At 63.1% G+C, this 56,423-nt stretch carries 56 protein-coding genes, 1 tRNA gene and 1 pseudogene; 39 read left to right on the top strand and 19 right to left on the bottom strand.

The features are described from left to right. Positions 1-78: 78 nt before the first annotated feature. Positions 79-300, bottom strand: a pseudogene (locus tag ABDB87_RS17390) (transposase); the annotation flags it as partial. A gap of 19 nt (positions 301-319) precedes the next feature. Here ABDB87_RS17390 and ABDB87_RS17395 point away from each other — a divergent pair. After that, the gene (locus ABDB87_RS17395; protein ID WP_345929409.1) at positions 320-931 is read left to right on the top strand and encodes a site-specific integrase; all 612 of its coding nucleotides are present in this window, start codon (positions 320-322) and stop codon (positions 929-931) included. 67 nt (positions 932-998) lie between these two features. On the opposite strand, the gene ABDB87_RS17400 is transcribed toward ABDB87_RS17395, so the two are convergent. After that, positions 999-1,089: transfer RNA gene (locus ABDB87_RS17400), tRNA-Ser, on the bottom strand. Positions 1,090-1,325: 236 nt separating this feature from the next. Between ABDB87_RS17400 and msrP the strand changes: the two genes are divergently transcribed. Next, complete coding sequence (gene msrP / locus ABDB87_RS17405; RefSeq protein WP_345929411.1) at positions 1,326-2,267, top strand: protein-methionine-sulfoxide reductase catalytic subunit MsrP; 942 nt, start codon at positions 1,326-1,328, stop codon at positions 2,265-2,267. Next, positions 2,267-2,944: a protein-methionine-sulfoxide reductase heme-binding subunit MsrQ gene (locus tag ABDB87_RS17410; protein WP_345929413.1), complete on the top strand. Its 678-nt coding sequence runs from the start codon at positions 2,267-2,269 to the stop codon at positions 2,942-2,944. The genes msrP and ABDB87_RS17410 overlap by 1 nt, the downstream gene beginning before the upstream one ends. On the opposite strand, the gene ABDB87_RS17415 is transcribed toward ABDB87_RS17410, so the two are convergent. Continuing rightward, positions 2,945-3,469, bottom strand: a complete 525-nt coding sequence (locus ABDB87_RS17415; RefSeq protein WP_345929415.1) for a hypothetical protein — start codon at positions 3,467-3,469, stop codon at positions 2,945-2,947. 132 nt (positions 3,470-3,601) lie between these two features. Continuing rightward, positions 3,602-5,563: a DNA repair helicase YoaA gene (gene yoaA / locus ABDB87_RS17420; RefSeq protein WP_345929417.1), complete on the bottom strand. Its 1,962-nt coding sequence runs from the start codon at positions 5,561-5,563 to the stop codon at positions 3,602-3,604. A 209-nt stretch (positions 5,564-5,772) separates the two neighbouring features. On the opposite strand from yoaA, the gene tfpB reads away from it, so the two are divergent. The 4 genes from tfpB (at position 5,773) to msbA (ending at position 10,997) form a co-directional block, all read left to right on the top strand. Then, positions 5,773-7,560, top strand: coding sequence for a type IV pilus assembly ATPase TfpB (tfpB, locus tag ABDB87_RS17425; protein WP_345929419.1), 1,788 nt, complete (start codon positions 5,773-5,775; stop codon positions 7,558-7,560). A gap of 91 nt (positions 7,561-7,651) precedes the next feature. Continuing rightward, a complete protein-coding gene (locus ABDB87_RS17430; protein ID WP_345929421.1) occupies positions 7,652-8,317 on the top strand; it encodes a tyrosine-protein phosphatase in 666 nt (221 codons plus the stop codon). 127 nt (positions 8,318-8,444) lie between these two features. After that, complete coding sequence (locus ABDB87_RS17435) at positions 8,445-9,107, top strand: hypothetical protein (RefSeq protein WP_345929423.1); 663 nt, start codon at positions 8,445-8,447, stop codon at positions 9,105-9,107. Positions 9,108-9,203: 96 nt separating this feature from the next. Continuing rightward, entirely contained in the window at positions 9,204-10,997 is a 1,794-nt protein-coding gene (msbA, locus tag ABDB87_RS17440) for a lipid A export permease/ATP-binding protein MsbA (RefSeq protein ID WP_345929424.1), read from the top strand. Positions 10,998-11,000: 3 nt separating this feature from the next. Here the strand turns inward: msbA and ABDB87_RS17445 are convergent, their stop codons facing one another. From ABDB87_RS17445 to ABDB87_RS17500, 12 genes are all read right to left on the bottom strand, one after another. Beyond that, on the bottom strand, positions 11,001-11,795 hold the full coding sequence (locus ABDB87_RS17445) for a secretin N-terminal domain-containing protein (RefSeq protein ID WP_345929425.1): 795 nt from the start codon (positions 11,793-11,795) through the stop codon (positions 11,001-11,003). 133 nt (positions 11,796-11,928) lie between these two features. Beyond that, a complete protein-coding gene (locus tag ABDB87_RS17450) occupies positions 11,929-13,602 on the bottom strand; it encodes an ABC-F family ATP-binding cassette domain-containing protein (RefSeq protein WP_345929427.1) in 1,674 nt (557 codons plus the stop codon). 127 nt (positions 13,603-13,729) lie between these two features. After that, positions 13,730-14,845: a cell division protein ZapE gene (gene zapE, locus ABDB87_RS17455; protein WP_345929430.1), complete on the bottom strand. Its 1,116-nt coding sequence runs from the start codon at positions 14,843-14,845 to the stop codon at positions 13,730-13,732. Positions 14,846-15,026: 181 nt separating this feature from the next. Continuing rightward, positions 15,027-16,451, bottom strand: a complete 1,425-nt coding sequence (gene lpdA, locus ABDB87_RS17460; RefSeq protein WP_345929432.1) for a dihydrolipoyl dehydrogenase — start codon at positions 16,449-16,451, stop codon at positions 15,027-15,029. 99 nt (positions 16,452-16,550) lie between these two features. After that, on the bottom strand, positions 16,551-17,810 hold the full coding sequence (gene odhB, locus ABDB87_RS17465) for a 2-oxoglutarate dehydrogenase complex dihydrolipoyllysine-residue succinyltransferase (protein ID WP_345929434.1): 1,260 nt from the start codon (positions 17,808-17,810) through the stop codon (positions 16,551-16,553). 36 nt (positions 17,811-17,846) lie between these two features. Then, positions 17,847-20,696 (bottom strand): 2-oxoglutarate dehydrogenase E1 component, encoded by a 2,850-nt coding sequence (locus ABDB87_RS17470; protein WP_345929436.1) that lies wholly within the window; start codon positions 20,694-20,696, stop codon positions 17,847-17,849. A 62-nt stretch (positions 20,697-20,758) separates the two neighbouring features. Continuing rightward, positions 20,759-22,363 (bottom strand): citrate synthase, encoded by a 1,605-nt coding sequence (gltA, locus tag ABDB87_RS17475; protein ID WP_345929438.1) that lies wholly within the window; start codon positions 22,361-22,363, stop codon positions 20,759-20,761. A gap of 3 nt (positions 22,364-22,366) precedes the next feature. Next, positions 22,367-23,077 (bottom strand): succinate dehydrogenase iron-sulfur subunit, encoded by a 711-nt coding sequence (locus ABDB87_RS17480; RefSeq protein WP_345929440.1) that lies wholly within the window; start codon positions 23,075-23,077, stop codon positions 22,367-22,369. A 15-nt stretch (positions 23,078-23,092) separates the two neighbouring features. Beyond that, on the bottom strand, positions 23,093-24,865 hold the full coding sequence (sdhA, locus tag ABDB87_RS17485; protein WP_345929442.1) for a succinate dehydrogenase flavoprotein subunit: 1,773 nt from the start codon (positions 24,863-24,865) through the stop codon (positions 23,093-23,095). Further along, positions 24,866-25,213, bottom strand: a complete 348-nt coding sequence (gene sdhD / locus ABDB87_RS17490; RefSeq protein WP_345929444.1) for a succinate dehydrogenase, hydrophobic membrane anchor protein — start codon at positions 25,211-25,213, stop codon at positions 24,866-24,868. After that, on the bottom strand, positions 25,207-25,611 hold the full coding sequence (gene sdhC / locus ABDB87_RS17495) for a succinate dehydrogenase, cytochrome b556 subunit (protein ID WP_345929446.1): 405 nt from the start codon (positions 25,609-25,611) through the stop codon (positions 25,207-25,209). The genes sdhD and sdhC overlap by 7 nt, the downstream gene beginning before the upstream one ends. 60 nt (positions 25,612-25,671) lie before the next feature. Continuing rightward, on the bottom strand, positions 25,672-26,400 hold the full coding sequence (locus ABDB87_RS17500; RefSeq protein WP_345929448.1) for a GntR family transcriptional regulator: 729 nt from the start codon (positions 26,398-26,400) through the stop codon (positions 25,672-25,674). Between the two features lie 216 nt (positions 26,401-26,616). Between ABDB87_RS17500 and ABDB87_RS17505 the strand changes: the two genes are divergently transcribed. The 7 genes from ABDB87_RS17505 to ABDB87_RS17535 all read left to right on the top strand — a co-directional run bounded on the left by ABDB87_RS17505 (position 26,617) and on the right by ABDB87_RS17535 (position 33,988). Further along, entirely contained in the window at positions 26,617-27,609 is a 993-nt protein-coding gene (locus ABDB87_RS17505) for a malate dehydrogenase (RefSeq protein ID WP_345929451.1), read from the top strand. A gap of 30 nt (positions 27,610-27,639) precedes the next feature. Further along, positions 27,640-28,647, top strand: a complete 1,008-nt coding sequence (locus tag ABDB87_RS17510; protein ID WP_345929453.1) for an HpcH/HpaI aldolase/citrate lyase family protein — start codon at positions 27,640-27,642, stop codon at positions 28,645-28,647. A 72-nt stretch (positions 28,648-28,719) separates the two neighbouring features. Further along, positions 28,720-31,329 (top strand): bifunctional aconitate hydratase 2/2-methylisocitrate dehydratase, encoded by a 2,610-nt coding sequence (gene acnB, locus ABDB87_RS17515; RefSeq protein ID WP_345929455.1) that lies wholly within the window; start codon positions 28,720-28,722, stop codon positions 31,327-31,329. 436 nt (positions 31,330-31,765) lie between these two features. Further along, positions 31,766-32,335, top strand: coding sequence for a PAAR domain-containing protein (locus ABDB87_RS17520; RefSeq protein WP_345929457.1), 570 nt, complete (start codon positions 31,766-31,768; stop codon positions 32,333-32,335). Beyond that, positions 32,328-33,110 (top strand): hypothetical protein, encoded by a 783-nt coding sequence (locus ABDB87_RS17525; RefSeq protein ID WP_345929459.1) that lies wholly within the window; start codon positions 32,328-32,330, stop codon positions 33,108-33,110. Before ABDB87_RS17520 ends, ABDB87_RS17525 begins: the two co-directional genes overlap by 8 nt. Beyond that, entirely contained in the window at positions 33,107-33,529 is a 423-nt protein-coding gene (locus ABDB87_RS17530) for a hypothetical protein (protein ID WP_345929461.1), read from the top strand. The genes ABDB87_RS17525 and ABDB87_RS17530 overlap by 4 nt, the downstream gene beginning before the upstream one ends. Continuing rightward, entirely contained in the window at positions 33,530-33,988 is a 459-nt protein-coding gene (locus ABDB87_RS17535) for a hypothetical protein (RefSeq protein ID WP_345929463.1), read from the top strand. Positions 33,989-34,080: 92 nt separating this feature from the next. Here the strand turns inward: ABDB87_RS17535 and ABDB87_RS17540 are convergent, their stop codons facing one another. The 3 genes from ABDB87_RS17540 to ABDB87_RS17550 form a co-directional block, all read right to left on the bottom strand. After that, on the bottom strand, positions 34,081-34,875 hold the full coding sequence (locus tag ABDB87_RS17540; protein ID WP_345929465.1) for a DNA adenine methylase: 795 nt from the start codon (positions 34,873-34,875) through the stop codon (positions 34,081-34,083). A gap of 163 nt (positions 34,876-35,038) precedes the next feature. Continuing rightward, positions 35,039-36,109: a phage portal protein gene (locus ABDB87_RS17545; RefSeq protein ID WP_345929467.1), complete on the bottom strand. Its 1,071-nt coding sequence runs from the start codon at positions 36,107-36,109 to the stop codon at positions 35,039-35,041. Further along, positions 36,109-37,887 (bottom strand): terminase ATPase subunit family protein, encoded by a 1,779-nt coding sequence (locus ABDB87_RS17550; RefSeq protein ID WP_345929469.1) that lies wholly within the window; start codon positions 37,885-37,887, stop codon positions 36,109-36,111. The genes ABDB87_RS17545 and ABDB87_RS17550 overlap by 1 nt, the downstream gene beginning before the upstream one ends. Before the next feature lie 171 nt (positions 37,888-38,058). On the opposite strand from ABDB87_RS17550, the gene ABDB87_RS17555 reads away from it, so the two are divergent. From ABDB87_RS17555 to ABDB87_RS17675, 25 genes are all read left to right on the top strand, one after another. Then, positions 38,059-38,874, top strand: a complete 816-nt coding sequence (locus ABDB87_RS17555) for a GPO family capsid scaffolding protein (protein WP_345929471.1) — start codon at positions 38,059-38,061, stop codon at positions 38,872-38,874. A gap of 75 nt (positions 38,875-38,949) precedes the next feature. Further along, on the top strand, positions 38,950-39,978 hold the full coding sequence (locus ABDB87_RS17560) for a phage major capsid protein, P2 family (protein WP_345929473.1): 1,029 nt from the start codon (positions 38,950-38,952) through the stop codon (positions 39,976-39,978). A 5-nt stretch (positions 39,979-39,983) separates the two neighbouring features. Beyond that, positions 39,984-40,727, top strand: a complete 744-nt coding sequence (gene gpM / locus ABDB87_RS17565; protein ID WP_345929475.1) for a phage terminase small subunit — start codon at positions 39,984-39,986, stop codon at positions 40,725-40,727. A 158-nt stretch (positions 40,728-40,885) separates the two neighbouring features. Beyond that, the gene (locus ABDB87_RS17570; protein ID WP_345929477.1) at positions 40,886-41,386 is read left to right on the top strand and encodes a head completion/stabilization protein; all 501 of its coding nucleotides are present in this window, start codon (positions 40,886-40,888) and stop codon (positions 41,384-41,386) included. Further along, positions 41,386-41,616, top strand: a complete 231-nt coding sequence (locus tag ABDB87_RS17575) for a tail protein X (RefSeq protein WP_345929478.1) — start codon at positions 41,386-41,388, stop codon at positions 41,614-41,616. The genes ABDB87_RS17570 and ABDB87_RS17575 overlap by 1 nt, the downstream gene beginning before the upstream one ends. 3 nt (positions 41,617-41,619) lie before the next feature. Then, entirely contained in the window at positions 41,620-42,357 is a 738-nt protein-coding gene (locus ABDB87_RS17580) for a glycoside hydrolase family protein (RefSeq protein ID WP_345929480.1), read from the top strand. Further along, a complete protein-coding gene (locus ABDB87_RS17585; RefSeq protein WP_345929609.1) occupies positions 42,357-42,863 on the top strand; it encodes a lysis system i-spanin subunit Rz in 507 nt (168 codons plus the stop codon). The genes ABDB87_RS17580 and ABDB87_RS17585 overlap by 1 nt, the downstream gene beginning before the upstream one ends. Beyond that, complete coding sequence (locus tag ABDB87_RS17590) at positions 42,860-43,363, top strand: phage tail protein (RefSeq protein WP_345929482.1); 504 nt, start codon at positions 42,860-42,862, stop codon at positions 43,361-43,363. The genes ABDB87_RS17585 and ABDB87_RS17590 overlap by 4 nt, the downstream gene beginning before the upstream one ends. Continuing rightward, the gene (locus ABDB87_RS17595) at positions 43,363-43,854 is read left to right on the top strand and encodes a phage virion morphogenesis protein (protein WP_345929484.1); all 492 of its coding nucleotides are present in this window, start codon (positions 43,363-43,365) and stop codon (positions 43,852-43,854) included. Before ABDB87_RS17590 ends, ABDB87_RS17595 begins: the two co-directional genes overlap by 1 nt. 179 nt (positions 43,855-44,033) lie before the next feature. After that, positions 44,034-44,375, top strand: a complete 342-nt coding sequence (locus tag ABDB87_RS17600) for a hypothetical protein (protein ID WP_345929486.1) — start codon at positions 44,034-44,036, stop codon at positions 44,373-44,375. Between the two features lie 485 nt (positions 44,376-44,860). Beyond that, entirely contained in the window at positions 44,861-45,205 is a 345-nt protein-coding gene (locus ABDB87_RS17605) for a hypothetical protein (RefSeq protein ID WP_345929488.1), read from the top strand. Between the two features lie 86 nt (positions 45,206-45,291). Next, positions 45,292-45,987, top strand: coding sequence for a phage baseplate assembly protein V (locus ABDB87_RS17610; protein ID WP_345929490.1), 696 nt, complete (start codon positions 45,292-45,294; stop codon positions 45,985-45,987). Then, positions 45,984-46,343 (top strand): GPW/gp25 family protein, encoded by a 360-nt coding sequence (locus ABDB87_RS17615; RefSeq protein ID WP_345929492.1) that lies wholly within the window; start codon positions 45,984-45,986, stop codon positions 46,341-46,343. The genes ABDB87_RS17610 and ABDB87_RS17615 overlap by 4 nt, the downstream gene beginning before the upstream one ends. Continuing rightward, positions 46,340-47,257, top strand: a complete 918-nt coding sequence (locus ABDB87_RS17620) for a baseplate J/gp47 family protein (RefSeq protein WP_345929494.1) — start codon at positions 46,340-46,342, stop codon at positions 47,255-47,257. Before ABDB87_RS17615 ends, ABDB87_RS17620 begins: the two co-directional genes overlap by 4 nt. Positions 47,258-47,292: 35 nt before the next feature. After that, positions 47,293-47,826 carry a phage tail protein I gene (locus ABDB87_RS17625; RefSeq protein WP_345929496.1) on the top strand — a complete coding sequence of 178 codons (534 nt, stop codon included), beginning with the start codon at positions 47,293-47,295 and terminating at the stop codon, positions 47,824-47,826. Positions 47,827-47,836: 10 nt separating this feature from the next. Then, a complete protein-coding gene (locus ABDB87_RS17630) occupies positions 47,837-49,042 on the top strand; it encodes a phage tail protein (protein WP_345929498.1) in 1,206 nt (401 codons plus the stop codon). Positions 49,043-49,045: 3 nt separating this feature from the next. Further along, on the top strand, positions 49,046-49,432 hold the full coding sequence (locus ABDB87_RS17635; RefSeq protein WP_345929500.1) for a hypothetical protein: 387 nt from the start codon (positions 49,046-49,048) through the stop codon (positions 49,430-49,432). Further along, positions 49,422-49,730, top strand: coding sequence for a hypothetical protein (locus tag ABDB87_RS17640; RefSeq protein ID WP_345929502.1), 309 nt, complete (start codon positions 49,422-49,424; stop codon positions 49,728-49,730). Before ABDB87_RS17635 ends, ABDB87_RS17640 begins: the two co-directional genes overlap by 11 nt. 122 nt (positions 49,731-49,852) lie before the next feature. Then, positions 49,853-51,025 (top strand): phage tail sheath protein, encoded by a 1,173-nt coding sequence (locus ABDB87_RS17645; RefSeq protein ID WP_345929504.1) that lies wholly within the window; start codon positions 49,853-49,855, stop codon positions 51,023-51,025. A gap of 61 nt (positions 51,026-51,086) precedes the next feature. Next, on the top strand, positions 51,087-51,581 hold the full coding sequence (locus ABDB87_RS17650; protein WP_345929505.1) for a phage major tail tube protein: 495 nt from the start codon (positions 51,087-51,089) through the stop codon (positions 51,579-51,581). Positions 51,582-51,611: 30 nt separating this feature from the next. Further along, a complete protein-coding gene (locus ABDB87_RS17655; protein WP_345929507.1) occupies positions 51,612-51,911 on the top strand; it encodes a phage tail assembly protein in 300 nt (99 codons plus the stop codon). Positions 51,912-51,919: 8 nt separating this feature from the next. Beyond that, the gene (locus ABDB87_RS17660) at positions 51,920-52,039 is read left to right on the top strand and encodes a GpE family phage tail protein (protein ID WP_345929509.1); all 120 of its coding nucleotides are present in this window, start codon (positions 51,920-51,922) and stop codon (positions 52,037-52,039) included. Next, positions 52,039-54,147 (top strand): phage tail tape measure protein, encoded by a 2,109-nt coding sequence (locus tag ABDB87_RS17665; protein WP_345929511.1) that lies wholly within the window; start codon positions 52,039-52,041, stop codon positions 54,145-54,147. The genes ABDB87_RS17660 and ABDB87_RS17665 overlap by 1 nt, the downstream gene beginning before the upstream one ends. Positions 54,148-54,356: 209 nt before the next feature. After that, positions 54,357-54,803: a phage tail protein gene (locus ABDB87_RS17670; RefSeq protein ID WP_345929513.1), complete on the top strand. Its 447-nt coding sequence runs from the start codon at positions 54,357-54,359 to the stop codon at positions 54,801-54,803. Further along, positions 54,800-56,194: a contractile injection system protein, VgrG/Pvc8 family gene (locus tag ABDB87_RS17675; RefSeq protein ID WP_345929516.1), complete on the top strand. Its 1,395-nt coding sequence runs from the start codon at positions 54,800-54,802 to the stop codon at positions 56,192-56,194. The genes ABDB87_RS17670 and ABDB87_RS17675 overlap by 4 nt, the downstream gene beginning before the upstream one ends. Positions 56,195-56,423: the final 229 nt, after the last annotated feature.

Here is a 56,423-nt window from a genome sequence, read left to right on the forward strand (position 1 = left end):
CACTTTCTTGTAGGGGCACGTTTGAGATTCGCTCATATACGAATCAACAACTTACGCGACGAACTGTCGAACTCGGGTGGTTACGACCAGGCTGCGCCGGTGATAGTCACTCCATTTCTTCCAGATTGTCCGTCCCAGACGTTTGGTGGTTCGGAGAATGTCGTTTCGGGCTCGCGCGCCCGCACTTCCTTCTTTCCACGGTTGCGCATTTTTGCGCACCGGAGTCAGAGCATGTGCCCCTCGGCTGGCGATGGCCGCATGACAGGCCTTCGTGTCATAGGCACCGTGGGCGCCGACACTGTCCTCCGCGGACAAGCCTTTGACCATTCAGGTCATTTCAAGCCAAGCACCGGTTAGACGACGTGGCTGCAGACATGATCAGGTTCGCAACCTGTTTCAGTTTGCATTCTGGTCTGACCTCCGCACCTCAGAACTCGTTGCCCTGAAATGGGGGGAAATGGACTGGCGTAAGGGATTCGTGCGCGTGTCACGTACTCAGACTCAGGCCGTGACCGAGGCCGAATCACAGAAGACCCGGCGCGGCACGCGAAGCGTGAAACAGCTTGCGCCCGCGCTCACCGCGCTGAAGGACCAGAAGCCATTCACCTTCACGGCAGGCGAGCGCGTATTTCTCGACCCGCGAAGCAATGGGCCATGGGCGAGAGATCAGCTCACTCGTGAAGGGGCCTGGACAACGGCGTTGAAGCTCGCCAAGGTGCGCTATCGAAACCCGTACCAGATGCGCCACACGTATGCCAGCATGATGCTGAGCGCGGGGGAAAATCCGATCTGGGTTGCCGGGCAAAATGGCCACTTGGACACTGCAATGATTTTCAGGATCTACGGCCGCTGGATTCCGGATGCCAGCCTGCAAGCTGGAGGAATGGCCGTCAAGATGTTGCCGGGGAGCCCGACAAAAAGGCTGCGATAACCTGCCCAAAAAGCCCCGTTTTTTTCGCAGCACCACTAAGTCAGATCTTTAGAAATCAATAACTTAGTGGCGGAGAGGGGGGGATTCGAACCCCCGTCAGGATATTATCCTGAACACGCTTTCCAGGCGTGCGACTTAAACCACTCATCCACCTCTCCGCGAAGAGGCGAGATTATAGCCGAGCTTTCGAGAAATGGGCAATGCTGGAACGAAGATTTTTGCGGCGGCATGCCCGACTGAGTTTTTTTGCGTCACCGGCGTAAGCTTTTTCGACTTTTCCGGTCTACTGACTGGGAAGCCGTGTTTCGCGCAGAGCCGGATCGCGCCCACGAACAAACAAAAATACCGCAACACAGAGAGTCTGGCCTGTGCGGCCAGGGAAAGGATGCGCCCCATGCTGATCCGTCGTTCGTCCGACATCATTCCATCGGAAATCACCACGCCCGAGCTCTACAAGGCACGCCGCGAGTTCATGCAGTTGGGCAGCCGCGCCGCGCTCGCGGGCGCTGTCTCGCTGGCCCTGCCCTGGTCAGAGGCGAAAGCCGCCGTTCTGGCGGGGGTCCAGCCCAACCGCATGAAGATCACGGACAAACCCACCCGACAGAAAGATGCCACGAGCTACAACAATTACTACGAATTCGGCGTCAACAAGGACGAACCGGCCGAAAACGCGCGGGCGCTGAAAACGAGTCCCTGGACTATTGTCGTTGAAGGCCTGTGCAACAAGCCTCGCAGCTTCGCCATCGAGGATCTCTTCAAGCTCGCGCCGCTTGAGGAGCGAATCTACCGCATGCGCTGCGTGGAAGGCTGGTCAATGGTGATCCCCTGGATCGGTTTCCCGCTCGCGAGTCTGCTCAAGGCAGTCGAGCCTCAGGGCAGCGCAAAGTTCGTGGAGTTTGTCAGCCTGTATGACAGGAAGACCATGATGGGCACCTGGCAACCCATTCTGGATTGGCCTTACACCGAGGGTTTGCGCATGGACGAAGCGCTCCACCCGCTCACGCTGATGGCTGTCGGCATGTATGGCGAAACACTGCCGCCGCAGAACGGCGCACCGATACGTCTCGTCGTGCCCTGGAAGTACGGCTTCAAGGGAGCCAAATCGATCGTGCGCATCAGGCTTGTCGAAAAGATGCCCGGTACCGCCTGGAACAAGGCCGCGGCCAATGAATACGGTTTCTATTCGAACGTGAATCCGGATGTGCCGCACCCCAGATGGGATCAGGACACCGAGCGACGGATCGGCGAACTCACCAAGCGCAAGACGCTGATGTTCAACGGCTATTCGGAGGTCGCGTCGCTTTACGCCGGCATGGACCTGAAGAAGAACTTCTGATGGACCCGCGCAACCCCGATCGCAACACGATCAGCCTCATCAAGAGCGTCCTCTTCCTGCTCTGCCTGATCCCGGCGGCTCACCTCGGCTGGGGCTTCCAGCAAGACGCACTGGGAGCCAACCCGGTCGAGGCCATCACGCGTGGTACGGGCGACTGGACCTTGCGTTTCCTGCTGATTTCGCTGGCAGTCACACCATTACGCCAGCTGAGCGGATGGAACTGGCTCCTGCGCACCCGGCGGATGCTCGGGCTCTATGCGTTTTTTTACGCCAGCCTGCACTTCATGACCTATCTGTGGCTGGACCGTTTCTTCGACTGGTCCGGCATGGCACGCGACATTCTGCGCCGCCCTTTCATCACGGTGGGTTTCGCCGCCTTCGTGCTGCTCATACCACTCGCGGCCACCTCCTTCAACCGGGCGATCCGCTGGCTGGGCGGGCGACGCTGGCAATCCCTGCACCGCAGTGTCTATCCGATCGGCATCCTGTCGATCGTTCACTACTGGTGGCTGGTCAAGCGGGATATTTCAGAGCCGCTCATGTACGGACTGATCCTGGCTGTATTGCTTGGCTTCAGATTCTGGCAGCGCGACCTTGAGCGGCAGCGCCAGCTTGCCGCCGGGCAGCCTCGAAACCGCATCAAACCCCGCAAGGTGATTCCGATCGTGCCGAAGTGATCAGCGCAGCAGTGGTTTGACCTTCTGCTTGAACTCGACGGCCGCCGCAATACGGCCGGTCTTGTTGAGGACGGTGATGATCTCGTTGCCCAGCGCGACGAAATCACGCATGCGACGCGCCCGGCCCAGTGATTCGAGATAGGCATCCGGCTGAGCGGAGAAGTATTCCTCGATTGCGCCCAGCATGATCGCTTTCAATGCCGCCAGACGCTCTGCCCGGCCTGCCGGAGGAAGACTCTGCTGCTCGGAAAGGGGCGCTTCGGCGTGCTGCGGCTCTTGGGACAGGACTTCGTCAGCGATGTCCTTGCCGTAGCTGCTCAGTGCCTGAATCAGGCCTTTTTCCTGCAATACATCGAGATATTCCTGCACAAGCGCCGGCGTGGCGAACTTGCCGCAAAGGTCGTTCACGCATTGCTTGCCATCGATCAGGATCAGGAGTGAGCGCGCGCGCGGATGCAATCGCGCATGGCGCAGCTGCACTTCCTGCATCCCGGCAGTGGTCTTGGCGTAAACAAGGCCGTTCATTTCATTCCTCGAAGCTTTTGCACGCATGCCGGACATGCCGTGCGATATGTAGGACCCTTCCTACATCAAGCTGAGCCGATATTACTTTGGGACGAGCCCCGATACCAGCCCGGAAAACGAAATATCGCTCATTCAGCCCGCGGGTGTAGCAGGCGGCGGCAGGGTTTCAAGAAAGGCGACAACCTCTTCCTCGATGCGGGTGCGCCGCATGGGCGGCAGGCTCTGCCAGACCCGTTTCCCGTAAGGCTTGCTGATCATGCGAGGGTCGCAGACCATCAACACACCGCGATCTCGCTCGGTGCGGATGAGCCGCCCTGCCCCCTGCTTCATGCTGATCACGGCGCGCGGCAGCTGATAATCCATGAATGGGTTCTTGCCCTGCTTTTCCATCCAGTCGACGCGCGCGCGCAGCACCGGGTCGTCCGGCGGCGCAAAAGGCAGTTTGTCGATGATGACCACGGAGAGCGCGTCCCCGGGCACATCCACGCCTTCCCAGAAACTCTGGCTGGCGACCAGCACGGCGTTACCCAGTTGGCGGAAGCGTTCGAGCAGTTCGCTTCGCGAGGCCTGTCCCTGGATCAGCAGGGGCAGATCGAGCGCTTCGCGATGAAAGCGGGATTCCAGCCCCTCATGAATGTGCTTCATCGCCCGCAGTGAAGTGCAGAGCACAAAGGTACGGCCTTGCGCTGCGCGAATCACCGGAACGGCCGCCTCCACGACGGCGTCGAGGTAAGCCGGACTGTTGGGGTCCGGCATGTTGGCCGGCGCATAGAGCACGGCCTGCTCGCCGTATTCAAAGGGGCTGCCCCACATACCGGTCTCGGGAACCGGATCCAGCACATCAAGCCCAAGCTCGCCGCAGTAATGGCCAAAACTCTGACCGATCGCAAGCGTGGCGGACGCGAAGATCCAGCTTTTGGCATTGCCCTCGATCTGTTTGCGGAAGATCTCGCCTACCTGAAGCGGCGTCGTATTGAGCGAAGCAGACTGGCTGAACACTTCGACCCAGCGGATGCTGTCAGGCTGATTGAGGCGCCGCCAGTTGCAGACCCGCTGATGAAGCTCCGTGGCGCGCTGCCAGCATTTCTCGAGGCCTTCGGAGCGCTCCGCCTGGGATTCCGCCAGACTCACGAACTGCTCCAGCTCGTGCTCGACAAGATCCAGCGCACTCAGAAAATCGGCCCGCTCCGCAACCTGCTCGAAAGACAGGCGCGCGTTCTCGCCCGGAATCGAGAGACGCAGGTCTTTCGCGGCTTTCTCGAGCGAACGCGTAGCGTCCTGAAGTGGCATGAAGTCCCGCGCGGAAGCCAGCGCTTCGTGTCGCGTGTCACGTGCCAGATCGAGCATCTGACCGGTCGAGGCCGAATCGCCGAAAAACATGCTGGCCGTTTCAGGCAGCTGATGCGCCTCGTCGAAAATCACGGTATTGCAGGCGGGCAGCAGCTCGCCCATGCCTTCGTCCCGCAACATCACGTCAGCGAAGAAAAGGTGATGATTCACCACGACCACATCCGCTTCCTGGGCCGTCCGGCGCGCGGCCATCACGAAGCACTCCTTGGCGTTCGGACATTCCTGGCCCAGGCAGTTGTCGCGCGTCGAAGTCGCGGCGATCCAGACAGTCGAGTCTTCCGGCACACCGGTGCACTCGGATTTGTCACCGGTCTGTGTATGCAGCAGCCACTTGGCAATCGTCCGGATATGCGCCGCGTCATCGCGACTGATGAAACGCCCCTCCAGCTGGGCGCGCGCCACATGGTAGTGGCAGGCGTAGTTCTGCCGCCCCTTCAGGAGCGCCACGCTGACCGGCACCTTGAGCGCCTTGCGTACGGCGGGAAGATCGCGATGGAAGAGCTGATCCTGCAGGGTCTTGGTTCCGGTCGAAACAATCACCTTGCCGCCAGAGAGGAGCGCCGGCACCAGGTAGGCAAAGGTCTTGCCGGTGCCCGTACCGGCTTCGGCGACCAACGCCCGGTTGCCGTGAATGGCACGTGCAATGGCTTCCGCCATTTCACGCTGCTGCGGGCGCGGACGAAAACCGGGAATGACCCGGGCGAGCGTGCCGTCATCGGCAAAATGGGGGGCGACGTCTAGCATGGAGAGACCGGAGGAAAGCCGCGCGATGGTAGCACGTCGCTTTTCCCGGTTGATCCGCAGCAGAAAATCACTGTTAAGCCGTTAAAAAAGTGCCGACGAAGATTGTTCCGTCGCCGCCCCCGTTCTAGATTGCCAGCCTGCCCAGATCACCCGTGCCCCCTATGAACAGTCCCGCTCCGAAACACAGCGCACCCAGTCGCGCGGAAAAAATGGCCTCGCAGGCAGAGCAACGCCTGCAGCTGCGGGACATCCTGCACCTGCTTCGCGAAGACCGGCTGATCACTCATGAAGAGGCGGAAACCGTCTATAAGGAGCGCTTCCAGTACAAGGCCGACGCCCATCCGCTGATCCAGATTGCGGAGCGCCAGCTGAAATCGGCCCAACCGCCGCACAAGCTCCTGCATCTGGAGATGCTGACCGAATGGCTGGCGGGCCGGCTGGGGCTGGAGTATTTCCACATCGATCCGTTGCGGATCAATTTCTCGACGGTCACCGAGGTGATGACTTCCGCCTACGCCGCGCGTCTGCAGGTGCTGCCGGTGCAGGTCAGCCAGCAGGAGGTGGTGATCGCCAGCGCGGAGCCCTTCCTGCGCCAGTGGGAACACGAGCTGCAGCCGATTCTGCGCAGACCGATCCGGCGCGTTTTTGCCAATCCGGCAGATATCGAGCGTTTCCAGGTGGAGTTCTTCAACCTGGCCCGCTCGGTCAAGAACGCCAACAGCAAGGCCAACCAGCAGAACTCGCCGATCAGCAACTTCGAACAGCTGGTCGAACTCTCCAAGACCAACCGGCAGTTCGATGCCAACGAGCAGCACATTGTCAGCATCGTCGACTGGCTCTGGCAGTATGCCTTCGAGCAGCGCGCGTCCGACATCCATGTAGAACCCCGTCGGGACATCGGCATCGTCCGCTTCCGCATCGACGGCGTGCTGCATCAGGTCTATCAGCTGCCGATGAGCGTGATCAACGCCATGACCAGCCGGATCAAGATCCTTGGCCGCATGGACGTGGTCGAGAAACGCCGGCCGCAGGATGGCCGGATCAAGACCCGCACGCCGGCCGGACTGGAAATCGAGCTGCGCCTCTCAACCCTGCCGACCGCGTTCGGCGAGAAGCTGGTGATGCGGATCTTCGACCCGGACGTTCTGGTCAGGAGCTTCGCCGAACTGGGTTTCACCGATGACGACCTCGCCCGCTGGCAGCACATGACGAAGCAGCCCAACGGGATCATCCTGGTCACAGGGCCGACCGGCTCGGGCAAGACCACCACGCTGTACTCCACGCTCAAGCATCTGGCCACGCCGGAGGTCAATGTCTGCACGATCGAGGACCCGATCGAAATGGTTGAGGGTGCGTTCAACCAGATGCAGGTCCAGGCCGGCATCGATCTGGGCTTCGCCGACGGTGTACGCGCTCTGCTTCGTCAGGATCCGGACATCATCATGATCGGCGAAATCCGCGATCTGGAAACCGCCGAAATGGCGATCCAGGCGGCGCTCACCGGCCACCTGGTGCTCTCGACCCTGCACACCAACGATGCCCCCTCGGCCATCACCCGGATGCTCGACCTCGGTGTACCACCCTATCTGCTCAATGCCACCGTGCTCGGCGTGATGGCCCAGCGCCTGGTCCGCACTCTCTGCCCGCATTGCAAGCGGGCTGCCGAACCCACCGAGGAAGAAGCCGAAGCCTGGAAGCGCCTCGTCGCTCCGTTCAAGGCGAACGTACCGCGCCAGATTCATCATCCGGTCGGCTGTCTTGAATGCCGCAAGACTGGCTACAGCGGGCGCATGGGTATTTACGAGACCGCGCTGATGTCGCCCGCCCTTGCTCGCCTCATTCACAACAACACCGAGCTGGCGGCGGTGCGGCAGCAGGCCATGCGGGAAGACATGAAGCCGCTGCGGATTTCCGGTGCGCTGAAGGTAGCCAAGGGGCAGACGAGCCTGGACGAGGTTCTGCGGACGGCACCACCGGCCCAAGACGAATCGCTCTGAGCGGGCGTACCACACCACCGCTACGCGCGCTCGGGTTTTCAAGGATAATCAGCGGCCCTGCCTCAACGGCTGCCTGACCGGTCTGATTTTCGTGGCGCGTGATGTAACCAGTTTCCGTGGCCGTTTCCTGGCCTACCTCGACCTGATTTTCGTGGATCACGGCATCTTCCGCGTGTTCTACAACAACCTCTATGCGCTGTCTGGCGGCCTCTTCCGCTCCAGCCAGCCCAGCCCGGGCCAGATCCGCAAGTATCAGCGCGAACTGGGCCTGCGCACGATCATCAACCTGCGCGGCGCCGATGATTCCCGCCGCTACGCACTGGAAGCGGAGGAATGCCGCCGCCTGGGCATCGAGCTGATCGACTTCTGGGGAATCATGTCGCGCAGCGCGCCCTACCCGGACGTGATCCGCAAGGCGCAGGAAATGTTTGCCCGCATCGAGTATCCGGCGCTCGTTCATTGCAAGAGCGGTGCGGACCGGGCTGGCTTCGCTTCCGCGCTCTACCGCATGTTCAGGCTCAACGAGCCGGTGCAGGAAGCGTTGAAGGAGCTCTCCTGGAAGTACGGCCACTTCAAGGGTTCGAAAACCGGCATCCTGGACTTCTTCTTTGAGGAATATCTCCTGGCCAATGCCCGTGAGCCGATCGACTTCATGGTCTGGCTCGAGACGGTCTACGACCGCGATCAGCTCAAGGCCGCCTTCCACACGCGTGGCTGGGCCGACTTCCTGGTTGATCGGGTCCTGCATCGGGAGTAGATCCGGCAGCAAGGGTTTTCACGGGTCAAGTTCCGGCTTTTCGGACCGTTGAAGTGCGCAGGCACCGGCGAACATGCCGGTGTATTTTTCCCTTCATGCGGCAATCAGACCTGACAAAGGAAAACCCATGCATCGCACGACTCTGCCTGCAGCACTGCTCTGCGCCCTCCTCTGCTCGCCCGCCATGGCCGAAACCGGCGTCGGCCTGCAGATCGGCACCACTGGCTACGGCGCCGATCTCGGCTATCAGATCAACGACCGCCTCGGCGCACGCGTCGGCTACTCGGCCTTCAACTATTCGCACTCGGTGCATGACACCGACGTCGACTACGACGGCAAGCTGAAGCTCTCAAGCTTCCGCGCGCTGGCAGATCTGGAACTGGGCTACGGCTTCCGCGTCACCGGCGGGCTCGCCTTCAACAACAACCGCATCGACATCGACGGTCGCCCCAGCGGCACCAGCTACACCCTCAACGGCACGACCTACCAGGCCAGCGACGTTGGCAGCCTGAAAGGCCGCATCAAGCTGGGCAATGGCGCAGCGCCCTATCTGGGGCTGGGCTACGGCATGATCGGCAAGAAGGGCCTGGGCTTCTATGCCGACATCGGTGCCATGTACATGGGCAAGCCCAAGACCACGCTGGACGTCACTTGCGGCTCAGCGCTGAGTGCGGCGCAATGCAGCCAGCTGCGCACCGACGCCGAGGCCGAGCGCCAGAAAGTGGAAGACAAGGCCAGCGATTACAAGTGGTATCCGGTGCTGAGCGCCGGCATCTCTTACGCCTTCTGAGCCTGACCGGCGGGGGCGCCCTGCCCCCGCTGCTACAATGCCGGCTCCGGCAGCGGCCCAGTCCCGGCGCCGCTGTGCGTCTGCCAGCACGGTTCAATGAAAGATTCCTTCCGCCTCTATACCCGGCTGCTCGCCTACATCAAGCCGTACTGGCGCGTCTCCCTGCTCTCCATCCTCACCATGGCCGCCGTGGCCGGCCTCACGCCGTTGCTGGGCCGGCAGATGAAATTCCTGGTCGATGACGTCCTCATCCGGCAGACCCCGGGCGCGCTCAACAGCGTGCTGGGCGTGCTGGTCGCCATCGTCTTCTTCAAGAGCCTGGCGGAATACGCCTCCAGCGTCTCCAGCCAATGGGTCGCCAACAAGGCGATCGACGACCTGCGCCGCCTCGTCTTCCAGCACCAGATGGTGTTGCCCGTCAGCACCCACCAGGCACAGACCTCGGGCCGGATGCTCTCGCGCATCACTTACGACATTCCCCAAGTCGGCGCCGCGCTCTCGAATGCCTGGATCATCGTGATCCAGGATTCACTCACCGTGGTAGCACTGCTCGGCTGGCTGTTTTACAGCGCCTGGCATCTGACGCTCATCATCATCGCGATCGGGCCGGTCATCGCCTGGATCATCCGCAAGGCCAGTGCCGGCATGCGGGCCTCCAACCGCAAGCAGCAACTGCAGATGGGCGAAATGACCAGTGCCGTCGAAGAGCAACTGGCCGGCCTGCGCGAGATCCGGATTTTCGGCACCCAGGCGCATGAAGCCAGACGCTTCGCGAACATCTCGAACCGCCTGCGCCAGGAAACAATGCGGGTCGTGCGAATCTCGGCGCTGAATGTTCCGATGGTTCAGGTGCTGGCTTTTGTCGCCGTTGCCGGCGTGCTGTACGCGGCGGGTACACTCGTCAGCAAGGGCCTGCTCACACCGGGCGACCTGATGGCCTATGTCACCATCACCTCGCTGATTTTCGAACCGATCCGGCGACTGACCAACATCAACTCGACCATCCAGCGCGGGCTGGCCGGCGCACAGAGCATCTTCGAGCTGCTCGACCTGCCGGCCGAGCCGGACGACGGTCGCCGCACGCTGGACAAGGTACGCGGCGCAATCCGCTTCGAAGAGGTCGAGTTCGCCTATCCCGAACAGCAATGCCCGGCCATCAGCCACTTCTCGCTCGACATCCAGCCCGGTGAAACCGTCGCCTTCGTCGGCGCCTCGGGTTCAGGCAAAACGACCTTGATGGCGCTGGTTGCCCGCTTTTTCGATGCCCGCTCCGGTCGGATCCTGATCGATGATCAAGCCATCAACGAAGTCACGCTGACCAGCCTGCGCAGCCAGATCGCGCTGGTAGGTCAGCATGCGGCCCTCTTCGACGATACGGTTGCACACAACATTGCCTACGGCCGCCAGGGCGCCAGCCGTGAAGACATCGAAACCGCGGCGCGCCAGGCCCATGCGCTCGAGTTCATCGGCAAACTGCCGATGGGTTTCGACACGCGCATCGGCACCAATGGCAACCAGCTCTCGGGCGGGCAGCGCCAGCGTCTCGCGATTGCGCGTGCCTTCCTGAAAAACGCGCCGATCCTGCTGCTCGACGAAGCGACGTCGGCGCTGGACAACGAATCCGAACGCGTCGTACGCGAGGCGCTGGTCGAGTTGCGGCGCGACCGCACCGTACTCGTCATCGCCCACCGGCTGACCACCATCCGCGATGCCAACCGCATCGTGGTGATGGAACGCGGCCGCATCGTGGAAATCGGCAGTCATGACGAACTGGTGGCAACCAATGGCGCCTATGCCCGCCTGCTGGCCAGCGGCGAAGACATCGTGAGTGAAGACGCCCCACACACGATGACCGACACCGCCCTGCCAACCCGGACGGCAGGACTCTGAACTTCAGTCGAGCGCCTCGACACGAATCCAGAAGTCGCTGCTTATTTCGCTACGGCTGTCGCCATAGCGGCTCAGGCCCCGTTCGGTGCGCTCGCTCTGCTGACTCACGCCGCCCAGCGGAATCCACTCGCCCAGCCGCCCGCTGACGGTGGTCTGCAGACCGCTGCCCTCGATACGGCCGCCGGGGCTCATCCTTTGGCTTTGCGGCGCGATGCTCACCGTCACGTTGTTGCCCGCCAGACGCGGCCGCGCCATGAAACCGCTACCGGTGGAGACGTACTGCGCACCGCGCGTGACGACCACGCCGTTGGGGCCGTATACCGTCTGGGTCGCGGGGACCGGCACCGACTGCCCGAGCTGGATCAGCGCCTCGCCATCTTCCACCGTCTGCACACGCGAGACGATGTTCTCGGACTCGCTGCGTCGTCCTGACTCCGCATCAGCCCGGGCGCGCACATCGACCTCGTCACCACGCAGGATCACCCGGCCGTCCGCACCGATCCGGGTGGCCTCGCTGTTGCGGCTCCCGCCCTGGCGAACCGAAATCAGCAGGCGCCTGACCGGCTGATCGATCGCCTCCAGCGCCTGCCGGAGTTCGGCGATATTGCCGGGCGAGCTGCGCACGATGATCTTGCCGCTCATTGCCGACACGCTGCCTCCGGGCTCCAGCAAGCCCTGCAGGGTCGGCAGAACCTGCTCGGGCAGACGATGACGCAGGCTGAGGATTTCCATGCGCTGCTGGGCAGACACGGCAGCGGACAGCATCAGGCAGATCAGGGCGAGTAACAGGCGGCGCATGAGCGTCTCCCCGGAAAGCAGGAATGGGCATTGTAGGCGCTTGCAAAGCCCGTGAAAGACGCTTTCCGGCAGTCAGTCAGGTTTGGCGGAGATGAGCCCGGCCGAGACTCGGACAGAAGGGAGAATCAAGGACTCAGCGCTTCCGCTGCGAAGCGGCCGCCGCCTCGCGCTGGCTGCGCGCCTCATCCAGCAGGAATTGCTGGTAGTCGTCCAGATCGCCCTCGAAAGGCTCCACGCCGCCCTTGCTCACCAGCCAGAATTCGTCGCACACGGATCTCAAGAGCGCGCGGTCGTGGCTCACCAGCATCACCGTGCCTTCAAATTCGTTGAGCGCCACACCCAGCGCCTCGCGCGTGGCAAGGTCGAGGTGGTTGGTCGGCTCATCGAGCAGCAGCAGGTTCGGGCGCTGCCACACGATCATCGCCAGCACCAGGCGCGCCTTCTCGCCGCCGCTCATGGTGCCGACCGCTTGCTTGACCATGTCGCCACCGAAGTTGAAGGTACCGAGGTAGGTGCGCAGCGTCTGCTCGCCGGTGCCCTGGCCGGCGCGCAAATGCGCGGGCAGATCGTGCGCCAGGCGCTGCATGTGCAGCAGCGGCGAGGCTTCCGGGTCGAGCACGTCCAGCTCCTGCTGGGCGAAGTAGCCGATGTTGAGCCCCTTGCCTTCGCTGATCTCGCCGGCAATCGGCGTGAGCGCGTGGGCCACGGTTTTCACCAGCGTGGACTTGCCCTGCCCGTTCGCGCCCAGAATGCCGATGCGCTGGCCGGCAAGCACCGAGCGGTTGATGCCCTTCACGATCACCGTAGGCGGCGTGCCGGCAACCGCGTCCTCCGGCGCCGGATAGCCGAAGCTCGCGCCCAGCATCGAGAGCATCGGGTTGGGCACGTTCTGCGGCTCCTTGAATTCGAAGCTGAACTCCGCATCGGCCAGCACCGGCGCGATCTTCTCCATCCGTTCCAGCGCCTTGACGCGGCTCTGCGCCTGGCGCGCCTTGCTGGCCTTGGCCTTGAAGCGATCGATGAATTTCTGCAGGTGGGCGATCTTGTCGGCCTGCTTCGCGAGTGCTGCGGTCTGCAGCGCCATCTGCTCGGCGCGCATGTCTTCAAACTTGCTGTAATTGCCGCCGTAGCGCACGAGGCGCGCGTTATCGACGTGCACCGTCACCTGCGTCACCGCATCGAGGAACTCGCGGTCGTGGCTGATCACGATCATCGTGCCGGCGTAGCGCTTGAGCCAGGCTTCCAGCCACACCAGTGCATCGAGGTCCAGGTGGTTCGTGGGTTCGTCGAGCAGCAGCAGGTCGGAGGGGCACATCAGCGCGCGCGCCAGTTGCAGGCGCATCCGCCAGCCACCGGAGAAGCTGTTCACCGGCTGATCCAGCTCCGCCACGGAAAAGCCGAGGCCCAGGATCAGCGCCTGTGCGCGGGCCGGCGCATCGTGTTCGCCGGCGTCGTAGAGCGCGGTGTAGGCATGCGCCATCGCCATGCCGTCGTCACTGGCCTCGGCGGCGGCGACTTCGGCGCGCGCTGCCTGCAGCACCGTGTCGCCTTCCACCACGAACTCGGTCGCGCTCTGCGTGGTCTCGGGCATGTCCTGCGCCACCTGCGCCATGCGCCACTGCGGCGGGATCGAGAACTCTCCGCTGTCTTCATGGATGCTGCCGTTGAGCAGTGCGAAGAAGGACGACTTGCCGGCGCCATTGCGGCCCACCAGCCCGACCTTCTCGCCGGGCGCGAAAGTGACCGAAGCCTGGTCGAGAACAACCTTGACGCCGCGACGCAGCGTTACGTTCTTTACGGAAATCATGGCGGCAGCGCGCGAGGCGCCTCAGTGGCACGCCGGCTTGCAAGCGCAGCCGGACTGGTTGGGAGGAGGAGCGGCATGATAGCCCCTCCCTCGCGCAGCGCCTACGGCCGGAGCGATATTTCCCCCATCAGCCAGGCCGATGCGCTTCGGCCAGGTATTCCCGCGATCGCATTTCGATCAGGCGCGACACGGTGCGCGGAAACTCCTGTGCGTTCGGCCCCTCCCGGTACAGCTCGGAGGCTTCCGCTGCGGCACTCAGGATCAGCTTGACGCGCGCTTCATAGAACACGTCGATCAGCCAGGTGAAACGCCGCGCTTCGTTGCCCTGCTCCCTGGTCATCACCGGCACGCCGGAGAGCACGACCGTGTTGTATTGCCGCGCAATCTCGAGATAATCGTTCTGGGAGCGTGGCCCCCCGCACAGTGTGGCGAAGTCGAACCAGACCACGCCCGGGGCGACACGATGCACGGGCAGCGGGCGCTCGAGCACCGTGATTTCACCGGTTTTCCCCACGTTCCCGGCGATCTTGCCGAAGTGCCCCGCGAGTTCGCGTTGTGCCGCTTCGTCGTCGGGCGTGAGATAGATGTTGAGGGCTTCCAGCGTGCGCATGCGGTAGTCAGTGCAGTTATCGACTTCCAGCACATCGAACTGACGCTTGATGAGTTCGATGGTCGGAAGAAAGTTCTGCCTTTGCAGTCCGTTCGGATAGAGACCATCCGGCGGGTAATTCGAAGTCATCACGAACACCACACCGCGTTCGAAGAGCGCTTGAAGGAGACGACCGAGAATCATCGCATCGGCAATATCCGAGACGTGGAATTCATCGAAGCACAGCAATCGCGTCTGCTTGGCGATCACTTCGGCCACGCAGGCCAGCGGATCGTCCTCATTCTGATGCGCCCGCAGTTGGGAATGGATTTCCTGCATGAATGCATGGAAATGCACCCGGCGCTTGCGCTTGTAGGGCAAGGTGTCGAAGAAGCAATCCATGATGAAGCTCTTGCCTCGCCCTACGCCGCCCCAGAGAAAAACGCTGCGCGGCAGATCGGGATGGATGAAGAGCTTGCGCAACGTCGTACGGCGGCGAGCCTTGAATTCGAGCAGCTCGGTATAGAGCTGCTGGAGCCGGGCGATCGCTCGCAACTGCGCCGGATCAGCCGTGTAGCCACGCATGCCGAGCAAGGCGTCATAGGCCTCGCGAACCCCGAACTCGGGCACGTTGAGGATCTTGTGTGAGTCCATTACTCCTGCCTCAAAACAATGAAGGGCAAAGGTTTTGGCCTTTGCCCTTGTCGGCGCGAAAAACGCGGAGAAATCGTAGCGAGGGGGCCGAGGTCGAAACGCGGAGCGGAAACGTACGAGCAGTACGTTGAGCACCGGAGTTTCGAGATCGGCCTACGCAGTGGATTTGTCCCGTTTTTCCTCAGAAGTGCAGCGAACGCTTGTCTACTGCCAGCGCAGCTTCATGCATGGCTTCGGACAGCGTCGGGTGCGCATGACAAGTGCGTGCCAGATCCTCCGAGGCGCCACCGAACTCCATCGCTACCACCGCTTCGGCGATCAGCTCGGAAGCATTCGTACCGATGACATGAACGCCCAGGATCTGGTCGGTTTCGGCATGCGCGATGACCTTCACGAAACCGGTGGTGTCTCCCTGCCCCAGCGCGCGACCATTCGCCAGGAACGGAATCTGGCCGTTCTTGTACGGAATGTTTGCCGCCTTGAGCTCCTGCTCGGTCTTGCCGACCCAGGCGATTTCCGGATGCGTGTAGATGACCCAGGGAATGGTGTCGTGGTTGAGCGTGGTGCCCTGGCCTGCGATGCGCTCGGCCACCATGACGCCTTCTTCCATGCCCTTGTGCGCCAGCATCGGCCCCGGCACTACGTCGCCCACCGCCCAGACGTTGGGCAGATTGGTCGCGCAGTGGTGATCCACGGCGATGCGGCCACGTTCGTCGAGTGCCAGCCCGACCGCTTCGGCGTTCAGACCCGCCGTGTTCGGCACACGGCCGACCGCCACGATGAGCTTGTCTACTTCCAGGGTCTGATCGCCTTCATCGTTTTCATACTTGATGACGACGGTCTTCTTCTTCGGCGTCACTTCCTTGATCTGCACGCCCATCTGGATCTTCAAACCCTGCTTGCTGGTGAAGATCTTCCAGGCTTCCTTGGCCACATTGGCATCCGCCGCGGCAAGAAAGTCGGGCATGGCTTCAAGGATGGTGACTTCCGAGCCCAGACGCTTCCAGACCGAGCTCATTTCAAGACCGATCACGCCAGCGCCGATCACGCCAAGGCGCTTGGGCACGGCACTGATGTTGAGCGCCCCGATGTTGTCGACCACCAGTTGCTGGTCCACCGGAATGCCGGGCAGGTGACGGGCGCTCGAGCCGGTCGCCACGATCACGTGCGTCGTGGTGACGACTTCTTCGCCAACCTTGACCTGCCACTTGCCGTCCACGCTGGCGACAAAGCTGCCGTGACCGGGCAGGAAAGTAACCTTGTACTTCTTGAACAGGCTCTTGATGCCGGTCACCAGTTGCGTGACGATGTTGTCCTTGCGCTTGATCATCGAGGGCACATCGATCGTCACGTTATCGGCCTTGATGCCGTGCATGACAAAAGAATGCGAAGCCTGATCGTACAGCTCGGAGGAGTGCAGCAGCGCCTTGGACGGAATGCAGCCCACATTGAGGCAGGTCCCCCCCAGACGCGGCTCGCCCTTCGGGTCCGCATAGGCCTCGGATTCGCAACAGGCCGTTTTCAGACCCAGCTGCGAAGCGCGAATGGCTGCCACATAACCGGCGGGGCCACCGCCGATGACTACGACGTCGAATTCTTGGCTCATTGCTTATCCTTTGGATAAGAGGGACCGGACACCGGGAACCGGGAGTTCCGCAGGGACACGCCCCACGCTCCGGCACCCGGCATCTCGACCCCCTGGTTATCAGATGTCCAGCAGCAGGCGGGCCGGATCTTCCAGCGCTTCCTTCATGGCCACCAGGCCCAGCACGGCCTCACGACCGTCAATGATGCGGTGGTCATAGGACATCGCGAAGTAGTTGATCGGCCTGATCACGATCTGACCGTTCTCGACCACCGGGCGGTCCTTGGTCGCGTGGATACCCAGAATGGCCGACTGCGGCGGGTTGATGATCGGCGTCGAGAGCATCGAGCCGAACACGCCGCCGTTGGAAATCGAGAAAGTGCCGCCGGTGAGCTCTTCCATCGAAAGCTTGCCTTCCTTGGCCTTGGCTCCGAACTCGGCGATCTTCTTCTCGATCTGGGCGATGCTCATCTGATCGGCATTGCGCAGGATCGGCACAACCAGGCCGCGCGGCGAACCGACGGCAATACCGATATCGAAGTAGCCGTGATAGACGATGTCATTGCCATCGACCGAAGCGTTCAGCACCGGATACTTCTTCAGCGCATGCACCGCAGCCTTGACGAAGAAGGACATGAAGCCGAGCTTGACGCCGTGTTCCTTCTCGAACTTTTCAACATACTTCTTGCGCAGCTCCATGACCGGCGCCATGTTGATTTCGTTGAAGGTGGTCAGGATGGCGTTGGTCGATTGCGACTGCACCAGGCGTTCGGCCACGCGGGCGCGCAGCCGGCTCATCGGCACGCGCTGTTCCGGACGATCAGCCAGCACGGCTTCGACTGCCGGAGGCACCGGCGGCTGCGGCAGCGCGGCGGCCGTTGCAGCGGCAGGGGCCTGGGTCGCGGGAACCGAGACGGAGCTGCCCGCCGCAGCCGGCTTGCCAACACCCAGTGCATCCGCCTTGGTCACGCGTCCGCCCGGGCCGGTGCCCTGTACCGCGGCGGCGTCCACGCCTTTCTCGGCCAGAATCTTGCGGGCAGCCGGACCGGTACCCGCCGGCGCAGCGCTCGCTGCGGCAGCCACGGGCGCGGCAGGCGCTGCCGCAGGGGCCGCGGCAGCAGGCGTGACCGCACCGGCCTTGGCTTCGGTATCGATATGTGCCAGCAGATCGCCGCTGGCCACCGTCGAGCCATTGGCCTTGATGATCTTGACGATCACGCCATCAGCCGGCGCGGGGGTTTCGAGAACGACCTTGTCGGTCTCGATGTCGATGAGGTTCTGGTCTCGCTTGACGGCCTGGCCTTCCTGCGCATGCCAGCTGACAAGAGTCGCTTCGGAAACGGATTCCGACAGTTGCGGCACTTTGACTTCGATGATCATTTTCTGGTTCTCCAGTTTCTATGCTGCTGACGGCGCTCAGAAGCGCGGTGCCAGGTCTTGTCCGAGTTTGCCGAATGCGCCTTCCACCACCTCGCGCTGCTGGGCGTTGTGCATGGCGTAGTAACCCACGGCCGGGGAAGCGGATGCAGGGCGGCTGACGAGATAGAGCGTGTGCTTGTCGCCCATCGAACGCGCCAGATGCTGACGCGAGGCGATCCAGTACCAGGCACCCTGGTTGCGCGGCTCTTCCTGACACCAAACGACTTCCTTGGCATTCGGATACTTCGCCAGTTCGGCGCTGAAAGCCTCGTTGGGGAAGGGATAGAGCTGCTCAAGGCGGATGATGACGGTGTCCTTGATCTCCTTGGCGCGGCGCTCGGCGAGCAGTTCGTAGTAGAGCTTGCCGGAGCAGACCACCACGCGCTTGACCTTCTTCGCGTCGAACTTGTCGACTTCACCGATCACCGTGCGGAACTGGCCGGTCGCCAGTTCATCGAGCGAGGAAATGGCATCCTTGTGGCGCAGCAGCGACTTCGGCGTCATGACGACCAGCGGCTTGCGCAACGGACGAACCATCTGGCGGCGAAGCAGGTGGAAGATCTGGGACGGCGTGGAGGGCACGCAGACCTGCCAGTTGTTTTCGGCAGAGAGCTGCATGTAGCGCTCGAGGCGTGCAGACGAGTGCTCCGGCCCCTGCCCTTCGTAGCCATGCGGCAGCAGCATCGTAATGCCTGCCTGACGGCCCCACTTCGCTTCGCCTGACGAGATGAACTGGTCGATCACCACCTGGGCGCAGTTGCCGAAGTCGCCGAACTGGGCTTCCCAGACGACAAGCTGGTTCGGCTCTGCGGTGGCATAACCGTATTCAAAACCCAGAATGCCCGACTCCGACAGCACGGAATCAATCACCACGAACGGCGCCTGCTCCGGCTGGATGTTGGCCAGCGGCACATGACTGCCGGAATCCCACTTCTCGCGGTTCTGATCATGCAGCACGGCGTGGCGGTGGAAGAAGGTGCCGCGACCGCAGTCCTGCCCCGAAATGCGAACGCCATACCCTTGCGCAACGAGCGAAGCATAGGCGAGGTTTTCAGCCATGCCCCAGTCCAGCGGCTGCGTGCCCTCACCCATGGCCTTGCGGGCCTCGATGATGTTGGCCACGCGTGAGTGCAGCGTGAAGCCCTCGGGCAGATCCGTCAGACGCGCAGAGAGGCGCTTGAGCTCACTCATCGGCACGCCGGTGGGCGCGTCGTCGGTGTAATCCTTCTTGATGAAGGGTGTCCAGTCCTGAGCGAACTTGCGGCTATGGCCGGAGAGGACCGGGTTGTACAGCAACTCGCCACGATCCAGATGCTCACGGTATTCCGAAATCATGTTTTCGGGCTCGTCAGCACTGATCACGCCCTGCCCCACCAGCTTGTCGGCATACACCTTGCGAGTGCCGGGGTGCTGCGCAATCTTCTTGTACATAAGCGGCTGGGTGACCATCGGCTCGTCCTGCTCGTTGTGGCCGAGCTTGCGGTAGCACAGGAGGTCAACCACCACGTCCTTCTTGAAGGTCTGACGGAACTCGATCGCCAGCTGGCAGGCCAGTGCCACCGCTTCCGGATCATCGCCATTGACGTGGAAGATCGGGCATTCGCCCATCTTGAAGATGTCGGTACAGTAGATCGAAGAACGCGAGTCGCGCGGGTCGGAAGTAGTGAAGCCGATCTGGTTGTTGATCACCAGATGGACGGCACCGCCCGTACCGTAGCCGCGGGTCTGGCTGAAGTTCAGCAGCTCCTGGTTGATCCCCTGGCCGGCAACTGCCGCGTCACCGTGAATCAGCAGCGGCACGACCTGGCTCTTGCTCTCGTCATTGCGGCGCTTCTGCCGCGCATAGACCGAACCCTGCACGACCGGATTCACGATTTCGAGGTGCGAGGGGTTGAAGGCCAGCGTCAGGTGCACCGGACCTCCCGGGGTGGCCACGTCGGACGAGAAGCCCATGTGGTACTTCACGTCGCCCGCGGTCAGATCTGCAGCATGCTTGCCTTCGAACTCCTCGAACAGCATCTTGGGCGCCTTGCCCAGCGTGTTGACCAGCACGTTCAGGCGCCCCCGGTGGGCCATGCCGATCACGATTTCCTGCACGCCCATGCTGCCGGCGGTGTTGATGAAGGTATCCATCGCGACGATGGCCGAATCCCCACCTTCGAGCGAGAAACGCTTCTGGCCGACGTAGCGGGTATGGAGGTACTTCTCCAGGGTTTCGGCAGCGGTCAGGCGCTCGAGGATGCGCTTCTTGGTGGCGACATCGAAGGACGGCGTCGAGCGGATCGGCTCCAGACGGCTCTGGATCCAGCGCTTTTGCTGGACATCGGCCATGTACATGTATTCGACCGTCAGCGAGCCGCAGTAGGTCTGGCGCACGGCGTCGAGAATCTCGCGCAGCGAGGCGTGGCTGCTTTCCTGGAACTGGAAGGAGCCGATGTTGAAACTCGCCGAGAGGTCGGCCTCGGTGAAGCCGTAATACGAGGGCTCCAGCTCGGCGATCGAGGGACGCTCCTGGCGCTTGAGCGGATCAATCTGCGCCCAGCGGTTACCGAGGAAGCGGTAGGCATTGATCATCTGCAGCACGCTGATCTGGCGCTTGTCAGCCACGCCCGGTGTCGTGACCGCGGAGGACAGCGGCTTGCCCTGCTTCGCGATCTGCGCGAACGATGCAATGACGGGCGCATGCGCGACATCGCGGCTGGCGCCCGGCAGGTTCTGCAGCGAATCGAAGTAGTCGCGCCATTCATCCGGCACGCTGGAAGGATTCTCGAGATAGGTCTCGTAGAGCTCCTCGATGAACGGAGCATTGCTGCCGAACAGGTAGGAGTTGAGCTGGTACTGTCTCATCGTTTTTGGCCTTTATTCTGGCGGGAGGCTTGCGCCTCCCCTCATGTCTGCCGTGAAACGGCTCAGCGGAATGCCATCGGCTTCACATCGCGCCGGGGAGCGCCGGTGTAGAGCTGACGCGGACGTCCGATCTTCTGCTCGGGATCGCCGATCATCTCGTTCCACTGGGCGATCCAGCCGATGGTGCGGGCCATGGCGAAGATGCCGGTGAATAGGGAGACCGGAATACCCATGGCCTTCTGCACGATGCCCGAGTAGAAGTCCACGTTCGGATACAGCTTTCGGGAAACGAAGTACTCGTCTTCCAGCGCGATCTTTTCCAGAGCCATCGCCAGCTTGAACATCGGGTCATCCTGCAGGCCCAGTTCGTTCAGCACTTCATGGCAGGTTTCGCGCATCAGCTTGGCGCGCGGATCGTAGTTCTTGTAGACCCGGTGACCAAAGCCCATCAGCTTGACGCTGGAGTTCTTGTCCTTCACCTGGGCAATGAATTCACCGATCTTCTCGACACCGCCCTGCTTCATGATGTCGTCCAGCATCACCAGACAGGCTTCGTTCGCACCGCCGTGCGCCGGGCCCCACAGACAGGCTATGCCCGCTGCAATACAGGCGAAGGGGTTGGCGCCGGAGGAGCCGGACAGACGCACCGTGGAAGTGGATGCGTTCTGCTCGTGGTCGGCATGCAGGATCAGGATGCGGTCCAGCGCGCGGGCGAGCACCGGGTTCGGCTCGTACTTCTCGCACGGCGTGGCAAACATCATGTGCAGGAAGTTGCTGGAGTAATCCAGATCGTTGCGCGGGTACATGAAGGGCTCGCCGATCGTGTACTTGTAGGCCATCGCGGTAATCGTGGGCATCTTCGCGATCAGGCGCATGGCGGCAATCGTGCGGTGCTCGGGATTGCTGATATCCAGCGAGTCCTGATAGTAGGCAGACAGCGAGCCCACCATGCCGACCAGAATGGCCATCGGGTGCGCATCACGACGGAAGCCCTGATACAGGCGCGTAAGCTGCTCATGAACCATGGTGTGTTCACGCACGGTCTTGGTGAAGTCGTCGTATTGCGCCTTGCTCGGCAACTCGCCGTGCTTGAGCAGATAGCAGGTTTCGAGATAATCGCAGTTCACCGCGAGCTGCTCGATCGGATAGCCGCGATACATGAGCTCGCCCTTGTCGCCGTCGATGTAGGTGATCGACGATTTGCAGGCGGCGGTAGACATGAAGCCCGGATCGAAGGTGAAGGCACCGGTCTTGCCATACAGCGTGCGGATGTCAATGACATCCGGCCCGATGCTGCCGGAGAGCACCGGAAACTCATAAGACTGGCCATTGAAGCCCAGCGTCGCGGTTTTCTGAGTGGTCATGCCTGGGATCCCTTCTGTAGTTCGTGTTTCCTGGGGTACTTCTGTGGGTATCGACGGCCCGCTCTGACGCAGCAAAGCCACCATTTCTTTCCATCGCTCGACCTCGCAGGGCGTCTTGCCGCTGAGCATCGCCCACAGTTCGTGGTCGTCACAGGTCAGCAAGTCCTGCAGGTCGAGCAACTGTTTCTCATCGAGTTCATCGAGCCCGCTGGCTGCAAAACGCGTGAAGAAAAGATCGATCTCCAGCAGCCCTCTGCGGGCCCGCCACTTGATCTTCTCGCGCAAGGCTTTCAGGTCAGACATCGATCAGACCGTCCTCGACAGCATCAATTCCTTGATCTTGCCGATCGCCTTGGTCGGGTTCAGATGCTTCGGACACACGTCCACGCAGTTCATGATTGTGTGGCAGCGGAACAGGCGGTACGGATCCTCGAGGTTGTCCAGGCGCTCATTGGTGGCTTCGTCGCGGGTGTCAGCGATGAAGCGGTAGGCCGCGAGCAGGCCGGCCGGGCCAACGAACTTGTCCGGGTTCCACCAGAAACTCGGGCAGCTCGTCGAACAACAGGCACACAGGATGCATTCGTAGAGGCCATTGAGCTCTTCGCGCTCGTCCGGCGTCTGCAAACGCTCTTTTTCGGGCGCCGGCGAGTTATTGACCACATAGGGCTTGATCGAGTGGTACTGCTTGAAGAACTGGGTCATGTCCACGATCAGGTCGCGGATGACGGGCAGCCCCGGCAGCGGGCGCAAGGTAATGGGCTGCGCGAGGCTGTCGATGTCGGTCAGACAGGCCAGTCCATTCTTGCCGTTGATGTTCATGGCATCGGAACCACAGACACCTTCACGGCAGGAGCGCCGGTAGGACATGGAATCGTCCATGGCCTTGATCCGGACCAGCGCGTCGAGCAGCTTGCGGTCAGAGGGGTCGAGTTCGACGGTCAGGTCCTGCATGTAGGGCGCTGCGTCCTTGTCCGGATCGTAGCGATAGATCTTGAATTGAACGGTACGGGTTGCCATTCGTATGCTCCGGAATCAGTAGGCGCGGGTCTTCAGCGCGATGGTTTCAACGCTGAGCGGCTTGAGGTTGACCGGCTTGTATTCAAGGCGGTTGCCATCGCGATACCACAGGGTGTGCTTGAGCCAGTTGGCATCATCACGACCGTTCGGATGCTCGGGCGTATCCGGCGCGTCATCGCGGACGTGCGCGCCGCGGGATTCGGTGCGGGCATTGGCCGAAATGATGGTGGCCTTGGCAACCTCGATGAGGTTTTCAAGTTCGAGCGCTTCAGTCCGGGCCGTGTTCCAGACCTTGGACTTGTCCTTGATGCCGGTTTGCTGAACCTGCTTCTCGATCTCGAGGATCTTGTCTACGCCCTGCGCCAGCATGTCCTTGAAGCGGAAAACGCCGGCATGGTTCTGCATCGTGCGCTGCATGGCCAGACGGGTTTCGTGCACATCGGCACCACCCTTCTGGTTATCCAGCCGATCAATCCGGGCGAGCGATTTGTCGATCTCCGACTGCGGAATGTCCTGCAGAGCGGCCGGCTGGGCCTTGATGTATTCGATCATCGACTCGCCGGAGCTCTTGCCGAAGACGAGAAGATCAAGCAGCGAGTTGGTGCCCAGACGGTTAGCGCCATGCACCGACGCACAGGCGCATTCGCCGGCAGCGTAGAAACCAGCCACGGCCTCGCCCCCAACCACGACTTCGCCTCGATAGTTGGTTGGAATCCCACCCATCTGGTAGTGACAGGTCGGCACCACCGGAATCGGGGCCTTGATCGGGTCGACTCCGGCGAACTGGATCGAGATTTCACGGATGCCTGGCAGACGCTTGTTGATGACATCCGCATCAAGGTGGGTAATGTCGAGCAGCACGTGGTCCTTGCCGGTACCACAGCCGCGGCCCTCATTGATCTCGGTCACCATGGCACGCGAGACCACATCACGCGAAGCCAGATCCTTGGCGTTCGGCGCGTAACGCTCCATGAAGCGCTCGCCACCGGCGTTACGCAGAATGCCGCCTTCACCGCGAACACCTTCCGTGATCAGCACGCCAGCACCCGCTACACCGGTCGGATGGAACTGCCAGAACTCCATGTCTTCGAGCGGGATGCCTGCGCGTGCAGCCATACCGACACCATCACCGGTGTTGATGAAGGCGTTAGTGGATGAATAGTAGATCCGCCCTGCACCACCCGTGGCAAAGAGCGTGGCCTTGGCCTGGAAAACGGTGACTTCACCGGTTTCCATTTCCATTGCGATGACCCCCAGCACGCGGCCATCTGCCGCCCGCAGCAAGTCGAGCGCCAGCCACTCCACGAAGAACTGGGTATTCGCCCGGACATTGCGCTGATACAGCGCATGCAGCATGGCATGCCCCGTCCGGTCAGCCGCAGCACACGCACGGCGCACCGGCTTCTCACCGAAGTTGGACATGTGGCCGCCAAAGGGGCGCTGGTAGATCTTGCCTTCGTCCGTACGGTCGAAAGGCATGCCGTAGTGTTCGAGCTCAACCACGACCTGCGGCGCTGCGCGGCACATGAACTCAATCGCGTCCTGGTCACCGAGCCAGTCCGACCCCTTGACGGTGTCATACATGTGCCAGTGCCAGTGGTCCGGCTCCGAGTTGCCCAGCGAAGCAGAAACACCGCCTTGAGCAGCAACCGTATGCGAACGGGTCGGAAAAACCTTGGAAATCACGGCAGTCTTGAGGCCTGACTCGGCCAGCTGGACGGCGGCGCGCATGCCTGCACCGCCGGCTCCGACGATGACTGCATCAAACGTACGCTTGGCGACTTTCACTTACAGCCTCCACAGAATCTGTGCGACCCAGCCGGCATACCCGACCAGGACAAAAAGGGTGGCAACGTGCAATGCAAGGCGGACACTGATCGGTTTGACGTAGTCCATCCAGATATCGCGGACCCCGACCCATGCGTGAAAGAACAGGGCCATGAAAAACAGGAAGGTCGCGAACTTCGTGAAACCGCCTGTAAACATCCCGCGCCAGGCCGCGTTGTCATGCGCAGGCAGCAGAGCGACCCGGATCAGGAAGAAAACGGTATAGAGCGCCATGACGACCGCGGTTACGCGCTGGGCAAGCCAGTCACGGAAGCCGTAGTGGGCGCCCACTGCGAGACGTTTCACCATGTCAGCGCTCCCAGAAGAACCGTCAGAGTCAAGCTCACCGCCAGCACGACCACCGCGCTCGTACGGGCCGAGGCGAGCTCGATGCCGACATGCATGTCAAGCAGCAGGAAGCGGATGCCGGCGCAGAAGTGGTGCAGATACGCCCACAGCAAGCCAAGCAGCAGAAGCTTCACAAGCGGAATACCTGCCAGCGTGAAGCCCACGACAGCCCTGTAGGTTTCAAGCTGCTCCGGCGAACCCAGGCTTGCACCGAAAAGTCCGATCAGCACGGGGAGGCAGAGAAACAAACCTGCACCACTGACCCGATGAAGAATCGACACTATCCCCGGCAACGGCAATCTGATCTGCATGAGATTCAGATGCTTTGGCCGCGCCTTTCTGACTGCTGCTTCCGCCATGTTATGCACCTCTCTGTTGTTCTAATCCAAACCGGCGCCGGATCCGGCACCCCCTGTCAGCTAACTCAATTCATTGATATAGAAGTGTTCAGCGGTCGAATACAGGCCACGACGCCATTCGACCGGTTTGTCACCATAAGTAAAGGCCAGTCGCTCAACCGACAATAGCGGAGTGCCCTCACCGACGCCGAGCAGCTCACCGACCGCACGATCCGCCGACACGGCCCGCAGTTTTTCGGTTGCCCGCACCATCCGCACACCGAAGCGGGACTCGAAAAGACTGTAGAGAGACCCCTGCCAGTCGCGCAGCATCTCAATCGTCAAGCCTTGGTAAACATCGCCCGGCAGATAGATCTCGTCGATCACGACGGGCTTGCCTTCGAGGCGCAATACACGCCGTACGATCAGGATCTGGCTTCCCGGCTCGATACCGAGATTTCGCGCCGCCTCCTGCCCCGCCTTGCCACGCATGCACTCCAGCGGCTGGCTCTTGGGCAGCACCGGCCCGCCATTCACAGCCTTCAGCCGCAAGAAGCGGAAAGCGGCTCGAGGATCCTGATGTGTCGAAACGAAGGTTCCCTTCCCTTGCTTGCGCAAAAGAATATTGCCGGCCGCAAGCTCGTCTACAGCCTTGCGCACGGTCCCCTGACTGACGCCGAATCTCAGCGCAAGTTCCTGTTCGCTCGGAATCGCCTGACCGGGTAACCACTCCCCCGAATCAAGCGCCTGAACGATCAGATTCTTGATCTGTCGGTACAAGGGGCTGAAAGTTGGCGATTCATGTGCCATGACAAATATTCAAGCACAAAAGACCCTCCGAGTCCATATCTTATTCTATATCTTATATAAGACATCAGTTAGCTTTTGACACTCAAACTTTCACGGTATAAACTTTCCGGAGTAATGAGCGGCCTCAAACAGAAGACCGCCACCCCAGCCCCGACACAAACCGCCGTGAGCAACCAGCACGGAAACCGAGCCCAATCCCGTCACAAGGAGCCCCGCATGTCGAAGTCCCCAATCCGCGTTACTGTTACCGGCGCTGCTGGCCAGATCGGCTACAGCCTCCTGTTCCGCATTGCCAGCGGAGAAATGCTTGGCAAGGATCAGCCGGTCATCCTTCAGCTTCTGGATCTGCCGCAGGCGCAGAAGGCGCTCGCGGGCGTCATCATGGAGCTGGAAGATTGCGCATTCCCGTTGCTGGCCGGCGTCATCGCAACCGATGATCCCGCCGTTGCGTTCAAGGACACCCAGGCCGCCCTGCTCGTCGGCGCCCGCCCCCGCGGCCCAGGCATGGAGCGCAAGGATTTGCTCGCCGAAAACGCAAAGATCTTCACCGTTCAGGGTGCCGCCATTGGTCAGTATGCCGCGCCGGATTGTCGCGTTCTCGTTGTGGGAAACCCTTGCAATACCAACGCTTACATCGCCAAGGAAAGCGCAAAGAAGTTCGGCCGCGTCCCGTCGAAGAACTTCACCGCCATGCTGCGCCTTGACCACAATCGTGCCCTGTCTCAACTTTCGAGCAAGACGGGCCGACCGGTTTCCAGCCTGAAGAACCTCATCGTGTGGGGCAATCACAGCCCCACCATGTATGCCGACTATCGTTTCGTGACCAGCAATGGCGACAAGGTCAAGGCGCTGATCAACGATGAAGCCTGGAACCGCGATGTGTTCCTTCCCACCGTCGGCAAGCGCGGCGCAGCCATCATTGAGGCTCGCGGCCTGTCTTCTGCCGCGTCGGCAGCCAATGCCGCCATTGATCACATGCGCGACTGGTTCCTCGGCTCCAACGGGGAATGGGTCACCATGGGGATCGAGTCGGATGGTTCCTACGGCATTCCCGAAGGCATCATCTACGGCGTGCCGGTCATCACTGCGAACGGCGAATTCAAGCGTGTGGAAGGCCTCGAGATCGACGAGTTTTCGCGTGAGAAAATGAACTTCACGCTCAAGGAACTCGAAGAAGAACGCGCCGGCGTCGCTGACCTGCTCGGCTGAGCGGCTTCACGGCAACAGAGCGCACCCGGCATGAGTACGGCTTCCATCATTCATCCGCAGCACCCGGAAGTCGTGCTCTATCCGGAAGGAATGCCCCTTCCCGCAATGCCGGCGGTCGAACACTACGCCGGCAGCGAAAAGCTGATGCGCAAGGCAATGGCGCTTCAGGGCGAACGTGGCCCGGTTTTCGACATCACGCTGGATTGCGAAGATGGTGCCAGTGCAGGAGCCGAGCGCGACCATGCGGAGATGATCGGCGCCTTGCTGATGAGTGCCGAGAACCGCTTCGGCCGGATCGGCGCCCGCATTCACGACATCACACACAGCGCCTGGCGAACCGACCTTGAGCAGATCGTCGGATTGGCGGGTACGCGCCTGGCCTATCTCGTCCTTCCCAAGGCCAGAGGCGTTCCGGACGTCGAGCGCGTCATGGCGGCGCTGCGGGAAATCGAATCCCGCGGCGGCATCCAGCGCGAAATTCCGCTGCACGTCATTCTCGAAACACATGTGGCGCTGCATCAGGCCTGGGAAATCGCCGCCCTCCCCGGCGTCGAAACGCTGGACTTCGGGCTGATGGATTTTGTCAGTGCCCATCACGGTGCGATTTCCGGCGCCGGCATGCGCAGCCCGCTTCAATTCGAACACCCGCTGATCGTCGCAGCCAAGACCCGGACGGTCACCGCGGCACTCGCACACGGCGTGGTTCCCAGTCACAACGTCTGTACCGAACTCCGCGACCTGGACGTTGTGGAAGAGGATGCACGCCGCGCGCGGGAAGAATTCGGCTTTCTGCGAATGTGGAGCATTCATCCTGCCCAGATCGATCCCATTCTGCGCGGCATGCGGCCGGATGACGCAGAGATCGGGATGGCCAGCGAAATCATCCTCGCTGCTCGCGAGGCAGACTGGGGCCCCATCCGCCACATGGACCGTCTGCATGACCGGGCATCGTTCCGGTATTACTGGAATGTGCTCAAACGGGCGCACGCCACCGGCATTACGCTGCAACAAGAAGTTCTGGAACGTTTTTTTGACTGACGCTTAAATGCAGAAGCGGTCCGATCATCTCGATTGCGACCACTGACTGCCCCAATCCCTGGAGGAAAGACCGTGCTAGTAGCCTACCGCCAACACGTCGCCGAACGCGCCGCCCTCGGCATTCCGCCGCTCGCCCTGGATGCGAAGCAAACTGCCGAGCTGATCGAACTGATCAAGACCCCTCCTGCCGGTGAAGAAGCTTTCCTCGTCGAACTGCTCACGCACCGCGTGCCGCCCGGCGTGGATGACGCCGCACAGGTCAAGGCTTCCTTTCTGGCTGCAGTCGCGCATGGCGACATTACCGTCGGCCTCATCAGCAGGGAAAAGGCCACCGAGCTGCTCGGCACCATGGTCGGCGGTTACAACGTCAAGCCCCTGATCGATCTGCTGGACGACGCAGCGCTGGCGCCGATCTCGGCCGCCGCGCTGAAGAAGACCCTGCTGATGTTCGACTACTTCCACGACGTGGCCGAAAAGGCCAAGGCCGGCAATGCCGCCGCGAAGGAAGTGATCCAGAGCTGGGCCGAAGCCGAGTGGTTCACCTCGCGCCCCGAATTCCCGAGCAGCATCAAGCTGACCGTGCTGAAGGTGACCGGCGAAACCAACACCGACGACCTGTCGCCCGCACCTGATGCGTGGAGCCGCCCGGACATCCCGCTGCACGCGCTGGCCATGCTCAAGAACACCCGCGCCGGCATCACCCCGGAAGAAGACGGCAAGCGTGGCCCGATCAAGATGATTCAGGACCTCGCCGCCAAGGGCAACCTCGTCGCCTACGTGGGTGACGTGGTCGGCACCGGCTCCTCGCGCAAGTCCGCCACCAACTCCGTGCTGTGGTGGACCGGCGAAGACATTCCCTTCGTGCCGAACAAGAAGTTCGGCGGCGTCTGCCTCGGCGGCAAGATCGCTCCGATCTTTTTCAACACGCAAGAAGATGCCGGCGCCCTGCCGATCGAAATCGACGTGGCCAAGATGGACATGGGCGACGAGATCACCCTGAGCGTCGATCACGCCAGCGGCAAGGTCACCGCCACCAAGGGCGGCGCCACCATCGCCGAATCGCAACTGAAGACCCTCGTCCTGCTGGACGAAGTGCGCGCCGGTGGCCGCATCAACCTGATCATCGGTCGCAGCCTCACCGCCAAGGCCCGTGAATTCCTCGGCCTGCCCGCCTCCACCCTGTTCCGCCTGCCGCAAGTGCCGGCCGACACCGGCAAGGGCTACACCCTGGCCCAGAAGATGGTCGGCCGCGCCTGTGGCCTGCCTGAAGGCCAGGGCATGCGCCCTGGCACCTACTGCGAACCGAAGATGACCTCTGTCGGCTCGCAGGACACCACCGGCCCGATGACCCGCGATGAGCTGAAGGATCTGGCCTGTCTCGGTTTCTCTGCCGATCTGGTGATGCAGTCCTTCTGCCACACCGCCGCCTATCCGAAGCCCGTGGATGTGAAGACCCATCGCGAGCTGCCCAAGTTCATCTCCAACCGTGGCGGCATCGCCCTGCGCCCGGGCGACGGCGTGATCCACTCCTGGCTCAACCGCATGCTGCTGCCCGACACCGTGGGCACCGGCGGCGACAGCCACACCCGCTTCCCGGTGGGCATCAGCTTCCCGGCCGGCTCCGGTCTGGTCGCCTTTGCCGCCGCCACCGGCGTGATGCCGCTGGACATGCCCGAATCCATCCTGGTGCGCTTCAAGGGCTCGCTGGATGAAGCCCAGAAGCGCGGCGTGACGCTGCGCGATCTGGTGCATGCCATTCCTCTCTATGCCATCAAGCAGGGCCTGCTGACGGTCGCCAAGGCCGGCAAGGTCAACGAGTTCTCGGGCCGCATTCTCGAAATCGAAGGTCTGCCGGATCTGAAGGTCGAGCAGGCATTCGAGCTCTCCGACGCGTCCGCCGAGCGCTCGGCCGCCGGTTGCACCGTGCGCCTGAACAAGGCGCCGATCGTGGAATACATGCAGTCCAATATCGTGCTGCTGAAGAACATGATCGCCGATGGCTACGCTGACAAGCGCACGCTGGAGCGTCGCATCCAGAAGATGGAAGAGTGGATTGCCAATGGCGAACTGCTGGCGCCGGACGCCAACGCCGAGTACGCCCACATCATCGAGATCGATCTCGCGGACATCAAGGAGCCGATCCTGTGCTGCCCGAACGATCCGGACGATGCCAAGGTGCTGTCCGACGTCGCCGGCACCCCGATCGACGAAGTCTTCATCGGCTCGTGCATGACAAACATCGGCCACTTCCGCGCAGCTTCCAAGCTGCTCGAGGGCAAACGCGACATTCCAGTCAAACTGTGGGTGGCTCCGCCGACCAAGATGGATGCCTCCGAGCTGACCAAGGAAGGCCACTACGGCGTGTTCGGCTCGGCCGGTGCGCGCACCGAAATGCCGGGCTGCTCGCTGTGCATGGGCAACCAGGCTCAGGTGCGTGAAGGTGCGACCGTCGTCTCGACTTCGACCCGCAACTTCCCGAACCGTCTGGGCAAGAACACCAACGTGTATCTCTCCTCCGCCGAAGTCGCCGCGATCGCCTCCAAGCTCGGCCGCCTGCCGACCGTGGCGGAATATCAGGCCGACATGGGCGTGATCAATGCCGACGCAGGCAAGATCTATCGCTACATGTCGTTCGACAAGATCGAGGAGTACGTTGAAATTGCTAAGGATGTTGCCGTTTAACGTCTAAGAAGCCTGTCAATTTTCAAGCCCGGAAACCCGCTCCACAGCGGGGCCGGGCTTTTTGCTTTAGACAGTCAATTGGCATAAACAACAGTCCCTGGCAGCCCCATGCTGCAAGTACTTGTCTGCATGGATCTGCAAGTTTTCTGATGTGCAGAGAGCGCCCCTTCTAGGCCCGCTGCAGCGGGCCGGAGGGGCTTTTTTGCATGTGCAAGCAAACCCACACATGAAGCGGGGGGGCGTGGCGGGGGGACGACCGCGCGCGCAGGGCGCGAGCACAGAGAGTTTGATCGAACTGTCAGCGATGCCATGGACGCCCCTTGTCATTCTTCACGCCTGCCGATAAGAGTCGCAGAGCCACCAATAAGCGCCTCGCGAGCTACATATGTGGAGGCACTGATTTAGGCTGACTGAAAACTTTCCGGGAGACTAAGTGATGACTGCACAGCCCATAATCTGTGTAGGAGACAAGACAGATCACGGCGGTGTCGTCATTGAGGGGTCGTTGTTCGACACCATCGACGGCAAGCCTATTGCTCGCATCGGTAACAAGGTGACATGCCCCAAGCATGGATGCCCGAGCACAACCGTCATTATCTCGGGCGACGTGACTTGCATGTTTGATGGCAAAGCCGTCGCTCGGCATGGAGACAAGACTGCCTGCGGAGCGACTCTGATCTCCAGCCAATCGCTCACCACCGTAGACACTGGATCCGCCGGCCACACGAGAGCATCCTCCGTCAACCAGGGAGAGAATCCATCGAATAGCTCTACGTACGTTGCAGGCCTTGAAGTCGGAAAACATGGTGAGGACTTCGACCAGCGCTTTCTTCTCCGTGACAGCCTGACAGGCGTTCCGCTCGTCCGACAGCCTTACAAACTGGAGTTCAATGGCGTGGTGATTGAAGGTGAAACGGACGAAAACGGTCTGACGCAACCAATTCCAACCGGAAACTCTTCTGAATCGGTCGCTTGGCACATCTTAGGAGAATCGCTCCATGGCTAATGGTCCGGCAGTTGCAACCATACTAAGTGGGAAATCCGCATCGACACCGTCCCAGGTCACCACACCTGTTTCGATAACAGGCAATGAGTTTGAGACTGCGTTGCGATTGTTTGAAAGCGAGGCAGCTGCATTTGCTCAAAGCATTATCAAAGACCCTGCTGCACGAGCTGAGTACATCAGCAAGACCAAAGCAGCATCGTCAGAATTGATTGACTTAGTCAAGCAACACAAGATCACGCCCCACGAGGCAGCGCGCACGGCGAACGCAATGCGCAATCAAATCATGGCGCTCTCTAGATCAAAGCTCACTGACTTTGGTTTAGCCATTTCGCGTGAGTTGAAAAAAGACGGCCCTCCACTTGCGCACTTCGAAGAACACTATGCGAGAAAAAATTTCGGGCGAGCCTTTTCAACACTCTCCGAAGCGGAGCGCCAGGCAGTCTGGGTAGAAATCGTCAATGCCGCCGGCCGGTCGAACAAATCGGTCAATATGAATGTCCGTTGGTACGGTATGGCGGGCCGAACACTTCTCGTCGCGTCACTGGCCTTTGCTGTCTACAACGTTTCAACAGCGGAGGACAAACCCCGTCAAGCAGCCAAGGAAGGCTCCACATTGGCGGCTGGTTTCGCTGGCGGTGCAGCGGGCGCTCTCGTAGTGACCGCGCTTGTAAGTAACCCTGCGGGCTGGGTAGTCGGCGCAGGAATGTTCGTAGGCGCCGCAATCGCCGGGGCCGGTTCAAGTGAGATTTTCGACTACTTCTGGCCCGAGCGATGAAAGAAACCGAACTCCTTTCACTTGCCAAACATTCTGGTGAGCGAGAATCCTGGCCACTTCGGACAATGCTGCTCGCCAATGGATCTGCCACCTCGCTCACGCTTCCCGGCTACTCCTTGCTACGCCAGTTCGAAATTGCCCCTGGTTATCTGGTCGTAACGGATGAAGACTGCCCATTTGAAGAGTCCACCCACTTCATCATCCTGAACAAAAACCTCACGAAGATATTGAGCGAACGTAGCATCTTCAGGCCGTATGAAAGCTTCCAACTCGCGTCCATTGAATGGATCCACGAGCACCGATTTACCGCAATGTTCCAGAGACACCCTGAGACTTGGGACTTTACGATTCGAAACTGGAGCATTCCGTTCCTTTTTCCACTGCTCAAAATAGATCGTCGATCAGCTCGCGGAGCTTGAGTGAAACCCTGTTCTTCCAAATTTATTTCTCAGGCATTTCAGACCTTTACCGTACTCCTTGCAGCGTATGGCATTTTTGGCCTCTCCCGCTTTTCCTGGTACTCCGGCGAGTATTTTGACGAGCGCCTGATCATTTTTGACAATGGTTTCTATCCGTTTTCCTGGGCCGTCTTCCTCCTAGTGCTCAGCCAGGTACTTCGCCTTCACGCGAGAAGGATGTTCATGGGAAGCATCGCCGCGTCTGGCCTTTTGGTATTCGTTTTCAAACTGATGACGCTGCCAAAGGACGATCGCATTGGTCAGGAGCTATTCCCGAGCCCGGATCTATTGGAAGGCTTGGTGTTGGCGTGCGTCATCCTGCTGGGCCTGGTGCTGATGGATAAATTCATTCAGCAAGGGATAGATTGGGCCGTCGTGAGGCCCTTTCGTGCATTACGCGGGAAACTGGCTGCCCGCTAACAAATGGCGAGCCTTATGACACCGACGCGCAGGCGGCAAAAAACCGCCCGGAGGCGGTTGAAGGCTCAGAGCCCCGCCGGAGCGAGCGCCCGCTAGAACAGCTGCCCGCTATCCATCGGGTCGAAGTTCGTAAAGACCAGCTCCCGGCTCGCAGCCTGCGCGCCCTTGGCCTGGTTCCCGTTCGAGTACTTGATGTCGAGCTCGTGGCAGTGGAAGGCGGCGAAGCACTCGCGGATGGCCGGGTGATCGTTGATCGAGAACATCACCTTGCCACGAGCACGCGCCATGAATGCCGCCAGGCGTTCGTACTCGCCCCACTCAAAGCCCACGCCGTAGCCCTCGGTCTCCCAATACGGCGGATCGGCGTAGAAGAAGGTGTGCGGCCGATCGTAACGCTCAGCACACGTGAGCCAGGGCAGATGCTCCACATACACGCCTGAGAGGCGCAGGTGTGCGGCCGACAGGTTCTCCTCGATCCGGCACAGATTGATCGTCGGCCCCGTCGTGGCCGTGCCGAAGGTTTGCCCGTCGACCTTGCCGCCGAAGGCATGCTGCTGCAGGTAGAAGAAGCGCGCGGCGCGCTGGATGTCGGTGAGCGGTTCCGTTGCCTGCGCCTGCATCCACTTGAAGACCTGGCGCGAGCTGATCGCCCACTTGAACTGGCGCACGAACTCTTCCAGGTGGTGCTGCACCACCCGGTAGAGATTCACCAGCTCCCCATTCACATCATTCAAGACCTCGCAGCGCGCCGGCATCGGCCGCATGAAGAAGAGTGCCGCCCCGCCTGCGAAGAGCTCCACATAGCACTCATGCTCGGGGAATAAAGGCAGGAGACGGTCAGCCAGGCGGCGCTTGCCACCCATCCACGGAATAATCGGGTTTGTCATTGTGATTCACTTACTGGTAGCCTTCGGCCCGCCGTGCACGGCGCGGTGTCTTGGCTGAAAGCAGAATCCCCTCTGCTGGAGGTGGCCGGTGGGGGTGTTGCTGCACCCCTGCCGGTCGCACCGTTTCATCGCTGGAACATGCTTTCTGCATGTCGCATCCCGCTCAGGCCGCAGCCTCGAGCGTGTAATCCTTGAAGCGCAGGATCTCTTCCCCCGCCCAGGCGTTGATCTCCCGCATGCGCCGCTGCAGGGGCCGCAGCTCGTTCTGCGCAAAGACCTTGGCCGCCTTCTCCACGTCGCCGAAGCCGCCGGTGTTGTTGGGCACGATGCCCATCAGTTGCGGCGGCACGCGGTGTGCTGCAAGCAAGTCGTCACGGCTCACGCCCTTGATGTTCAGGAAGTCGTCCTTCGCGGCCACCTCACTCACCGGAATGAGCTGCACACCGTCCTTCTTGCCCCCTGGCGCGTAGAGGAAAAGGTTCTTGAAGTTCCCCGGCCCCTTGGCGTTCTTGAAGGCCTCGCGCAGGTTGTCGACATCCTTCTGATCCTGGGCCGCATCGGTCATGTAGAAGATGAAGCCGGCATGCGAGCCGTTCTGGTAGTAGCGGCGCCGGAAGAGCGTGGCGGATTCGTTGAGCAGCGCACTGTTGATCGCCGCCAGATACTCCGGCATGCCATAGATCTCCTGGCGCAGATCCGGCTCACGCAGCTGGAACACCTCCCCCACCGGCATCGCCGCTTCCTCATAGCCCCGGTCAAGCCACCAGAACTCGCCGGCTTTGAGGCCACGCCGCACATAGAGCGCCAGTGCCGTCTGGTAACGCATCGCGCCCCCCATCACCGAGCGCACACGCTCGAGGTAGGCGTTACCGAAGACCAGGTAGTCCAGGGCCAGCTGCGAGAAGTCCTGCACCGAGAGCTTCGGGTGGGCGATGAAGGTGTCGAGCAGGATGTTGCGCTTGCAGTAGATCGCCGACGCATGGTGGGGGGCTGCCCTGAACACGTTCGCCAGGCCCAGGAGCTGCACCGGTGGCGCGTAGTAGCGCCCGCCGATCTCGACGCACTCGAGGTAGTCGAAGATCTCGCGCCGGTCGAGCACCGGCGTCGGGTCACCGAAGCTGAACTCGAGCGCGGATTGGCGCTGGGCTGCCGGCGGGGTCCGGCGGGCCTCGATGAGGCGGGAGTTGGTGGCTCGGGCTTGGGTGGCCCGGGGATTGCGCGGTCGCTGACGCATCAGAAGATCTCCATGATTCGGGTATTGGTGGCCGTGGCGCCTTCGAGCGGCTCACGGATGAGGGCGTGCATGCAGGCCCAGGCGATGTCGGCGTGTGAGACCTCTTCGGAGCGGGAGGCCTCGAAAGTCATCTGCCGGCCGCTCGCGGTGGTGGTCTTCTTGATGGCCATGAAGGCGGCAGCAAGATCCGTGGCCCCCGCGTCAAACTCCAGGCGGCCGGCATTGATCACCGCAATGGCTTTCATCACAAGGCGCACCTTCATCTCCACCGAGTACTGGATCGGCATCACCGCCGGATAGAACTTCTGCACCAGCTCGAAGACCGCCTGACCGAGCCCGGTGGTATCAATGCCGATGTGGCCCACGTTGTAGGTCTGGGTCAGGAGCCGGATGCGCTCGGCCTGCTCCTCGAAGTCCAGACCGCTGAACTGGATCTTGTCGAGCACGCGGAACCTGCCACCGGCCACCCCCGGTGGAGCGAGCACCACCAGGCCGGCCGAGTCGCCCGATCGTGCCGGGTCATACCCCACCCACACCTCCCGGTGGCCGAAGGGGCGCGCATGGAAGGGCCGGAAATCGTCCCAGGCCTCCCAGGCATCCACCATGCAGCGCTGCAGCACCGAGAGCGGAAAGACCGATTCGCCGTCATCGATGAACTGGCACATGAAGAGCTGCAGGAACTCTTCCGGCGAATACTCCCGGCGCAGCTGCTCGATATCGAAGAGGTCGCAGCCGCCCTCGGCCGCATCCAGAATCGTCACGATCTGGCGCCACTGCCCGTCCTCGCAGCTGCGACCCCGCGCGAGGGCCGCGGGGCTCACATCGAGCTTGATCTGCTCGGCCTTGGGCCGGCCCCGGTTGAAGAGCCGCCCATCCCAGAACGGCACCGCCTCATGCGTCAAGGAAGAAGGCGTGCTGAAGTAGGTCTGCCGATACTGCTTCTGTGAGGCCATCCCGGCCGCCACCTTGCGCAGCTCCTGGAACTTCGGAATCCAGAAGTACTCGTCGAGATAGAGGTTGCCGTGATAGCTCTGGGCCGTGCGGCTGTTCGTCCCCAGAAAGATGAGCTCGGGTGACTGACCGTTCGCGAGCGTGAGCTTCAGGTTCTCGCCCTTCAACTCCACCTCCGCGCTCTCGCGGGCGAAGTCCTGGATGTAGCTCTTGAACTGGTGCGCCTGCTTCTTGCTGGCCGAGAGGAAGATCTGGTTGCGCCCGGTCTCGATCGCATCGATCAGCGCCTCATGCGCGAAGTAGTAGGTCGCCCCGATCTGGCGGCTCTTCAAGAGGTTGCGGATCCGCTCCACGAGCCCTGCCCGGTACCAGTGCTTCTGGTAGCCGAACATGCGCGCAAGGAATGCTTCGCGCAGCTTCTCCGCTGCGGCCTCACTGATCTCGTTCTTGGCGGGCGCCTTGCGCGGCCCCGCGTTGCGGTTCGCCACCTTCGGGTTGAGGTCGGCTTCATTGCCGCCGGCGGCGAACTTCTTCACCCGCGCCGTGCGCTCCATCTGGCGCGAGAGCAGATCGATCTCCTTGAAGTCGCGCCCGTCCTTGGCGTCTTTGGCCACGAGCTGCATCAGCCGGGCTTCGAGGACCGCCTCCACCCGCTCGACGGGTTGCGTCGCCTCCCACTCATCACGCCGCTTCCACGAGTGCAGGGTCGCAGCCTTCAGGCCCAGGTGTTCGGCAATGCGCGCCATGCGCCAGCCCTGCCAGTACAGCAGGCAAGCCTGGCGGCGCGGGTCCTGATCGACGGAGACGGGAAGGGGCGAATGATCCATGCCCTCAGCATGCCGTCGCGCGCGCGCGAATCTGGCGCGTGCAGGTTGTGAGCTCGCCGGCTCACAACAGCGCCGCGTTGCTGCCGCCCCCCTGAAATCCCGACCATGTCCCTGTACTCACCGCCCTCGCAGCCTTCCCGCGCGGCGGCACCATCCAGACAGGGGAAAGACATGGCCCACAAGGCGAAGAAGTTCAAGCAGCAGTGGTTTCGCATCGGCGTAGAAGGCGCCACCACGGACGGTCGCACCATCGATGGCAAGTGGCTGCAGGACATGGCCACGAGCTACAACCCCAAGACCTACGGCGCCCGCATCAATCTCGAACACATCAAGGGTTATGACCCGACGAGCCTCTTCAAGGCCTATGGCGACGTCATTGCGCTGAAGACCGAATCGATCGAGATCGGGGGCACGAAGAAGCTCGCCCTCTTCGCCCAGATCGACCCGACTGAAGAGCTGGTCGCGCTCTCGCGGGCCAAGCAGAAGGTCTACACCTCGATGGAAGTGCAGCCTGACTTCGCCAAGACGGGCCAGGCCTATCTGGTGGGGCTGGCCATCACCGACAGCCCGGCGAGTCTGGGCACTGACATGCTGCAGTTCTCCGCCCGCTCCGGCGTGCTCGCCGCGCGCAAGCTCCACCCCGACAACCTCTTTACCGCGGCCGAAGAAGTCGAGCTCAGCTTCGAAGCACTCCCCGACGAGCCGGGCTTGCTCGACAAGGTGCGCGCGCTCTTCGCCCGCAAGGCCGATGACGAGGCCGCGCGCCTGGCCGATGTGCATGCCGCCGTCGAAGAAGTCGCCCGGCATCAGCTCGCCCTCACCGAGGACACCGCAGCGCGTCTGGCCAGCTTTGCGGATGAGCTCACCCAGCTCGCCGAGCTCAAGGCCCGTGTCGAGGCGATCGTCGAGAAGCTCGGCGCCACCCCGGCCGCCCCCGCCCGCGCGCCCGCCACCGGCGGCCAGGGTGAAGTGGTCACCGACTGCTGACGCCCTCGCAGCCCTCCTCCCACTACCCCCACGACGCCCACCACGCCGCCCCCTCTTACCCGATCAGGAGCTCTCATGCGCCAAGCCACCCGCCTGAAGTACAACGCCTACACCGCGGCCATCGCGCGCCTCAACGGCACCGATGCCGTCACCCACACCTTCGCCGTCGAGCCCAGCGTCCAGCAAACGCTGGAGACGCGCATGCAGGAGTCGAGCGCCTTCCTGCAGCAGATCAACGTCTATCCGGTCACCGAGCAGCAAGGCGAGAAGATCGGTCTGGGCGTGGGCGGCCCGATTGCGAGCCGCACCAACACCGATGTGAAGGATCGCGAGACGCGCGACCCGCTGGCACTCGACGCCAACGGCTACCACTGCGTGCAGACCAACTATGACACGCACATCAAGTACGCCACGCTCGATGGCTGGGCCAAGTTCCCCGACTTTCAGGCCCGGCTGCGCGACGCGATCATCAAGCGCCAGGCGCTCGACCGCATCATGATCGGCTTCAACGGCAAGAGCGTGGCCGCGACGACGGACCTCAACGCCAACCCCTTGCTGCAAGACGTGAACAAGGGCTGGCTGCAGAAGCTGCGCGAGTACCAGAACGGCGCGCAGTGGATGCGGGAAGTGAAGGCCGACTCGGGCGTCATCAAGATCGGTGACGAGGTCGCGGCGGCCGACGGCTACAAGAACCTCGACGCACTCGTCATGGACATGATCGACAGCCTGATCGCGCCCTGGTACCAGGAGGATTCCGAGCTCGTGGTGGTGCTGGGTCGCGCGCTGCTGGCCGACAAGTACTTCCCGCTGGTGAATAAGGCGCAGCCCAACTCCGAGCTCACCGCGGCGGATGTGATCATCAGCCAGAAGCGCATCGGCGGAAAGCAGGCCGTGTCCGTGCCCTTCTTCCCGGCCAACGGGCTCCTCATCACCCGGCTCGACAATCTCTCGATCTACTACCAGGAGGGTGCGCGGCGCCGCTACCTGCAAGAGAACCCCAAGCGCAACCGGGTCGAGAACTACGAGTCGTCCAACGATGACTACGTCATCGAAGACTTCGCAGGCATTGCCGGCTGCGAGAACATCCAGATCGTGGCAGGCTGATCCGCATGAGCCGCCACGCACTGGCCCACCGGCACCGCGTGCTGGCCGCCCTGGCTGAAGAGGCCGGGGCGGAGAGCGAACTGACCCGCGCGAACGCCAACGAATACGAGCTCATGCTCGTCAAGCTCGACGCTGACCGGCGCCGCCTCAAGGCCGTGCAGAGTACGGAGCGCAAGGTCGCGGTCAAGCGCGAGCTCCTGCCCGCCTACCGCGCCTGGTGTGAGGGCGTGATCGCTTCGGGCAGCCCGCGCCAGGATGAGGTCTTCATGACGGTGCTGATCTGGACGATCGACACCGGAGACTTTGCCACCGCGCTGCCCATGGCGCAGCACGCCATCGCCCACGATCTGGCGCTGCCCGACCGCTTCCAGCGCACCACCGCCTGCCTCATCGCCGAGGAGATGGCGGAGACCGCCTTCAAGCATGAGGGGGCGGAGCTCGCCGCCGATGCGCCACAGCTCCTCGCCTGCGCCGAGCTCGTCGCCGAGGCCGACATGCCGGACGAGGTGCGCGCCAAGCTCCTGAAGGCCTGCGGCTATGCCTTGCGGGCGCGAGCCGAGAGGGCCGAGCCGTCCGAGCACTCGGCCGCTGAGTACTTCGAACTCCGGCGCCAGGCGCTCGAGTGCCTCACCCGCGCGCTGCAGCTCCACGACAAGTGCGGCGTGAAGAAAGACATCGAGCGCCTTGAGCGTGAGCTCAGGCAGGCCAGCCCCTCGCCCCCCGACACCGCCGGTCCGCCACCGGCCTAAAGAGCGCCCCGCGCACCCGTGCGGCTCGGGGCTGATGAGCCGCCCGCTGGCCTCGTGCCACGGGTCCGGCCCTGACGCCCCGACCACCGCCCCCCCTGCACCGCAGCCCCCAACTCGTTCGCCCCCTTCGCCCCCCTCGCACCACCAGGAGCCGCATCATGACTTCCCCCTTCGGCGCATTTGGCAGCAGCCCCATTGTCTCGGTCGGCGCCGATCCGGCAGGCGCCTACGGCGCTCCGATCCGCTCCGGCAACTGGTGGCCCGAGATCGATCCCGCGGCAGCCATGGCCGCCCTGCGCATCGATGGCAATGTCTCGGCCGAGCGTCTGCGCGCAGCCCTCGTCGAGGGCATGGTCCATGCGATCGAGCAGCTCGCCCAGTGGAAGATCGATCGACTCGCCGAAGGCCATGCACGGCTCGCTGACGTCCCCGCGCCCGAGATCGATGGCGAGTCGGCCCACCTCGCCCGCTTTCGCCGGGCGGTGTATGGCTATGCGGCAGCGAGCCTCGCCGAGCAGTACCGTGCGACCGATGCCACCGGCGCCGGGGCCCAGCGTGCCGAGCTCATCGAAGCCCCCATCGAAGTGCTCCGGCGTGACGCCCGCTGGGCGATCAGCGACATCCTCGGCCGCCCCCGCACCGTCGTCGAGCTCATCTGATGGCGACCCTGCTCAACACCGTCCGCAGCCGCCAGGGCGACACGCTCGACGCGCTCTGCTGGCGCTACTACGGCGCGACCCAGGGGCATGTCGAAGCCGTCCTGGAAGCCAATCCAGGCCTGGCCGAGCTCGGCGCCGTCCTGCCGATGGATACCGAAGTGCGCATGCCGGCCGCGAGTGCTAGGCGTAACACCGCTTCCACCACCGAGACCCTCAACCTCTGGGACTGACCGATGAGCACCGAGAACACCACCCTCGCCAGCTATGCCACCAGCATCAGCCTCTTCATCAAGGGCCTCTTCACCAGCATCGGCGAAGAGATCGCCGCTCTGAGCTTCGAGAGCAAGATCGGCCTCATGCTGGGCATCGGCACCTTCCTCATCAACTGGTACTACCAGCGCCGGCGCGACACCCGCGAGGAGCGCCGCCTGGGCGCCAGCCAACGAGGTTCCGCCGCGAAGCAGATCCTCCCCGTCATTGCCGCCGGCACCCTGATCGCGATCGGTTCAAGCCATCTGGTCACTCAGCGGCAATACGACTTCACCGCGGGCTGGGAAGGCGTGCGCTACCAGGCGTATGAAGATCCGGCCGTGCCGGGGCTGCTGACGGTCTGCCGCGGCATCACCAATGCCGCCGCTCCGGGCTGGGTTGTGGCCGGCCGCACCTACACGCAGCAGGAATGCTTCGAGAAGGAAATCGAACTCATGCAGCACATCGTCGCGCCTGCCCTGGCAAAGATGGTGAAGGTCACCACCACCCAGCAGCAGCGTGAAATGCTGGGCGACTTCGCCTGGAACAAAGGCACGACCGCACTCGCCGGCTCTTCGCTCCTGAAGAAGCTCAACGCGGGCGACTGCTGGGGGGCTGCGGATGAGTTCGATCGCTGGCTCTGGGCTGGTGGTCGGCGTTGGGCCAGCCTTGGCAAGCGCAACAACGCCGCGCAAGACAACTTCCGGAAGTGGTGCAAGTGATGATCCCGGCGCCCTACCGCTGCGTGCTCCTGGCACTCCTCGCACTCGCCTGTTTCGGTACAGGCTGGGTGAAGGGCGTGGCCCATGAAGCCGGTATCCGCGATCTGGCCGATGCGCGCCGCATCACCCGCGAAGCGCAGGCCAGCACCCGTGCCTTCGAAGCTGCCCGCGTGCGTGAGCAGCGCGCTGCTGAAGCCATCCACGCCACTGCGGCGACCACCCTGAAGGAGACCCGTCATGATCAAGCTGAAGTCGCGCGCGCCGCTGCTGCTTATCGCGCTGGCACTGCCCGCCTGTCAGTCCCTGTCGTCCGTGCCACCTGTCCAAACGATCTGCCCGGCGCTGCCGCCGCCGGACCCGGCCACGATGACGCCCCGCGAGCCGAGCTTCCGGGTGCGACTGCTGCAGATCTTGTCGAGCTCGCCGGAGAGGCCGATGAAGTCGCCCGACAGCTCGGGCAGTGCCAGGCGACCCTGATCACCTACCGCGCGCTCACTGCACCATGATCAAACCAGCCAGCCTGCGGGCCGCGCTGATCCAGGCGAACCCGCACCTGAAAGCGGCGGCGGACAGCCTGCACACCTTCATCGACAAGGGCACGCTCAGCGCCACCGCCGTGCCCGGGGGCGGCTTTGCCTACGGCTACACCTGCAGCATCGTCGTGACCGACTACCACGGCCACCCGGACAGCCTCTTCGTGCCCCTGATCGCCTGGCTCGCCGAGCACCAGCCGGATCTGCTGCTCAACCAGGCCACGCCGCAAATCGAGTTCGAGGCCGAGATCCTCACCCACGACACTTGTGACGTTGAGATCCGCGTGCAGCTCACCGAGCGCGTCGTGCTGCGTCAGAGTGATACCGGTGGGCTGATGGCCGAGCACCTGGCGGCACCGGGATACGACGTAACGCCAGCGGGCTACACCTGGCAGCTCTTCCTGAAGGGTCAGGAAATCATGTGGCCGCCCACCGGCCCGCTGGACATTCCTACCACCGGAGCGCAGGCCTGATGCCCAGGCTCGACGTCCTTGAGGCCCGCCTCGCCGCCCTCATCGCGCAGACCGAACCGGCCGAGCGCCGCACGCTCGCCCGCGAGCTCGCCCGCCGCCTGCGTGAGCGTCAGCGGCAGCGCATCGGCGCTCAGGTGAATCCGGACGGCACACCCTTCGAGCCTCGCAAGAGTCGGCTTGACGGCCTCCGCAATGGCCGCCTTCGCGCGCTCATCCAGTGGAAGAACAAGGGAGCGATCCGCCGCCGCATGTTCGCCCGGCTCGCCACGGCCCGCTATCTCAAAGCCGAGAGCAGCGCGGATTCGGCCCGCGTCGTCTTCACCGAGGCGGCCAGCCGCATTGCCACCATTCACCAGTTCGGCTTGCGGGACCGCGTTGAGCGGCGTCGCGACTCACCGGAAGTGCGCTATCCCGCGCGCAGGTTGCTGGGGCTTTCGGAGGAGGATGAACAGGGCCTTCATGAACTTATTTTGATGCACTTGTCAAAGTAACGTATTCAAATAGATTGGACCTATCGCAAGGCGTCTCTTCCACCTATATGGCAGTTTTCCACCGCACTTCCCATCGCTGCGCACACCGTTAAGAGCGACACGTGCCAGCCAAAAAATGCTTGGTGGTGACATAGGCACGCGCGGCCGATCATTTGATTTTTCGAAGAAGGAGTTGCACGATGGCTGAGGCATTCGAGGTTCATTCGGCGGCACGCACGCCAACCTCCTACCTCACCCTGTTGCTCGACAACGCCACCACTTACCTCGTCAAGGTGACGGTCTCCTACTTCGCCAACGGCGAAGAGCACATTCAGGAAGTCTCCGTGAGCGGACGGCGCACATTCACAATCCATGCCATTTCAATGAGTGCTGAAGACCTCACCATCGATCTGGACTTTGTAATGGGCGCCTCCCATTCCTTAAAGATAGCAGCGCCCCGAGCAGCCTGGAGAACCGGGCAAGGCCATCTCAAACTCACCGGCGTATGGCCGGGCAACAACGACGCGCAGTGGATCGAGTAATCACGCTCGAAGTCTGACGCACCTCACGCCCCCACCCCGACCTCATCGTCCTCAGTGTGAGGTACGGGGTCGGAAAATCGCCCATTAGTATGCTTGCTATACCAAGCATCGAGATCTTGAATCGATCCCATGTGAACAAGGCGTTCTACTCGACAGTTCGCCCTGATCGCAGACATGGAGACAGACAAAAAAAGTGCCACGGCATCTGTCGACAACGCCGACAGATGCCGCTGGGCATACCTCGAAGCCTTTCAACGAGCCCCATCCCAGAAGCCCTTCCTCTCGGTAGTGCTGCGCCAATTTGCCGCCCAATGGTCTGCTTGATTGAACAAACCGCACCCCCTTCAATCGAAGCAGCGACGAGCGGAGACTGTTCATCAGACCGCCCGAAGCACGCACCAAGATGCACTACAAAAACAGCCATGACACTAGTCGCGAAATGCGACGGGCATGGCTGAAAAATTCCACATCGCAGAGAGGGGCACATGCTGACCAATACCCACCCGCTCAACCCGCGCGAGGTTGAAGCTTCCTCGTACCTCACGCTCTTACTCGAAAACACCTGTTCCGATCACCTCAAGGCCACCATCTCCTACCAGGTCAATGCGATGACCCAGATTCAGAAGGTTTTTCTCCCGGGAGGGCGGAGCACTGAGGTCAATGGCATTTCGCTGGAAGCCTCAAACCTCCGGGTCGAGCTTGAATACGAATATGGGGAACCGCTGCTGCTCAACGTACAGCACCCACGCAGCGCCTGGGAGTTCGGCTACGGCCATCTCAAACTGTCCGGCAATCGGACCGAGCCACCCAAAGCAACCTGGCTCGACTGAACACCCGCCCCTCCTGACGTTGTAAGCCCCCCAGCTCACAACACCCGCGCGCGCCTCTTCTCCCGCGCGCGCGGCATCCTCGGCGCATGGATTCCCTGCGCCTTGCCGACCTCTCTCGCCGCCTCGAAAGCCTGATCCGCACCGGCACCATTGCCGCGGTCGATCTGGCTTCCGTGCGCGTGCGCGTGGCCTCCGGTGGCCTCACCACGCAGTGGCTGCCCTGGCTGGAGCAGCGCGCCGCCAGCACCAGCACCTGGGATCCGCCCGTCATGGGCGAGCAAGTGCTCCTGCTCTGCCCCAGCGGTGAGCCCGCCGCCGGCGTCGTGCTGCGCGGGCTCCATACCGACGCCGCCCCCCCGCCCTCATCGAGTGCCGATGAGCACGTCATCCGCTACCCCGATGGCGCCGTCATCCTGTACAACCACGCGAGCAGCGCACTGCATGTCACCGGCATCAAGACCGCCACCGTAAAGGCGAGCGAGCTCGTCACGCTGGACGTACCCAAGACCCACATCACCGGAGACGTCACCATCGATGGCGACCTCCTTGTGCTGGGCCGCGCAACGATCACCAAGCTCTTGAGCTACCTCGCCGGGATGTTCGGTCAGGCCGGATCGGGCGCGGGCGAAGGCAACACCATCCACGGCCCCATCAATCAGACCGGGGGCAGCTTCACCACTGATGGCGATGTCATCGCCAGCAACATCAGCCTCACCGGCCACGACCACGAAGAGCACGGCACCGGCGGGGGCATCACCAGCAAACCCAGAGGTGCGGCATGAGCGGCATGAACGCCACCACCGGCCGCAGCCTCAGCGGGCTCGACCACATCCGCCAGAGCATCGAGCGCATCCTCACCACGCCGGTGGGTGCCTGCATCGAGCGGCGCGAGTTCGGCAGCCTCTTGCCCGACCTGATCGACGCCCCGCTCAACGACACCACCCTCATGCAGGCCATTGCGGCCTCCGCCGCCGCCATCGCCCGCTGGGAGCCGCGTATCCGCTTGACGAGCCTGCGCGTCCATCAAGACCCCACCACCCCTGCCCGGCTCACCCTCGACATGGAAGCCACCGTGATCAGCACCGACACCCGCGTCAGCCTCCAGCTGCCGATCAGCCTCGGAGGGCTCGCCGTATGAGCGCCTTCTCCGCCGTCGATCTCTCCTTGTTGAGTGCTCCGGACATCCTCGAGACGCTGGACTTCGAAACGCTCTATGCCGAGCGCCGTGCGTCGCTTGTCGCGCTCTATCCTGCCGACGAGCAGGCCGCGATCGCCGCCACCCTGGCACTCGAGAGCGAACCGCTCGCGCGCCACCTGCAGCAAAGCTGCTATCGCGAACTCCTCTTGCGCGCCCGCATCAATGACGCCGCACGGGCCGTGCTGCTGCCGACCGCCACCGGCCAGGATCTGGACAATATCGCCGCCGGGCGCAACGTCAAACGCCTGGAGATCACCCCGGCCGATCTCACCGTCACGCCCCCTCTTGCGGCCGTCATGGAAGATGACGACAGCCTGCGCCGGCGCGTGCAGCTCGCCCCCGAGGGTTACACCACCGCAGGCAGCGAAGGCAGCTACCTCTTCCATGCGCTGAGCGCCTCGGGCCAGGTGCTGGATGCAGACGCCAGCAGCCCTTCACCCGGCGATGTAGTCGTGAGCGTGCTCTCCCGCGAAGGAGACGGCGCAGCGTCAGCCGCCGTGCTGGCCGCGGTCTCGGCGGCACTCTCCGCAGAGGATGTGCGCCCCCTCACCGATCGCGTCACCGTGGTCCCGGCCGAGATCGTGCGATACCCGATCACCGCGCTGCTCACCTTCTTCTCCGGCCCCGATCAAAGCGTCGTGCTCGCCAACGCCATTGCGGCGGCCAGGGCCTATGCCACGTCCCAGCACAAGCTCGGGCGAGACATCACCCTCGATGGCCTCTACGCCGCTCTCCGCCAGGAAGGCGTGCAGAAGGTCACCCTGATTGAACCTGCCGCCGAGATTCCGATCGCACGCAATCAGGCGCCCTATTGCACGGCCATCACGGTCACGCCCCATGGCATCGACGAATAATGGCATCGACGAGTAACAGTCTCCTGCCCCTCAGCATGAGCCTCCTGCCCCCCAACGCGAGCACGCTCGAGCGCCGCCTGGAGCAGGTGCTGGTGATCGAGAGCGCCTTGCCCGTCGAGCTGCGCCGCCTCATTGATCCTGAGACCTGCCCCGCGTCCTTCCTGCCCTGGCTCGCCTGGCAGGAGTCCGTCGATGAATGGCAGCCCGACTGGACGGACGCCGAGAAGCGTGCCGCGATTGCCGCCGCCTTCTACGTGCATTCGCACAAGGGCACGATCGGCTCGATCCGTCGTGCGCTGCAAACGATCGGCTATGACATCGAGGTCGTCGAGTGGTTTGCCGATGAACCGGTGGCGGCCCCCTACACCTTCCGCGTGCAGCTCACCGACATGAACGGGCACGGCGTCACCGAAGCGCTCCAGGCCCGGCTCATCAAGACGATCGAGCGCTACAAGAACGCCCGCTCGCAGCTCACCAGCATGACCGTGCAATCGGTCTCCTCCGGCCGGGTCTATGCCGGGGCTGCCTTGCAGGTGAGCGAAGTCATCACCATCGATCCCACCGCCTGAGAATTCGCCCATGGCCTACACCACCCAGATCACCACCTACGGCGCGGCCGCCATCGCGGCGGCCATCGCGGCACGCAGCACGCTCAAGATCACCCACCTGTCGGTGGGCGACGGCAACGGGGCGGCCATCGTGCCCAGTGCTGCGGCCACCGCCCTCACGCGTGAGACCTGGCGCGGAGAGATCAATGGCAGCCGGGCCGCCGAGAACCGGATCACGATCGAGGGCGCAATCCCGGCAAGCTCCGGGGGCTACACCATTCGCGAGCTGGGCCTGTGGGACAGTGCCGGCAAGCTCGTGGCGATTGCCGACTTCCCCGCCACCGAGAAGCCCGCGCCCGGCAACGGCGTGGCGCGCGAAACCCTGATCCGCATCGTGCTGGTGGTCAGTGACGCGAGCGCCATCGAGATCGTGCTCGACCCCTCGATCGCGCATCCCACCCTCGAATCCGGGGATGCACGCTGGGTGAAGCTCGCCGACAAAGCCTCGCAAGCCTCCGCCGAGGCCGGATCAGAGGCCGGCACGTGGATGAGCCCGCAGCGCACCGCCCAGGCCATTGCCAAGCAGGTGCCGGCCGCGTCAGAAGACGCCGCCGGCCGGGTGGAGCTCGCCACGATCGCCGAGACGGTCGCAGGCGACGACACGGCGCGCGCCGTGCATGCGCGAGGCGTGAAGGCAGCGATCGCAAGCCACGTCGCCAGCGAACACCACTTCGCCACCGGCACGCGCTTGCTCTTCGCGCAGGCCTCCGCCCCCACCGGCTGGACGCAGAACACCACCGACATGGCCAACAACCGGCTGCTGCGGGTGGTGATCAATGGCGGCTACGGTGCCGGGGGCACCCACGATCCGGTGGTCTGCAATGTCGTGCCCGCGCACACCCACGGTTTCACCACCGGCGGCATCTCCTCGGACCACTCCCACGATGGCTGGACCGGAGGCCAAACCAATGGCCACGTGCACAACAGCACCCGAAACAAGTTTGTGGTGCTCGGGGCGGGAGAGTTTGGCGGGCTCCAGCATGGAGACCAGTTCTGGGACGAAGGCGGCATCGGCCGCGTCCCCGAAACGTCTGACGTGACCGCCGACCACGCCCACTACTTCCGCACCGGTGGCGTCTCCTCCAACCACACCCACTCCGGCGGCACCGACAACGGCTCCAGCCAGACCAACTGGCAACCGCGCTACCTCAACCTCATCCTCTGCCAGAAGAACTGAAGCATGACGAACGCATCCACCACGATCACCGGCTACCAGTACAACCCGGACACCGGCCGATACATCGGCCCCTATGCCTTCCCCAACAACCTGGACCAGGATCAGCTCCACCTTCCGCCCTTCACGGTGCTCGATGCCCCGGGCGAGGCGCCGGCCGGCCACACCTTCTACCGGGTCAATGACCGGTGGGAAGCCCGTGCAGCACTCACCGCCGCGCAACGCCCCCCGATCGAGGACTACGCCCTGCTGCGTGAAGAGGCCATTGAGATCATGCGCAGCCAGGGCAGCTGGACCGAAGCGGACCAGGCCGCACTCGATGCGGCACGCCAGGCCAGTGCGGCCAGTGCCGCCCGTGCGGACACCCGCGAGGAGACCTCCGATGCCGCTTGAGACCGTGCTCACCTGTCCGCTGGGTCACCGCTGCGAAGAGGCCCGCGAGGGAAAGATTCAGCGCTGCGCCTGGTTCATCGAGCTGCAGGGCCGCAACCCCAACACCGGCGAAGAGAAACCCGAGCGCGGCTGTGCCCTGCACTGGCTGCCGGTGCTGCTGGTGGAAACTGCAGGGGCTTCCCGCAGCACCTCGGCCGCGGTCGAGAGCTTCCGGAACGAGATGGTCGAAGGCAACCGGATGACGCTCGCCGCCCTCACGCAATCCGGCCTCCCGCCCTCGCTTCAGCTCGGTCGCTGAACCTGTTTCCCCCCTTTCGCCTCTCCACGTTGTAAGCCCCCCGGCTCACAACACCGCGCGCTCGCCCGGCCCACGCGCGCGCGGCACTCTGTCTGCGTACCCCACGCCTACGGAGACCCCACATGGCAGACAGCTATCACCACGGCGTGCGCGTCCAGGAACTCAACGACGGCACGCGCACCATCCGCACGATTGACACCTCCATCATCGGCCTGGTCGCGACCGCAGAAGACGCCAACGCCGCCGCCTTCCCGCTCAACACTCCGGTGCTCGTCACCAATGTGCAGGCCGCGCTCGCCAAGGCCGGCACCAGCGGCACGTTGGCCGCCACACTGGACGCCATCACCGATCAGGCCAATGCCGCCTGCGTGATCGTGCGGGTGGAAGAAGCCGACACCGAGGCCTTGCAGAATTCCGCCGTCATCGGCACCACCACGGCGGCCGGCAAATACACCGGCATGAAAGCCCTTCTCGCTGCCCAGACCCAGCTCCAGATCAAGCCGCGCATTCTCGGCTGCCCGGGGCTGGATACGCCCGCCGTCACCGCCGAGCTCGCCAGCCTCGCGCCGAAGCTGCGCGGCTTCGCCTACGCCAGCGCCAACCACCTCGCCACCAAGGAAGAAGTCGCCGCCTACCGCGCCACCTTCGGCGCCCGTGAGCTCATGCTGCTGTGGCCTGACTTTCTTTCCTGGAACACCACCACCAGCACCTCGGAGCGTGCCTGGGCCGTGGCCCGCGCGCTGGGCCTGCGCGCCAAGCTCGACAACGAAGTCGGCTGGCACAAGACCCTCTCCAACGTGAATGTGGCCGGCGTCACCGGCATCGACCGCGATGTGTACTGGGATCTGCAAGAGCCCAGCACGGACGCCAACTACCTCAACAGCCACGAGGTCACCACGCTCGTCTGCCGCAACGGCTACCGCTTCTGGGGCTCGCGCACCTGCTCGGATGACCCGCTCTTCGCCTTCGAGTCCGCCACCCGCACCGCCCAGGTGCTGGCTGACACGATCGGTGAAGCGCACATGTGGGCGGTCGATAAGCCCATGCACCCCTCGCTCGTCAAAGACATTCTCGAAGGCATCAACGCCAAGTTCCGCAACCTCAAGGCGCTGGGCTACCTCATCGATGGCAGTGCCTGGTATGACGAATCGGTCAATGACAAAGACACCCTCAAAGCCGGCAAGTTGTGGCTCGACTACGACTACACCCCGGTGCCCCCGCTCGAAGACCTCAACTTCCGCCAGCGCATCACCGACTCCTACCTCGTCGATTTCGCTTCGCGCGTGAATGCCTGACCCCTCGCGGGTGGCTGCCAGCCTGCCGCCCGCCGTCTGAACCGAACCGGAGACCACCCCCATGGGCCTGCCCCGCAAACTCCAGAACATGAACGTCTATCTCGACGGCGTGAGCTACTTCGGCGAAGCCCTCGAAGTCACGCTCCCCAAGCTCACCCGCAAGACCGAAGAGGCCCGGCGCGGCGTGATGATCGACATGGGGCAGGAAGCCATCTCGCTCGAGCACAGCTACGGCGGCCTCATGAAGGGCCTCTTCGATGGCTACGGTGCGGCAGCGATTGACGCCGCCCTGGTGCGCTTTGCCGGCGCGTACGACGAACCCGCCACCGGCACGGTGGAAGCCGTCGAGATCACCGTGCGCGGCCGCCACAGCGAGATCGATCCGGGCAGTGCCAAGCCCGGTGAGAAGAGCGAGGTGAAGGTCAAGACCGACTGCGTCTATTACAAGCTCGCCATCAACAGCGAAGTCATCGTCGAGATCGACTTCCTCAACAACATCGAGCGCATCAACGGCGAAGACCGCCTCGCCGCCCACCGCGCAGCCATCGGCCTCTAAGGCCCCACCTACCCGATCAGGAGTCCCGCCATGTCTGAATCTGTCACGCCCATCACCCTCGAAACCCCGATCACCCGTGGCAAGCAGAAGATCACCCAGGTCACCGTCACCAAGCCCAACAGCGGTGCGCTGCGCGGCGCGAGCCTCGCGGGCCTCATCCGACTGGAGGTCAATGATCTTCACATCGTGCTGCCGCGCGTGACCACGCCCAACCTCACCACGCAGGAAGTCACCGCGCTGGACCCCGTCGACCTGATGGCGCTGGGGCTGGAGGTGGCCGGTTTTTTTGCGTCGCAGGCTGCGGTCAGCTCCGCTACCCCGACCGCATAGAAGACGCCATGGCTGACCTCGCGCTCGTCTTTCACTGGACGCCCCGTGACATGGACCCCATGAGCCTGGATGAGCTCATGGGCTGGCATGAGCGCGCACGCCAGCGTCATCAACCGGAGGAGGCCTGATGGCGTTCGACAAACTGAAACTCGAAGTCGTGCTCAGCGCCATCGACAAGCTCTCGCGCCCGCTCTCGGCCGCCAAGGGCAAGTCGGGCGAGCTCGCGCGCCAGCTCCAGCACACCCAGGCAAGCATCACGAATCTGCAGCGCGCCACCCGGGTGCTCGAAGACCGGATGGCCGGTGCCGGCGTGCCCACCCGCGAGATGATCGAGAGCCAGAAAGCACTCGCTCAAGAGGCCAATGCCTTGAACGAGCGCTACCGCGTGCAGCGCGCACAGCTCACCGCGCTCAACGAACAGATGCGGCGCCAGCAGGCCATCGCTGCCGCCTCCGAACGCATCGGCCGCACGCGCGACAGCCTCGCGAAGTCAGGTGTGGGGCTGGGTGCAGCCGGGGCCGCCACACTCGCAGGCGTGGGCAGCACGGTAAGCGCTTATGCCGAAGCGGAAGATGCCGCCACCGGCCTGCGTGTCGCGATGATGCGGGCCAACCATTCTGTGCCCGAGACTTTCCAGCAGCTCAACGAGCTGGCCACCCAGCTGGGCGACAAGCTGCCCGGCACCACGGCCGACTTCCAGACCATGATGACGACCCTCATCCGCCAGGGCATGAGTGCGGAGAGCATCCTGGGCGGGCTGGGCAAAGCCACGGCCTACCTCGCCGTGCAGATGAAGATGCCGACCGATCAGGCCGCCGAGTTCGCCGCCAAGATGCAGGACGCGACCCGCAGCACCGAAGGCGAGATGATGGATCTGATGGATGTGATCCAGCGCAGCTTCTATGCCGGCGTCGATCCGGCCAACGTGCTCAACGCCTTCGCCAAGCTCTCGCCCGCACTCGGTGTGTTGAAGGCGCAAGGCCTTGAAGGGGCGCGTGCGCTCGCCCCCTTGATCGCCCTGATGGATCAGGCGGGCATGGCGGGCGAAGCCTCAGGTAACGCGATCCGCAAAGTGCTGCAGATGTCGCTCGACGCGAAGAAGGTCGCCAAGGGCAATGCCGCCGGCGGCATCAATCTCGACTTCACCAACGGCAAGGGTGAATTCGGCGGCCTCGATCAGCTCTTCGCGCAGCTCACCAAGCTGCAGGGCATGAGCACCCAGAAGCGGCTCTCCGTCATCAAGGAAATCTACGGGGATGACGCCGAAACGCTGCAAGTCGTCTCGCTCCTCATCGACAAGGGCAAAGCCGGCTACGCCGAAATGCAGCAGAAGATGGCGGCCCAGGCAGAGCTGCAAGCCCGGGTGAACGAGCAGCTGGGCACACTCAAGAACGAATGGGAAGCCGCCAGCGGCAGCTTCACCAACCTGCTCGCCACCGCGGGTGCCGCGCTCGCCCCCGACCTGAAGGCGCTGATCCAGTGGATGGGAGACGCGAGCGCTTCGGTGCGCGCCTTTGCGGCCGAGCATCCGCGGCTCATGACCTGGCTCATGCGCATCGCGGCGGGGCTGGGCGTGCTGCTCGTGGTGCTGGGCGCACTGCTGATCGGGGCGGCTGCCCTCCTCGCGCCCTTCGCGATGATGGGCACGGCGATGGCCGGCGTCACCACCGCCGGCACGCTTGCCACCGGCGCCTTCACCTTGATGGGGGGTGCGGTGAGTGCGGTCACTGCTTTCCTGCTCGCGAACCCGATCGTCGCGATCATTGCCGGCATCGCGGTGGCGGCCACGCTGATCTACAAGTACTGGGAACCCATCAAAGGCTGGTTCAAGGGCCTCTGGTCCGAGATCACCCAGGCCTTCTCCGAAGGCATCGGCGGCATCGCGAAGCTCTTGCTTAACTGGTCACCGCTGGGCGCGGTCTATGACAAGGTGCGGCTCGTCGCCGGCCTCTTCGGCAAGAAGCTGCCGCCCACCGCAGCCGACGCGCTGGGTGCCGTGGCCGAAGCCGGCCGGCAAGCCGGTAGCCAGGCGAGCCAGATCACCAGCGCCAGGACGGGCTTCGCGCCGCGTGCCGCAGCGGCCCCCGTCGTGCAGTCCGGCCCCGCCACCTTCCAGATCTACGCCGCCCCGGGCATGAACCCGGCCGAGGTCGCGAACCTCGTCGATCAGAAGCTGCAGCAGCGTGACACCGCCGTGCGCGCCCGCCTGCGCTCCCGCTTTGCAGACAACCACTGAGCCCCACCCGCCATGGACGAATTCGAACTCGCGAGCCAACACGAAGCGCTCCGCCGCCGCCTGGCACTCGCCCTGCGCAAACCGGAAGGCCCGGCCGCGACCGGTGCTTGCCTCTGTTGTGAGGAGCCCCTCCCCCTTGGCCTGCGCTGGTGCAATGCCGAGTGCCGGGATGACTGGGCGCGCATCGCCCGCGCAGAAAGGCAGCGCCCGTGCAGCGAGTGATGATGGCGCTGGGCCTCTTCGTCTTCTCGGTCGATACCGCCGCCTACCAGAGCATTGCCCGCAAGCTCGCCTGGCGGCACCCGTCGGCCGCACGCGTGGGCGCCCGCCCGGCGCACCAGTTCCTGGGCGTGGATGACGAGAGCATCACGCTCACTGGTGTCACCCACACCAGCCTCGCCACGCTCGGCCGCGTCTCGCTCGAAGTGCTGGAGGAGATGGGCAACACCGGGCAGGCCTGGCTTCTGATCGGAGGGGATTACAAGATCTACGGCCACTACCTCATCGAGGGGCTGGAGACCACGCACACCGAGTTCTACCCGGACGGCACCGCCCGCAAGATCGAGTTCAGCCTGAGCCTGAAGCGCGCCGACGAAGGCCCGGGCCTCATCATGGGCGTGATCAGTGATGTGGCCAACAAGGTGCTGGCGCGATGAGCGGCATCCCCACGGCCACAACAGCCAACCTCATGCAGGCTTCCCCCGGGGCGCTGCCGGCCGTCAAACCCGCCTGGTCGGTGAGCTTGGGTGGCCGCACGCTCACCGATGTGTTCGCGCCGCGCCTCATCAGCCTCACCCATACCGACAATCGCGGCTTCGAGGCCGATACGCTCGAGATCGTGCTCGATGATTCGGATGGCCTCATCGCCCTCCCCTCACGCGGCGTCACCCTCTCGCTGCGCCTGGGCTGGGAAGGCAAGTCGCTCGCCGACAAAGGCGAGTATGTGATCGACGACATCGAGCACAGCGGCCCGCCCGATCAGCTCACGCTACGCGGCCGCAGTGCTGATCTACGCCAGGGCATCACGAACAAGCAGGAGCGCTCCTGGAGCGGCCAGACGGTGGGCGCCATCGTCGAGAGCGTGGCCGCCGCCTACGGGCTGGAGGCCCGCGTGTCGGCCCGGCTCGCTGGCGAAGTCATCGAGCATATCGATCAGACCAGCGAATCGGACGCAAACCTGCTCACCCGCATCGCGGAGGATTTCGATGCGCTCTGCACCGTCAAGAAAGGCCGGCTGCTCTTCATGCCAATCGGGGAAGCCGAGAGTGCGACCGGGATCCCCTTCCCCACGGCGACGGTCACGCGCCAGAGCGGCGACCAGCACCGCTTTGCGATTGCCGAGCGCGACAGCTACACCGCTGTGCGCGCCTACTACCAGGACCTGCGCGCCGGCCGCACCGGCGAGATCCTCTTCGATGGCGCGCAGGTCAAAGCCGTCATCGAGAAAGCCTCCGCCGCCAAGCGCCGCCACTACAGCAGCGTCGTGGCCGTCTATGCCGCCAAGGGCCAGACCTCCACCTACGGCCAGGTCACAGTCAGCAGCGCCGGCAGCCAGCACACCACCCTGCGCGGCAATGCCCACACGCTGGCGCTCCAGAGCACGGATACCCTCAAGGCCCTCAGCCACGTCTATGCCACCCGCGCCGCAGCCCTCAACGCCGCCCGGGCCGCCTGGAAAACCATCGAGCAAAAAGCCGCCAAGACCGCCGCCCAGCTCGATGCCGACATCGAGCAGAACAACGCCATCGAGCTCAGCACCGAGCGCACCAAAACCCTGCGCCACACCTACGCCAGCAAAACGAACGCCGAGCGTGCCGTGCGGGCGGAATGGCAGCGCCTGCAGCGCGGGCTCGCCACCTTCAACCTCACGCTCGCCCTGGGCCGGGAAGACCTCTTCCCGGAGCTGCCCGTCACCGTCGAGGGCTTCAAGGATCAGATCGACGCCGCCACCTGGCTCATCACCCGCGTGACCAACACACTGAACGACGCCGGATTCACCACCGCGCTGGAGCTGGAGCTCAAGGCCGCGTCTGCCCGCGCAGATTAAGCACCGCGCAATCATTGCGCAGTGATGACAAAGCCCGCTGTGAGCGGGCTTTGTGCCATGTATGAACCGGGTTTTACACAGTTTCTGGGGACAATTCGAGCGCCAGACCGGCCCCATCGGGATGCCCCGAGGGACGTGCGCCTCAAACCATCGGATGCCCGTCTATTCGGTTGGCATTGAGCTGAATCAAACCGTGCACGTGCAGTGCGTCACGGCTCGCCCCTTGGGG

Source organism: Uliginosibacterium paludis, from assembly GCF_039631355.1.
Taxonomy (GTDB): domain Bacteria; phylum Pseudomonadota; class Gammaproteobacteria; order Burkholderiales; family Rhodocyclaceae; genus Uliginosibacterium; species Uliginosibacterium paludis.

Excerpts from the sequence above, each read along its gene's own strand:
- msrP (WP_345929411.1), top strand. The coding sequence starts at position 1,326 with ATGCTGATCCGTCGTTCGTCCGACATCATTCCATCGGAAATCACCACG.
- ABDB87_RS17410 (WP_345929413.1), top strand. The coding sequence starts at position 2,267 with ATGGACCCGCGCAACCCCGATCGCAACACGATCAGCCTCATCAAGAGC.
- ABDB87_RS17415 (WP_345929415.1), bottom strand. The coding sequence starts at position 3,469 with ATGAACGGCCTTGTTTACGCCAAGACCACTGCCGGGATGCAGGAAGTG.
- yoaA (WP_345929417.1), bottom strand. The coding sequence starts at position 5,563 with ATGCTAGACGTCGCCCCCCATTTTGCCGATGACGGCACGCTCGCCCGG.
- tfpB (WP_345929419.1), top strand. The coding sequence starts at position 5,773 with ATGGCCTCGCAGGCAGAGCAACGCCTGCAGCTGCGGGACATCCTGCAC.
- ABDB87_RS17435 (WP_345929423.1), top strand. The coding sequence starts at position 8,445 with ATGCATCGCACGACTCTGCCTGCAGCACTGCTCTGCGCCCTCCTCTGC.
- msbA (WP_345929424.1), top strand. The coding sequence starts at position 9,204 with ATGAAAGATTCCTTCCGCCTCTATACCCGGCTGCTCGCCTACATCAAG.
- ABDB87_RS17445 (WP_345929425.1), bottom strand. The coding sequence starts at position 11,795 with ATGCGCCGCCTGTTACTCGCCCTGATCTGCCTGATGCTGTCCGCTGCC.
- ABDB87_RS17450 (WP_345929427.1), bottom strand. The coding sequence starts at position 13,602 with ATGATTTCCGTAAAGAACGTAACGCTGCGTCGCGGCGTCAAGGTTGTT.
- zapE (WP_345929430.1), bottom strand. The coding sequence starts at position 14,845 with ATGGACTCACACAAGATCCTCAACGTGCCCGAGTTCGGGGTTCGCGAG.
- lpdA (WP_345929432.1), bottom strand. The coding sequence starts at position 16,451 with ATGAGCCAAGAATTCGACGTCGTAGTCATCGGCGGTGGCCCCGCCGGT.
- odhB (WP_345929434.1), bottom strand. The coding sequence starts at position 17,810 with ATGATCATCGAAGTCAAAGTGCCGCAACTGTCGGAATCCGTTTCCGAA.
- ABDB87_RS17470 (WP_345929436.1), bottom strand. The coding sequence starts at position 20,696 with ATGAGACAGTACCAGCTCAACTCCTACCTGTTCGGCAGCAATGCTCCG.
- gltA (WP_345929438.1), bottom strand. The coding sequence starts at position 22,363 with ATGTCTGACCTGAAAGCCTTGCGCGAGAAGATCAAGTGGCGGGCCCGC.
- ABDB87_RS17480 (WP_345929440.1), bottom strand. The coding sequence starts at position 23,077 with ATGGCAACCCGTACCGTTCAATTCAAGATCTATCGCTACGATCCGGAC.
- sdhD (WP_345929444.1), bottom strand. The coding sequence starts at position 25,213 with ATGGTGAAACGTCTCGCAGTGGGCGCCCACTACGGCTTCCGTGACTGG.
- sdhC (WP_345929446.1), bottom strand. The coding sequence starts at position 25,611 with ATGGCGGAAGCAGCAGTCAGAAAGGCGCGGCCAAAGCATCTGAATCTC.
- ABDB87_RS17500 (WP_345929448.1), bottom strand. The coding sequence starts at position 26,400 with ATGGCACATGAATCGCCAACTTTCAGCCCCTTGTACCGACAGATCAAG.
- ABDB87_RS17505 (WP_345929451.1), top strand. The coding sequence starts at position 26,617 with ATGTCGAAGTCCCCAATCCGCGTTACTGTTACCGGCGCTGCTGGCCAG.
- ABDB87_RS17510 (WP_345929453.1), top strand. The coding sequence starts at position 27,640 with ATGAGTACGGCTTCCATCATTCATCCGCAGCACCCGGAAGTCGTGCTC.
- ABDB87_RS17520 (WP_345929457.1), top strand. The coding sequence starts at position 31,766 with ATGACTGCACAGCCCATAATCTGTGTAGGAGACAAGACAGATCACGGC.
- ABDB87_RS17525 (WP_345929459.1), top strand. The coding sequence starts at position 32,328 with ATGGCTAATGGTCCGGCAGTTGCAACCATACTAAGTGGGAAATCCGCA.
- ABDB87_RS17530 (WP_345929461.1), top strand. The coding sequence starts at position 33,107 with ATGAAAGAAACCGAACTCCTTTCACTTGCCAAACATTCTGGTGAGCGA.
- ABDB87_RS17540 (WP_345929465.1), bottom strand. The coding sequence starts at position 34,875 with ATGACAAACCCGATTATTCCGTGGATGGGTGGCAAGCGCCGCCTGGCT.
- ABDB87_RS17545 (WP_345929467.1), bottom strand. The coding sequence starts at position 36,109 with ATGCGTCAGCGACCGCGCAATCCCCGGGCCACCCAAGCCCGAGCCACC.
- ABDB87_RS17550 (WP_345929469.1), bottom strand. The coding sequence starts at position 37,887 with ATGGATCATTCGCCCCTTCCCGTCTCCGTCGATCAGGACCCGCGCCGC.
- ABDB87_RS17555 (WP_345929471.1), top strand. The coding sequence starts at position 38,059 with ATGGCCCACAAGGCGAAGAAGTTCAAGCAGCAGTGGTTTCGCATCGGC.
- ABDB87_RS17560 (WP_345929473.1), top strand. The coding sequence starts at position 38,950 with ATGCGCCAAGCCACCCGCCTGAAGTACAACGCCTACACCGCGGCCATC.
- gpM (WP_345929475.1), top strand. The coding sequence starts at position 39,984 with ATGAGCCGCCACGCACTGGCCCACCGGCACCGCGTGCTGGCCGCCCTG.
- ABDB87_RS17570 (WP_345929477.1), top strand. The coding sequence starts at position 40,886 with ATGACTTCCCCCTTCGGCGCATTTGGCAGCAGCCCCATTGTCTCGGTC.
- ABDB87_RS17575 (WP_345929478.1), top strand. The coding sequence starts at position 41,386 with ATGGCGACCCTGCTCAACACCGTCCGCAGCCGCCAGGGCGACACGCTC.
- ABDB87_RS17580 (WP_345929480.1), top strand. The coding sequence starts at position 41,620 with ATGAGCACCGAGAACACCACCCTCGCCAGCTATGCCACCAGCATCAGC.
- ABDB87_RS17585 (WP_345929609.1), top strand. The coding sequence starts at position 42,357 with ATGATCCCGGCGCCCTACCGCTGCGTGCTCCTGGCACTCCTCGCACTC.
- ABDB87_RS17590 (WP_345929482.1), top strand. The coding sequence starts at position 42,860 with ATGATCAAACCAGCCAGCCTGCGGGCCGCGCTGATCCAGGCGAACCCG.
- ABDB87_RS17595 (WP_345929484.1), top strand. The coding sequence starts at position 43,363 with ATGCCCAGGCTCGACGTCCTTGAGGCCCGCCTCGCCGCCCTCATCGCG.
- ABDB87_RS17600 (WP_345929486.1), top strand. The coding sequence starts at position 44,034 with ATGGCTGAGGCATTCGAGGTTCATTCGGCGGCACGCACGCCAACCTCC.
- ABDB87_RS17605 (WP_345929488.1), top strand. The coding sequence starts at position 44,861 with ATGCTGACCAATACCCACCCGCTCAACCCGCGCGAGGTTGAAGCTTCC.
- ABDB87_RS17610 (WP_345929490.1), top strand. The coding sequence starts at position 45,292 with ATGGATTCCCTGCGCCTTGCCGACCTCTCTCGCCGCCTCGAAAGCCTG.
- ABDB87_RS17615 (WP_345929492.1), top strand. The coding sequence starts at position 45,984 with ATGAGCGGCATGAACGCCACCACCGGCCGCAGCCTCAGCGGGCTCGAC.
- ABDB87_RS17620 (WP_345929494.1), top strand. The coding sequence starts at position 46,340 with ATGAGCGCCTTCTCCGCCGTCGATCTCTCCTTGTTGAGTGCTCCGGAC.
- ABDB87_RS17625 (WP_345929496.1), top strand. The coding sequence starts at position 47,293 with ATGAGCCTCCTGCCCCCCAACGCGAGCACGCTCGAGCGCCGCCTGGAG.
- ABDB87_RS17630 (WP_345929498.1), top strand. The coding sequence starts at position 47,837 with ATGGCCTACACCACCCAGATCACCACCTACGGCGCGGCCGCCATCGCG.
- ABDB87_RS17635 (WP_345929500.1), top strand. The coding sequence starts at position 49,046 with ATGACGAACGCATCCACCACGATCACCGGCTACCAGTACAACCCGGAC.
- ABDB87_RS17640 (WP_345929502.1), top strand. The coding sequence starts at position 49,422 with ATGCCGCTTGAGACCGTGCTCACCTGTCCGCTGGGTCACCGCTGCGAA.
- ABDB87_RS17645 (WP_345929504.1), top strand. The coding sequence starts at position 49,853 with ATGGCAGACAGCTATCACCACGGCGTGCGCGTCCAGGAACTCAACGAC.
- ABDB87_RS17650 (WP_345929505.1), top strand. The coding sequence starts at position 51,087 with ATGGGCCTGCCCCGCAAACTCCAGAACATGAACGTCTATCTCGACGGC.
- ABDB87_RS17655 (WP_345929507.1), top strand. The coding sequence starts at position 51,612 with ATGTCTGAATCTGTCACGCCCATCACCCTCGAAACCCCGATCACCCGT.
- ABDB87_RS17660 (WP_345929509.1), top strand. The coding sequence starts at position 51,920 with ATGGCTGACCTCGCGCTCGTCTTTCACTGGACGCCCCGTGACATGGAC.
- ABDB87_RS17665 (WP_345929511.1), top strand. The coding sequence starts at position 52,039 with ATGGCGTTCGACAAACTGAAACTCGAAGTCGTGCTCAGCGCCATCGAC.
- ABDB87_RS17675 (WP_345929516.1), top strand. The coding sequence starts at position 54,800 with ATGAGCGGCATCCCCACGGCCACAACAGCCAACCTCATGCAGGCTTCC.